Source organism: Erythrobacter sp. WG (assembly GCF_026586795.1).
Classification (GTDB): domain Bacteria; phylum Pseudomonadota; class Alphaproteobacteria; order Sphingomonadales; family Sphingomonadaceae; genus Erythrobacter.
Genome location: NZ_JAPFGY010000026.1, coordinates 1 through 48,998, shown reverse-complemented (window position 1 = coordinate 48,998; position 48,998 = coordinate 1). Strand labels below are relative to the sequence as shown.

The 48,998-nt window shown below is 69.0% G+C and carries 54 protein-coding genes and 1 pseudogene; 27 read left to right on the top strand and 28 right to left on the bottom strand.

What is annotated here, in order from left to right:
* A pseudogene (locus OPU67_RS12955) lies at positions 1 to 1,152 on the top strand (hypothetical protein); the annotation flags it as partial.
* Between the two features lie 3 nt (positions 1,153 to 1,155).
* Here the strand turns inward: OPU67_RS12955 and OPU67_RS12950 are convergent.
* Complete coding sequence (locus tag OPU67_RS12950; protein WP_267620243.1) at positions 1,156 to 2,355, bottom strand: NAD(P)/FAD-dependent oxidoreductase; 1,200 nt, start codon at positions 2,353 to 2,355, stop codon at positions 1,156 to 1,158.
* Between the two features lie 192 nt (positions 2,356 to 2,547).
* Between OPU67_RS12950 and OPU67_RS12945 the strand changes: the two genes are divergently transcribed.
* The 5 genes from OPU67_RS12945 to OPU67_RS12925 all read left to right on the top strand — a co-directional run bounded on the left by OPU67_RS12945 (position 2,548) and on the right by OPU67_RS12925 (position 6,313).
* Positions 2,548 to 2,754 (top strand): hypothetical protein, encoded by a 207-nt coding sequence (locus tag OPU67_RS12945; RefSeq protein WP_267620241.1) that lies wholly within the window; start codon positions 2,548 to 2,550, stop codon positions 2,752 to 2,754.
* A 1-nt stretch (position 2,755) separates the two neighbouring features.
* Entirely contained in the window at positions 2,756 to 3,079 is a 324-nt protein-coding gene (locus OPU67_RS12940) for an HPF/RaiA family ribosome-associated protein (protein ID WP_267620239.1), read from the top strand.
* 10 nt (positions 3,080 to 3,089) lie between these two features.
* Positions 3,090 to 3,497 carry a host attachment protein gene (locus tag OPU67_RS12935; protein ID WP_267620237.1) on the top strand — a complete coding sequence of 136 codons (408 nt, stop codon included), beginning with the start codon at positions 3,090 to 3,092 and terminating at the stop codon, positions 3,495 to 3,497.
* A 69-nt stretch (positions 3,498 to 3,566) separates the two neighbouring features.
* Positions 3,567 to 5,600, top strand: a complete 2,034-nt coding sequence (gene uvrC / locus OPU67_RS12930; RefSeq protein ID WP_267620236.1) for an excinuclease ABC subunit UvrC — start codon at positions 3,567 to 3,569, stop codon at positions 5,598 to 5,600.
* A 107-nt stretch (positions 5,601 to 5,707) separates the two neighbouring features.
* Positions 5,708 to 6,313, top strand: coding sequence for a beta/gamma crystallin-related protein (locus OPU67_RS12925; RefSeq protein WP_267620234.1), 606 nt, complete (start codon positions 5,708 to 5,710; stop codon positions 6,311 to 6,313).
* A gap of 63 nt (positions 6,314 to 6,376) precedes the next feature.
* On the opposite strand, the gene OPU67_RS12920 is transcribed toward OPU67_RS12925, so the two are convergent.
* The 3 genes from OPU67_RS12920 to OPU67_RS12910 form a co-directional block, all read right to left on the bottom strand.
* A complete protein-coding gene (locus tag OPU67_RS12920; protein ID WP_267620232.1) occupies positions 6,377 to 7,318 on the bottom strand; it encodes an OmpA family protein in 942 nt (313 codons plus the stop codon).
* 184 nt (positions 7,319 to 7,502) lie between these two features.
* Entirely contained in the window at positions 7,503 to 9,320 is a 1,818-nt protein-coding gene (locus tag OPU67_RS12915) for a DUF885 domain-containing protein (protein ID WP_267620230.1), read from the bottom strand.
* 105 nt (positions 9,321 to 9,425) lie between these two features.
* Entirely contained in the window at positions 9,426 to 10,922 is a 1,497-nt protein-coding gene (locus OPU67_RS12910) for a carotenoid oxygenase family protein (RefSeq protein ID WP_267620228.1), read from the bottom strand.
* Positions 10,923 to 11,050: 128 nt separating this feature from the next.
* Between OPU67_RS12910 and OPU67_RS12905 the strand changes: the two genes are divergently transcribed.
* Positions 11,051 to 11,866: a universal stress protein gene (locus OPU67_RS12905; RefSeq protein WP_267620225.1), complete on the top strand. Its 816-nt coding sequence runs from the start codon at positions 11,051 to 11,053 to the stop codon at positions 11,864 to 11,866.
* 81 nt (positions 11,867 to 11,947) lie between these two features.
* Here OPU67_RS12905 and OPU67_RS12900 read toward each other — a convergent pair whose 3' ends face one another.
* From OPU67_RS12900 to hisG, 8 genes are all read right to left on the bottom strand, one after another.
* Positions 11,948 to 12,871, bottom strand: a complete 924-nt coding sequence (locus OPU67_RS12900) for an acyl-CoA thioesterase (protein ID WP_267620223.1) — start codon at positions 12,869 to 12,871, stop codon at positions 11,948 to 11,950.
* Between the two features lie 22 nt (positions 12,872 to 12,893).
* Positions 12,894 to 13,772 carry a cupin-like domain-containing protein gene (locus OPU67_RS12895; RefSeq protein WP_267620221.1) on the bottom strand — a complete coding sequence of 293 codons (879 nt, stop codon included), beginning with the start codon at positions 13,770 to 13,772 and terminating at the stop codon, positions 12,894 to 12,896.
* The gene (locus tag OPU67_RS12890) at positions 13,769 to 14,911 is read right to left on the bottom strand and encodes a GNAT family N-acetyltransferase (RefSeq protein ID WP_267620220.1); all 1,143 of its coding nucleotides are present in this window, start codon (positions 14,909 to 14,911) and stop codon (positions 13,769 to 13,771) included. Before OPU67_RS12890 ends, OPU67_RS12895 begins: the two co-directional genes overlap by 4 nt.
* A gap of 180 nt (positions 14,912 to 15,091) precedes the next feature.
* A complete protein-coding gene (locus OPU67_RS12885) occupies positions 15,092 to 17,245 on the bottom strand; it encodes a sodium-translocating pyrophosphatase (RefSeq protein WP_267620219.1) in 2,154 nt (717 codons plus the stop codon).
* A gap of 193 nt (positions 17,246 to 17,438) precedes the next feature.
* Positions 17,439 to 18,296, bottom strand: a complete 858-nt coding sequence (gene thiL, locus OPU67_RS12880; RefSeq protein ID WP_267620218.1) for a thiamine-phosphate kinase — start codon at positions 18,294 to 18,296, stop codon at positions 17,439 to 17,441.
* A gap of 225 nt (positions 18,297 to 18,521) precedes the next feature.
* Entirely contained in the window at positions 18,522 to 18,986 is a 465-nt protein-coding gene (gene nusB / locus OPU67_RS12875; RefSeq protein ID WP_267620217.1) for a transcription antitermination factor NusB, read from the bottom strand.
* Positions 18,983 to 20,281: a histidinol dehydrogenase gene (hisD, locus tag OPU67_RS12870; protein ID WP_267620215.1), complete on the bottom strand. Its 1,299-nt coding sequence runs from the start codon at positions 20,279 to 20,281 to the stop codon at positions 18,983 to 18,985. Before hisD ends, nusB begins: the two co-directional genes overlap by 4 nt.
* Positions 20,278 to 20,961 (bottom strand): ATP phosphoribosyltransferase, encoded by a 684-nt coding sequence (hisG, locus tag OPU67_RS12865; protein ID WP_267620213.1) that lies wholly within the window; start codon positions 20,959 to 20,961, stop codon positions 20,278 to 20,280. Before hisG ends, hisD begins: the two co-directional genes overlap by 4 nt.
* A 45-nt stretch (positions 20,962 to 21,006) precedes the next feature.
* On the opposite strand from hisG, the gene OPU67_RS12860 reads away from it, so the two are divergent.
* On the top strand, positions 21,007 to 22,101 hold the full coding sequence (locus tag OPU67_RS12860; protein ID WP_267620210.1) for a DUF2332 domain-containing protein: 1,095 nt from the start codon (positions 21,007 to 21,009) through the stop codon (positions 22,099 to 22,101).
* Between the two features lie 15 nt (positions 22,102 to 22,116).
* On the opposite strand, the gene OPU67_RS12855 is transcribed toward OPU67_RS12860, so the two are convergent.
* From OPU67_RS12855 to OPU67_RS12840, 4 genes are read right to left on the bottom strand one after another with little or no spacing between them, the layout of a single operon-like run.
* The gene (locus tag OPU67_RS12855) at positions 22,117 to 23,010 is read right to left on the bottom strand and encodes an alpha/beta fold hydrolase (protein ID WP_267620208.1); all 894 of its coding nucleotides are present in this window, start codon (positions 23,008 to 23,010) and stop codon (positions 22,117 to 22,119) included.
* Positions 23,010 to 23,819: an SDR family NAD(P)-dependent oxidoreductase gene (locus OPU67_RS12850; RefSeq protein WP_267620206.1), complete on the bottom strand. Its 810-nt coding sequence runs from the start codon at positions 23,817 to 23,819 to the stop codon at positions 23,010 to 23,012. Before OPU67_RS12850 ends, OPU67_RS12855 begins: the two co-directional genes overlap by 1 nt.
* A gap of 50 nt (positions 23,820 to 23,869) precedes the next feature.
* The gene (locus OPU67_RS12845; RefSeq protein WP_267620203.1) at positions 23,870 to 24,322 is read right to left on the bottom strand and encodes an NUDIX hydrolase; all 453 of its coding nucleotides are present in this window, start codon (positions 24,320 to 24,322) and stop codon (positions 23,870 to 23,872) included.
* 2 nt (positions 24,323 to 24,324) lie between these two features.
* Positions 24,325 to 24,591, bottom strand: coding sequence for a BolA family protein (locus tag OPU67_RS12840; protein ID WP_267620201.1), 267 nt, complete (start codon positions 24,589 to 24,591; stop codon positions 24,325 to 24,327).
* A 78-nt stretch (positions 24,592 to 24,669) separates the two neighbouring features.
* Between OPU67_RS12840 and OPU67_RS12835 the strand changes: the two genes are divergently transcribed.
* Positions 24,670 to 25,266, top strand: coding sequence for a J domain-containing protein (locus OPU67_RS12835; protein ID WP_267620200.1), 597 nt, complete (start codon positions 24,670 to 24,672; stop codon positions 25,264 to 25,266).
* Here the strand turns inward: OPU67_RS12835 and OPU67_RS12830 are convergent.
* A complete protein-coding gene (locus tag OPU67_RS12830; protein ID WP_267620198.1) occupies positions 25,263 to 25,889 on the bottom strand; it encodes a glutathione S-transferase family protein in 627 nt (208 codons plus the stop codon). The two genes, OPU67_RS12835 and OPU67_RS12830, sit on opposite strands and share 4 nt — an antisense overlap.
* Positions 25,890 to 25,912: 23 nt before the next feature.
* A complete protein-coding gene (locus OPU67_RS12825; protein WP_267620196.1) occupies positions 25,913 to 26,752 on the bottom strand; it encodes an oxygenase MpaB family protein in 840 nt (279 codons plus the stop codon).
* Positions 26,753 to 26,871: 119 nt separating this feature from the next.
* Here OPU67_RS12825 and cobS point away from each other — a divergent pair, with 119 nt between their 5' ends.
* Positions 26,872 to 27,849 (top strand): cobaltochelatase subunit CobS, encoded by a 978-nt coding sequence (gene cobS / locus OPU67_RS12820; protein WP_267620194.1) that lies wholly within the window; start codon positions 26,872 to 26,874, stop codon positions 27,847 to 27,849.
* A 46-nt stretch (positions 27,850 to 27,895) separates the two neighbouring features.
* Positions 27,896 to 30,094, top strand: a complete 2,199-nt coding sequence (locus tag OPU67_RS12815) for a transglycosylase domain-containing protein (RefSeq protein WP_267620192.1) — start codon at positions 27,896 to 27,898, stop codon at positions 30,092 to 30,094.
* 127 nt (positions 30,095 to 30,221) lie between these two features.
* Here the strand turns inward: OPU67_RS12815 and OPU67_RS12810 are convergent, their stop codons facing one another.
* The 9 genes from OPU67_RS12810 to pyrE form a co-directional block, all read right to left on the bottom strand.
* Positions 30,222 to 30,617: a PaaI family thioesterase gene (locus OPU67_RS12810; protein ID WP_267620190.1), complete on the bottom strand. Its 396-nt coding sequence runs from the start codon at positions 30,615 to 30,617 to the stop codon at positions 30,222 to 30,224.
* On the bottom strand, positions 30,610 to 31,092 hold the full coding sequence (locus OPU67_RS12805) for a PaaI family thioesterase (RefSeq protein ID WP_267620188.1): 483 nt from the start codon (positions 31,090 to 31,092) through the stop codon (positions 30,610 to 30,612). Before OPU67_RS12805 ends, OPU67_RS12810 begins: the two co-directional genes overlap by 8 nt.
* Positions 31,093 to 31,268: 176 nt before the next feature.
* Positions 31,269 to 31,769, bottom strand: coding sequence for a Holliday junction resolvase RuvX (ruvX, locus tag OPU67_RS12800; protein ID WP_267620186.1), 501 nt, complete (start codon positions 31,767 to 31,769; stop codon positions 31,269 to 31,271).
* Complete coding sequence (locus OPU67_RS12795) at positions 31,751 to 32,902, bottom strand: DUF3089 domain-containing protein (protein WP_267620183.1); 1,152 nt, start codon at positions 32,900 to 32,902, stop codon at positions 31,751 to 31,753. Before OPU67_RS12795 ends, ruvX begins: the two co-directional genes overlap by 19 nt.
* Positions 32,903 to 32,917: 15 nt before the next feature.
* Positions 32,918 to 33,790, bottom strand: coding sequence for a signal peptidase I (gene lepB, locus OPU67_RS12790; protein WP_267620181.1), 873 nt, complete (start codon positions 33,788 to 33,790; stop codon positions 32,918 to 32,920).
* A 17-nt stretch (positions 33,791 to 33,807) separates the two neighbouring features.
* Positions 33,808 to 34,209, bottom strand: coding sequence for a holo-ACP synthase (gene acpS, locus OPU67_RS12785; protein WP_267620179.1), 402 nt, complete (start codon positions 34,207 to 34,209; stop codon positions 33,808 to 33,810).
* Positions 34,206 to 34,490 carry a pyridoxal phosphate biosynthetic protein gene (locus tag OPU67_RS12780; protein ID WP_267620177.1) on the bottom strand — a complete coding sequence of 95 codons (285 nt, stop codon included), beginning with the start codon at positions 34,488 to 34,490 and terminating at the stop codon, positions 34,206 to 34,208. The genes acpS and OPU67_RS12780 overlap by 4 nt, the downstream gene beginning before the upstream one ends.
* Positions 34,487 to 35,242, bottom strand: a complete 756-nt coding sequence (locus tag OPU67_RS12775) for a pyridoxine 5'-phosphate synthase (protein WP_267620175.1) — start codon at positions 35,240 to 35,242, stop codon at positions 34,487 to 34,489. The genes OPU67_RS12780 and OPU67_RS12775 overlap by 4 nt, the downstream gene beginning before the upstream one ends.
* Positions 35,239 to 35,820 carry an orotate phosphoribosyltransferase gene (gene pyrE / locus OPU67_RS12770; RefSeq protein ID WP_267620173.1) on the bottom strand — a complete coding sequence of 194 codons (582 nt, stop codon included), beginning with the start codon at positions 35,818 to 35,820 and terminating at the stop codon, positions 35,239 to 35,241. The genes OPU67_RS12775 and pyrE overlap by 4 nt, the downstream gene beginning before the upstream one ends.
* A 246-nt stretch (positions 35,821 to 36,066) precedes the next feature.
* Here pyrE and coxB point away from each other — a divergent pair, with 246 nt between their 5' ends.
* The 16 genes from coxB to OPU67_RS12690 all read left to right on the top strand — a co-directional run bounded on the left by coxB (position 36,067) and on the right by OPU67_RS12690 (position 47,957).
* A complete protein-coding gene (coxB, locus tag OPU67_RS12765) occupies positions 36,067 to 37,149 on the top strand; it encodes a cytochrome c oxidase subunit II (RefSeq protein WP_267620171.1) in 1,083 nt (360 codons plus the stop codon).
* A 38-nt stretch (positions 37,150 to 37,187) separates the two neighbouring features.
* The gene (gene ctaD, locus OPU67_RS12760) at positions 37,188 to 38,900 is read left to right on the top strand and encodes a cytochrome c oxidase subunit I (protein ID WP_267620169.1); all 1,713 of its coding nucleotides are present in this window, start codon (positions 37,188 to 37,190) and stop codon (positions 38,898 to 38,900) included.
* Positions 38,901 to 38,986: 86 nt separating this feature from the next.
* The gene (locus OPU67_RS12755; protein WP_267620167.1) at positions 38,987 to 39,913 is read left to right on the top strand and encodes a heme o synthase; all 927 of its coding nucleotides are present in this window, start codon (positions 38,987 to 38,989) and stop codon (positions 39,911 to 39,913) included.
* The gene (locus OPU67_RS12750; protein ID WP_267620165.1) at positions 39,910 to 40,041 is read left to right on the top strand and encodes a hypothetical protein; all 132 of its coding nucleotides are present in this window, start codon (positions 39,910 to 39,912) and stop codon (positions 40,039 to 40,041) included. The genes OPU67_RS12755 and OPU67_RS12750 overlap by 4 nt, the downstream gene beginning before the upstream one ends.
* Complete coding sequence (locus tag OPU67_RS12745; protein ID WP_267620163.1) at positions 40,041 to 40,640, top strand: cytochrome c oxidase assembly protein; 600 nt, start codon at positions 40,041 to 40,043, stop codon at positions 40,638 to 40,640. The genes OPU67_RS12750 and OPU67_RS12745 overlap by 1 nt, the downstream gene beginning before the upstream one ends.
* Positions 40,641 to 40,670: 30 nt before the next feature.
* Positions 40,671 to 41,543 (top strand): cytochrome c oxidase subunit 3, encoded by an 873-nt coding sequence (locus OPU67_RS12740; RefSeq protein ID WP_267620161.1) that lies wholly within the window; start codon positions 40,671 to 40,673, stop codon positions 41,541 to 41,543.
* Between the two features lie 71 nt (positions 41,544 to 41,614).
* Positions 41,615 to 41,917 carry a DUF983 domain-containing protein gene (locus OPU67_RS12735; RefSeq protein ID WP_267620159.1) on the top strand — a complete coding sequence of 101 codons (303 nt, stop codon included), beginning with the start codon at positions 41,615 to 41,617 and terminating at the stop codon, positions 41,915 to 41,917.
* Positions 41,914 to 42,531 carry an SURF1 family cytochrome oxidase biogenesis protein gene (locus tag OPU67_RS12730; protein WP_267620158.1) on the top strand — a complete coding sequence of 206 codons (618 nt, stop codon included), beginning with the start codon at positions 41,914 to 41,916 and terminating at the stop codon, positions 42,529 to 42,531. The genes OPU67_RS12735 and OPU67_RS12730 overlap by 4 nt, the downstream gene beginning before the upstream one ends.
* 11 nt (positions 42,532 to 42,542) lie before the next feature.
* Entirely contained in the window at positions 42,543 to 43,946 is a 1,404-nt protein-coding gene (gene thrC, locus OPU67_RS12725; RefSeq protein ID WP_267620156.1) for a threonine synthase, read from the top strand.
* Entirely contained in the window at positions 43,946 to 44,836 is an 891-nt protein-coding gene (locus tag OPU67_RS12720; RefSeq protein ID WP_267620154.1) for a class I SAM-dependent methyltransferase, read from the top strand. The genes thrC and OPU67_RS12720 overlap by 1 nt, the downstream gene beginning before the upstream one ends.
* A gap of 145 nt (positions 44,837 to 44,981) precedes the next feature.
* On the top strand, positions 44,982 to 45,368 hold the full coding sequence (locus OPU67_RS12715) for a dihydroneopterin aldolase (protein ID WP_267620152.1): 387 nt from the start codon (positions 44,982 to 44,984) through the stop codon (positions 45,366 to 45,368).
* A gap of 5 nt (positions 45,369 to 45,373) precedes the next feature.
* Positions 45,374 to 45,691: a Rossmann fold domain-containing protein gene (locus OPU67_RS12710; RefSeq protein WP_267620150.1), complete on the top strand. Its 318-nt coding sequence runs from the start codon at positions 45,374 to 45,376 to the stop codon at positions 45,689 to 45,691.
* The gene (gene moaA / locus OPU67_RS12705; protein WP_267620148.1) at positions 45,684 to 46,748 is read left to right on the top strand and encodes a GTP 3',8-cyclase MoaA; all 1,065 of its coding nucleotides are present in this window, start codon (positions 45,684 to 45,686) and stop codon (positions 46,746 to 46,748) included. The genes OPU67_RS12710 and moaA overlap by 8 nt, the downstream gene beginning before the upstream one ends.
* Before the next feature lie 5 nt (positions 46,749 to 46,753).
* The gene (locus tag OPU67_RS12700; protein WP_267620146.1) at positions 46,754 to 46,993 is read left to right on the top strand and encodes a MoaD/ThiS family protein; all 240 of its coding nucleotides are present in this window, start codon (positions 46,754 to 46,756) and stop codon (positions 46,991 to 46,993) included.
* A gap of 4 nt (positions 46,994 to 46,997) precedes the next feature.
* Positions 46,998 to 47,450, top strand: coding sequence for a molybdenum cofactor biosynthesis protein MoaE (locus OPU67_RS12695; RefSeq protein ID WP_267620144.1), 453 nt, complete (start codon positions 46,998 to 47,000; stop codon positions 47,448 to 47,450).
* Between the two features lie 66 nt (positions 47,451 to 47,516).
* Positions 47,517 to 47,957: a hypothetical protein gene (locus tag OPU67_RS12690; protein WP_267620142.1), complete on the top strand. Its 441-nt coding sequence runs from the start codon at positions 47,517 to 47,519 to the stop codon at positions 47,955 to 47,957.
* A gap of 192 nt (positions 47,958 to 48,149) precedes the next feature.
* Here OPU67_RS12690 and OPU67_RS12685 read toward each other — a convergent pair whose 3' ends face one another.
* Positions 48,150 to 48,839 (bottom strand): Crp/Fnr family transcriptional regulator, encoded by a 690-nt coding sequence (locus OPU67_RS12685; RefSeq protein WP_267620140.1) that lies wholly within the window; start codon positions 48,837 to 48,839, stop codon positions 48,150 to 48,152.
* Positions 48,840 to 48,998 lie beyond the last annotated feature (159 nt).

Sequence of the window (48,998 nt, the reverse complement as noted above, 5' to 3'; positions counted from 1 at the left end):
GCGGGCGGCTTCGCGCCGAGCCCGATGCAGCGCGAGCAGTTCATGGCCTTCCGCACGCGCCTGTGCGCCGAGGACGGGCTCGCCTTCGTCGGGAAGCTTGCCGCCGCGATCGACAGCGGCGCGGACATCTCGGCCGACTATCCGGGCGTCGACGCCAAGGCGCTCGCGCCGATGCTCGCGCGGTTCCGGGGAGCGGACGGCAAGATCGATCCGGCGCGGCTCGAACAGTTCCGCAGCCGCATCTGCGCGATGGACCCGGCGGCGATGGGCGCTGGCGGTCCGCCGCGCATGATGATGCAGGGCGGACCCGGCGCGCCGGGCGCCCCCGGCGGCGGTATGCCCCCGGGCTTTGCCGCCTTCCGCGAACGGGCCTGCGGGCCGGACGGCGTGGCCGCGATGACCGCGCTGATCGGCAAGATCGAGCGCGGCGAGGATGTCTCGGCCGAGCTGCCCGGCGTCGATCCGGCCTTCATCAAGATGGCGCTCGACCGTTCGCGCGATGCCAGCGGCAAGATCCCGCCCGAGGCGATTGCCCGCTTCCAGCAGCAGTTCTGCGCGATGGCCCCGCAGGCTCCCGCAGCCGGCGCGCCGGGCGGACCAGGCGGTGCGGGCGGTGCGCGCGGTGGTGCACCGGGCGGCGGGCCGGGCTTCAACCCGCTCGCCATGCGGCCGCAGGGCTGGCGCTATTTCGTGAACCTCACGCACACGCTGGAGCTCGCCAACGAGATCCTGATCGCCCCCGGCCTCCAGCCGCTCGACCAGCTTGACGGCCAGGCGACCGGCGCCTTCGGCCTGCCGCGCAATTCCAGCCGCCTCGAGGCCGGTGTGTTCGGCAAGGGCGTCGGCTTGCGCGTGTCGGGCATCTACACCGGCAGCACCCGGCTCGACGGTTCGGGCCTGCCGGGCAGCACCGATATCTTTTTCGACGACATCGTCACCTTCAACCTGCGCGTCTTCGCCAACATGGCGGAGCTCACGGGCAAGAACGAGGGCGTGTGGAAGGACCTGCGCGTCAGCCTGATCGCCGACAACCTGTTCGACGCCCAGCGCCGCGTGCGGGATTCGAGCGGGGCGACACCGATCAACTACCAGCCCTTCGTGATCGACCCGCTCGGCCTCTACCTCGGGATCGACATCCGCAAGCTGTTCTGAGGATCAGGGCCGGGCGAGCGCCTCTGCCAGCGCTTCGGCGCAGGCGTGGCCGCTCGCCCAGGCCCACTGGAAGTTGTAGCCGCCGAGCCAGCCGGTAACGTCGACCGCCTCGCCGATCGCATAGAGGCCGGGAGCCTTCGTGGCCGCCATCGTCCGGCTGGAGAGTTCGGCGGTGGCGATGCCGCCTGCGGTGACTTCGGCCTTGGCATAGCCTTCCGTGCCATTCGGGGCGAAGCGCCAGTCGGCGAGCTTGGCCTGCGCGGCGCGCAGGTCCTTGTCGCCGAGGTTGCCGAGTTCGCGGTCCAGTGCCAGCCGGTCCGCCAGCGCATCGGCGAGGCGGCCCGGCAGGCGTTCTCTCAGGAGTGTGCGAAGATGCGCGCGGGGGCGGTCGCGCTTGGCTTCGACCAGCCAGTCGCTCGAAGCATGGGGCAGGAAAGTGATCCCCACCGGCTCGCCATGCCGCCAGTAGGACGACACCTGGAGGATCGCCGGGCCAGACAGCCCCTTGTGGGTGAACAATGCCGCTTCGGCGAATTCCGTCTTGCCGGCCCGAGCGCGCACCGGCGCGGCAACGCCTGACAGCTCGCGGAACAGCGCATCCTCGCCGCCGAGCGTCAGCGGGACGAGCGCGGGGCGGGGCTCGACCACCTTGAGGCCGAACTGACGGGCGAGCCGGTAGGCAAAATCGCTCGCCCCCATCTTGGGGATCGAAGGGCCGCCGGTCGCGATCACCAGCGCGGGCGCGTGCCACGTGCGGCCATCGGCGGCGGTGACGGTGAAGGTGCCATCCTCGCCGCGCGCGACATCGACCACATCGACCCCGCAGGTCAGCGTCACCCGGTCCGCCGGACACTCGTCGAGCAGCATCGCGACGATCTGCTTGGCCGAACCGTCGCAGAACAGCTGTCCCAGCGTCTTCTCGTGCCAGGCGATCCCGTGCTTCTCGACCAGCGCGAGGAAATCGGCAGGCGTGTAGCGGGCTAACGCGCTCTTGGCGAAATGCGGGTTGGCCGAAAGGTAGTTGGCCGGCCCCGCACCGAGATTGGTGAAGTTGCAGCGCCCCCCGCCCGAAATCAGGATCTTCTTCCCCGGCGCTTCGGCTCGCTCCAGCAAAGCGACGCTGCGGCCCCGCTGCCCGGCCTGTCCGGCGCAGTAGAGCCCGGCCGCGCCTGCGCCGAGGATGATGACGTCATAGTTGATCACCGCTGCGGCGATAGGGCGAAACCGTGGCCGATGCCAAGGCTCCCCGCGCAGCCGGTGCGGCCTGTCCCGCGCAGGACGTCGGGCTGTCGTGTCTGGGCTGTGCAGGAGGAACGGGGCTTGGTCGTCATCTGTTGAAGCTGCATGGGGCCGCGTGAGGCGGCCTGATGAACATACGACGGAAAGGCTGTCCAAGTGACTGACAGAACGCAGAAAGACATCGCGGAGAAGGCCATGAAGCTGAAGGCCGACGGCGCGGCGGCGCCGGATTACCTCGAACATCAGGAAGACACCGCCGGCGACGGCCCGATCGCCGAGCGCAACCGCGAGGAGCCGGTGATGGGCGCCCTCGATGCCGAAGGCCAGCGCCCGGTCCTCGAACGCAGCCGAAAGGTGCGCTGACATGGAGATCCGCTTCAATTCCGACAACGCCATCGAAGGCTCCGCCGACATGGCACAGGCGGTCGAGGAGCGCCTGACGGAGCGGCTCGAAACCCGCTTCGGATCGCGCCTGACGACCATCGAGGTCCACGTCCGCGATGTCGATGGCGACAGCAACCGCGCCGACGGTGTCGAGGCCCGGCTCGAGGCCCGGCCGCGCGATGGCCAGCCGATTTTCGTCGCCGAACGGGCCGAAAAGCCGCTCGAGGCGGTCAACGCCGCGCTCGGCACGCTCGTCACCCGTCTCGACACGGTGTTCGGCAAAGCCGACCGCCACCGCAAGTAGGAGCACCCCCATGCAGATACCCGACGGGGCCCACGTGGCCGTGATCGACGGCGAGCGCTTCCTGTGGCTGCGCAATAGTGGCGATGCGGTGCATCCCAACCTCGAGAACTTCGGCGCGCCGGACCTCGATCCGACCAACCGGAGTTCGGGCAAGATGCGCCACTCGATCACCACCAACCAGCACACCGGCAACGATCTCGATGAGGCGGCGCACGTGGCGGCGGCGGCGGACTGGATGAACCACCAGGCCAAGACCAATGCTATCGAGCATTTGATCGTGGTCGCCGACAAGCGCTCGCTCGGCGAACTTCGGCGGCACTATCATATCGAGCTGGAGAAGCGGCTGGTCGGCGAGATCGGCAAGGCGGTCACCAACCAGCCGATCGACGAGATCGCGCAGACCATCGCCGCAGCCTGACCGCACAGGGCTGCGCAAGGATGCAGGGGGCGATTGCCAATCGCCCCTTGCAGTCCCTATCTGGCCCGCATGGCCCGAACCCCTGCCGGCACCCCCCACGACCCCCGCGGTGCGGAACGCTTCAACGAGGAGCGGGCCGCCAGGACGGTGGCCAGCGCCCAGCCCGATCTCGAAGGCGGGGTAAAGGCGATTCGCGATACGGTGCGGGTCCTGAAGCCGGTGCCCGGCGTCTACCGGATGGTCGATGCGCGCGGCGAGGTGCTATATGTCGGCAAGGCGCGCAGCCTCAAGGCGCGGGTGGCTAACTACACCCAGATCGCCCAACTCTCCGGGCGGCTCCAGCGGATGGTCAGCCAGACGCGCAGCATGGAGATCGTCGTCACCCGGTCGGAGGCCGAGGCGTTGCTGCTCGAAGCGCAGCTCATCAAGCGTTTCCGCCCGCCGTTCAACGTGCTGCTGCGCGACGACAAGAGCTTCCCCTTCATCCTGTTGCGCGCCGATCATGCCTTCCCGCGTATCCAGAAGCACCGCGGCGCGCGGCGGGCGAAGGGGAACTACTACGGGCCCTTCGCGAGCGCGGGGAGCGTCAACACAACGCTGAATGCCCTGCAGAAGCTGTTCCTGCTGCGAAGTTGCACCGACAGCTTCTTCAACAACCGCGACCGGCCGTGCCTGCTGTATCAGATCAAGCGCTGTTCAGGCCCCTGCGTGGGACGGATCAGCGCGCCCGACTACGACGTGCTGGTGCGCCAGGCGAAGGACTTCCTCGCGGGGAAGAGCTCGGCTGTGCAGGCCGATCTCGAGCGGCAGATGGCCGAGGCCGCGGCGAACCTAGACTTCGAGACCGCGGCGATGCTGCGCGACCGGCTGCGCGCGGCGACCTTCATCCAGGGGAGCCAGGCGATCAACGCCGCGGGGCTCGGCGATGCCGACGTCTTTGCGCTTGCCGCCAAGAGCGGGCAGATGACGGTGCAGGCCTTCTTCATCCGCGGCGGGCAGAACTGGGGCCACCGCGCCTTCTTCCCGCGCCACACGGCGGAGGTCGACGAGGCGCAGGTGCTCGCCGATGTCATGCTGCAATTCTACGAGGAGGTGCCGCCGCCGCCGACGATCCTCGTCGATCGGGAGGTGCCTGAGCGCGAGTTGATCGAGGCGGCGCTGTGCGAGCTTGCGGGGCGGAAGGTCGGCATCTCGGTTCCCGAGCGCGGCGATCGGCGCAAGCTCATGCAGCAGGCGCAGCGCAATGCCGTCGAGGCGCTCGAGCGGCGGCTGGCGGAGAGCGGGACCAAGGCCAAGCTCAACCGCGAGCTCGCCGAGTTCCTCGAACTGGACAGCCCCCCGCAGCGGATCGAGGTCTACGACAACAGCCACATCCAGGGCACCAAGGCGGTCGGCGCGATGGTGGTGGCGGGGCCGGAGGGTTTCGAGAAGTCGCAATACCGCAAGTTCAACATCCGCGAGGCGCAATCGAACGACGATTTCGCGATGATGCGCGAGGTGATGGCGCGGCGGTTCCGGGCGTGGCGTGAAGAGGAAGAAGAAGGGCCCACCCCCAGCCCCTCCCGCAAGCGGGAGGGGAGCGAGACTTGGCGAGCCGAAGGCGAGCCTAGTCCCAGCGGGGTGGGCAAGGGGGGCCATGAGACCCTTCTTCCCGACCTCATGCTGATCGACGGGGGCAAGGGGCAGCTCTCCAGCGTGATGCGCGTGCTGGAGGAGATCGGTCTTGCCGACGAGATCGCGGTTGTCGGCATCGCCAAGGGACCGGGGCACGGGCGCGAGGGGCGCGAGGTGTTCCACTTTCCGGACGGGCGCGAGAAGATGCTGCCGGCGGGCTCGCCGCTGCTGTTCCACTTGCAGAACCTGCGCGACGAGGTGCACCGCTTCGTCATCGGCGCGCACCGGGCGAAGCGCTCCAAGGCGATCACCGCCTCGCCGCTCGACGAGATCCCCGGCATCGGCCCGGCAAGGAAGCGCGCGCTGTTGCTGCACTTCGGCACCGCCAGCAAGGTGCGCGCCGCCGCGCTCGAGGACCTGCAACGCGCCCCCGGCGTCAGCGCAACGGTCGCGCGCAAGATCTACGACTTCTACCACGCGGGCGGCTGACCGGCGCTGGTCCCCCTTTCGCTTGCAGCATTTTTTCTTGTCGCTCCCCGCAGCTTGTCCCATCCTGCCGATGGAACACAGCACACTTTTCGGGGGGAGACGGATTTATGACCTTGCAACGCTACGCGCTTGTCGCCGGGGGGCTGCTGGCCGCCGCCGGCGTGACGGTGGCGGCCGCTCAGGACGATCGGATGCTGCGGCCGCCCGCCCAAGCCGAGGCTATCATCTACCGTGACGCCAACTACAAGGGTCCGGCGGTCAACATCAGCCGCGCGGAGCCGGACCTCGGCCTTGCCTGGCGGGTCAACGCGATCCGCGTCAACAGCGGCGAGTGGCAGCTGTGCGAGCGGCGCAATTATGGCGGCAATTGCCGGACCATCTCGCGCGATACACCGATCCTCGGGCTGCGCGGCATCGAGGTGCAGTCGATGCGGCCGATGGGCTGGGGCGGTAGCGGCGGCGGGCGGCCGGGCGAACCGGGCCGCAACCCGAGCCTGCGCGGCATGGCGGCCGAGTTCTATCCCGCACCGGCGATGAACGGCTACCGCGTCGAGGCGTGCGAGACCGGCAGCGCCACTGCCTTCTGCGCGCGCCGCAGCGCCGAGCAGTTCTGCTCCAGCATGGGATGGCGCACGGCGGCGCGGCAAGCGATCGAGACGGTGCGCGGGCGGGCCTATCTCGCCGACGTGCTGTGCAGCAACACCGGAACCTGACGCCCGCGCACGAAAAACGGGGCGGGCCTTTGGGCCCGCCCCGCATCACGCTTTGCCCGAAGCTTACTGGCGGGCGACCTGCTGCCGGTCGTCCAGGGCCTTGCTCACCAGCACGTTGACAGACACGCGGCGGTTCTGCGCTCGGCCCTGCGGCGTGGAATTGTCGGCCGCCGGATCGGCGGTCGCCATGCCGGTCGGCGTCAGCATCCGGTAGGGCTTCCACTTGCACACCTGCTGGAGGTGATTGACCACCGCCGCGGCGCGCTTTTCCGACAGGGCCTGGTTGAACTCCTGCGATCCGGTGATGTCGGCATAGCCGAGCACCAGCAGCAGCGAGTTCTCGCTCTGCTCGGCCTGCGCGGCGGCATTGCACAGCTCCGCCTTGTAGGCCGGGGTGAGCGTGGCCTTGCCGGTTTGGAAGTAGACGTTCGAGGTGGACACCAGGTTGTACTTGTCGATGTCGCCGAGCCGCCCGCGCAGCGCCTCGGTCGCGGCAGCGTTCTGGCGGATGGCCTCACCCTGTTCGCCGAACTGCTGCTGCGTGCCGCCGCGGATCATGGCCGCGATCTGCCGGTCGTCGCTGGTGAAGCGGACCTCGCTGGCGACGAGACCCTCGCCGTATTGTGACGTCTTGACGATCACCGGCAGGCCGTTGACGAGCGCGCTCTGGTCGAGCGTCTTGTTGCCGATCCCGAGGAAGCCGCCACGGGTGCGGATCTCCGTTTCGGGGTGCAGCGTCACGATGGTGTTGCTGCCGTCTTCGGCAGTGATCTGAACCCGCCCGCCTTTGCGCGCGGTGATCATGCCGGTGACCTTCGGCCCGTCCTGCAGTTCGGCAAGCGGGGGAAGTTGGCCATAGACGGTGGTCAGCACCTCGCCCTGGTCGCCGGTGGCGGCAGGGTCAGTAGCGGTGCTCGACTGGGCCGAAAGGCCGCTGGCGCCGGCGGCCGCGAGAGCAGCGGCGAATGCGATATTGCGGCTGTAGGGGAAAGTGGTCTGTTTCACTGTTCATGCTCCTGCGCTGCGGTCCGCGATCCCTTGAGCGGCCCGAAATGGGTCTGCGCAAGGCGTGCGTGTTGATAGCCACCTTTCTGCCAGATGAACAAGATGCTCCTGATGGCCCAGCGAGCGGGCCATCGGGGCAGTTCTTGCGGCGGGCTGTTGTGCGCGGAGGGGCCGGGTGGGGGGCTTAGCCAGCCGCCTGCGCGGCGATCCAGCGGTCGATCTTGGCCTCGAGCACCGTCAGCGGCAGGGCGCCGGTGTTCAGCACCTGCTCGTGAAAGGCCTTGATGTCGAACCGCGCCCCCAGCTTGTCGGCGGCGCGCTTCCTCAGCTCCTGGATCTTGAGCGCGCCGATCTTGTAGGCGAGTGCCTGACCCGGGATGGCGATGTAGCGGTCGACTTCGGCGACGACCTCGGTGCGGGTCATCCCCGAGTTCTGCATCATGAAGTCGATCGCCTGGTCGCGGGTCCAGCCCTTGGCGTGGATCCCGGTGTCGACCACCAGCCGCATCGCGCGTAGCTGCTCGTCCTGAAGCGTCCCGTAGCGGTTCCAGGGGTTCTTGAAGAAGCCCATCTCCTTGCCCAGGGTTTCGGCATAAAGCGCCCAGCCTTCCGCGAAGGCAGTGGTCCCGCCGAAGCGCATCAAGGCCGGCAGCGCCTCGTTCTCCTGCGCGAGGCTGATCTGGAAGTGGTGCCCCGGCGCGCCTTCGTGAAGGTAGAGCGTGACGTTGCCCGGCGTCAGGCGGCTCGGCAGGTCGTAGGCGTTGAAGTAGAACACGCCCGGCCGCTTCCCGTCGGGCGAACCCGACTGGTAGGACCCGCCCGCCTCGAACTTCTCGGTCGAGGGATCGTAGGGCCGGATTTCGAGCGGAGATTTGGGCACCAGCGAGAACAGCGCGCCGATCCTGGCATCGACTTCACGGCCGATGCGGTAGTAGTCCTGCGTCAGCGCCTCGCGGCTCTTGGGCTGGAACCTTGGATCGGTGCGCACATAATCGAAGAACTGGGCCTGTGTGCCCTTGAACTTCACTTCCTTTTGCAGCGCCTCGAGCTCGGACTTGATCCGGGCGACTTCGGACAGGCCGAGCTGGTGGATGGTCTCGGCATCGAGCGGCAGCGTCGTCGATTCCTCGATGGCGCGGGCGTAGAGCTTGTCGCCGCCCTTCATCTGCGAAAGACCGATGCTCTCGCGCGCGGCGGGTAGATATTCGTCGCGCAGGAAATCGCGCAAGCGGGTGTTGGCGGCGTAGATCGCCCTCGTCTTCGCCTCGTAGGCCGCGGTGAGACGCGCCTTGTCCGCGGCGGAGAAGCTGTCCGGGAACATGGTGGTCGGACCCATGTACTGCGATTGCGCGATCGGCTGGGCGAGCTGCGTGTCGAGCTGCGAGACCATGATCTCGGTCGTCAGCCTCGTCTCGAGCACGCCGCTCTTCATTCCTTCGCGGAATCTGGCGATCGCCCGGTCGACGAAGGCGATGTAATCGTCGTGCCGGGTGAGGTTATCCTCATAGTTCTGTAGCGTCTTGAACGGCGCCACTCCGGTGCCGCTGGCGAAGGTCGGGTAGTAGGTGTGCAGCCCGAAGAAGTGATTGAGCGGACGCACCTCGGTGAGCGCGCGCATTGCGTCGCTGTAGCCTTTGAGGTTGGTCTCCTGCGTGTACTTGAAGACGTCGTAGGCGAGCTGATCGGTCGCGTTGAGCTTGCTGCGGTCGATCTGCGCCAAGAGGGCGAGGTTCAGCTTGATGTCGGTGCGGCCGGCGAGAAAGGCCGAATCCGTCAGCTGGTCGCCAAGGCGGCCTGCATTGCTGTCATCGCCCCGGAACAGCCGACTCAGGGGATTGAGCGCGAGCTCGCGCGCGTCGGCATCGTCGAACAGGGCGAAGAGCTTGTCGTGCTCGGACTGGGCCGCGGCGGCAGCGGCGGGGGCAGGTGCGCTCTGCGCGAAGCCGGGCTGGGCGGTGAGGAGCAGCGCCGTCGAGGCGGCGAGAGCAAGGCGCAAGGTCATTGAGGAAAGTCCCGTCGATATGTGCAGTCGCGGTCGGTTAGGCCCGGGCGCGCGCGCGCACAACCCGAGGCGCGACGAGGGGCGAAGAGGTCTCGACCGGTGTCGTCAGGACGCGGCGAAGCGCCCTGCGTGAAACGCCGCGTCGGCGCGCAGCTGGTCGTGCTCGACCCACACCGAATGGGTGCCCGAACAGATCTTGTGCGGCAGGGCCAGCCGGCAGATCGGACCCTTGGCGATGTCCGCAGCGTCGAGGATCGCGCACTCGGAGGTGCCGGCGTTCTCGTCGATCAGGAAGGTGACGAGGTAGCCATCATCCTCGTTGGTCGCCCCCTTCCGGGGGATCATCGGGCTCTCGCTCGCATAGACCCCCTCGGGGAGGCGATAGACCTGCTCCTCGCCCGTCCCGGTGTCGTGGCGCACGTAGCCGTTGAACAGGAACCAGCCGGGCCGCGAGGTGGTCGACCAGACGTAGCGGCTCTGACGCATGGCGAAGCGCGGGTTGATCATCCCGAATTCGACGATCCGCTCCGACAATCGCTCCTCGCGCGTTTCGCCCGTCTTGAGGTTGAAGCGCCAGCGGTGAAGGCGGCTCTGGAACGAGTGCTCGTCGACATAGGCCATCATGTGGCTGTATTTGCCCATTTCCTCGAGCGGATCGGGCATGGGCTTGGTCTGGTGATAGCCCTCGAGGATCACCTCGTCACCCTCCTCCCAGGCGTTGGTCCAGTGGAGCACATAGGTGGGGGAGGCCTCGAACCAGCGGATGTCTTGCGGCTGGCCGCGGCGCGGGATCAGGCCGAAGCGGGTGGGCACGCCCGGATGGAGCCGCGCCGCGTGGATGTTCCGCCCGAGCAGCTCCTCGTCCCAGTAGAGCGGCATATCGTTGAGGATCGACCAATTGGGTGTGATCGCCATGTCGTGCGGCAGGCGCGGGCCGGGCAGCGGCACGGGGACATAATGCTCAAGCCGCCCGTCACGGCCCACGACGCCGTAGTGCATGAAAGGCGCGTGCTTCGAATAGTTGAAGAACATTAGCTCGCCCGTCCCCTCGTCGACCTTGGGGTGGGCCGAGATCCCGTCCAGGGGAACCCACGGCGCCTTGCCGAGGCTCGCCAGCGTCACCGGATCGAGCATCCACGCCTCGCCGCACTGGTAAAGGGTCGCATAGGCAATGCCGGCGTGAACGATGATGTCGGTCGAGCCCGTGTCCTTCAGCCCCCCATGCGCGCCGAAGCCGGGTCGCACGCTCGTTCCCCAAGGGTCCATCAACCCGCCCCACAGGCTGCGGCCCGCGATCTGCTCCGCCTCGAAGCAATGCGTCCGCACGAAGCGGTTGCGGTAGCTCGCCTTCCCGCCCGAGATGTTGACCTGGTGGATCATCGCGTCGCCATCGAAGGGGTGATGGCGCCCGAGCGGCTGGTGGACCTGGTTCTCGGTGTTGCGCAGGTAGATGCCGTCGATGTCAGGGGGGATCGCGCCCTCGATCACCGGCAGTTCGGCAACGTCCACCTCCTCGTGCAGCGGTGTCCACGGCCCCGACAGATAGGGGTGGTTGGACGGCTCCAGCGATGTCCTGACCGGCGGGTGGCGCGTGATCTGCATGGGCTCTCTCCCTCGCGCCGAAGGATGCGCCACGGGGGCGGGGCTGGCAAGAGGGGCGATTTTGATCGCGATCAAGGCTGCCGGGGCATTTTCGACCGATTCTCGTCTCCATCATTGGGAGACAGGCCATGAAATCGATTCTGCTGCACATCGACCACGATCCGGCGATGGCCGCGCGCCTGCAGGTCGCGCTCGACATCGCGCGGGCCACCAACGGCCACATCACCTGCCTTGAGGCGATCAGCTACGAGGTCTTCACGCCGGGCGATGTCTATGGCTCGGCGATGGCCGCCGCGATCCCGGTGATCAAGGAAAACGCCGAACGCCTGCGTGCCGAGGTCGAGGCCGATCTCGCCAACGAGGGCGTGCCGTGGGACTGGCGCTTCACCTACGGGATCGCCGCCGAACGGCTGCTCGACGCGACCCCGCTTGCGGATGTGGTGATCCTCGGATCCGCCGAACCCGGCACCACCGGGCGCGGCCCGTCCTCGCTGGTCGGCGATGTGGTTCTGAAGGCGCGCGCTCCGGTGCTGGTGGTGCCGCAGGACTCGCGCGGCTTCGATGTCGGCGCGCCGATGCTGGTCGCCTGGAACGGCTCGCCGGAAAGCGCCCATGCCCTGCGCGCGGCGCTGCCGCTGCTTGCCTGTTCGTGCCAGGTGACGCTCGCGAGCGTGACCGACTCCGATCCGGGCGAGGATCTCGCGCTGCCCTCCACCGAAGGCGCGCGCTATCTCAGCCGCCACGGGATCGCGTGCGAGATGGTCGAGCTGCCGGATGGGCAGGCCTCGGTCGCCGACACGCTGTTCGCCGCCGCGCGGGCGCGCGACTGCGCGGTGGTGGTGATGGGCGCCTATGGCCGCCCGCGGCTTGCCGAGATGCTGCTGGGCGGCGTCACCCGCCAGATGCTGAGCGAGCCGCCGATGCCCGTGCTACTGGCGCATTGATCTTGGGCAGACCCCATGCCCTCGTCATTGCGAGGAGCCGGAGGCGACGCGGCCTTCGGGTCGCAATGACGAACAGTAAGCCTATCCCGTCACCCGCTTGCGCATCATGCCTTCCTGCGCGACGCTCGCCACCAGTTCGCCGCGCTGCGTGAAGATCCGCCCGCGGTTGAAGCCGCGCCCGCCACCGCTCCACGGGGCGTCGGTGGCGTAGAGCAACCATTCGTCCGCCCGCGCGTCGCGGTGGAACCAGATCGCATGATCGAGGCTCGCCCCAACCAGTTCGTTGCGCATCCATGAAAGGCCATGGGGCAGGGCGCTGGTGCCGAGCAGGGTGTAGTCGGAAGCAAAGGTGATGATCGCTCGGTGCAGTTCGGGCGTGTCGGCCTCGCCCGTGATCGGCGCATTGACCCGGAACCAGGTGTGGGCGCGCGGCGCGCGCGGTTCGCGGCTCATCCAGTGGAGCGCGTCGCAGGTGCGCATCTCGATCGGGCGCGGGCGCAGCATCATGCGGCGCTGCTGCTCGCTGAGGCGATCGCCCCACTGTTCGGCGATTGCGCGGCGCTGGTCCATGTCGGCGCGCAGCGCGTCGGGCGCGGGAACGTCCGGCATGGCGGCGTCGATATGCTCCAGCCCCTCTTCGGGTTGCTGGAAGCTGGCGGTGAGGTTGAGGATCGGGACCGCGATCCCCTCCTCGTTCTCCTGCGCCGCCACGACGCGGCGGTTGGCGAAGCTCCTCCCGTCGAAATCGCGCTCGATCCGGTACTGGATCGGCGCGCCCTCGCGCCCGCCGCGCAGGAAATAGGCGTGGAGCGAATGCGCCCGCTTGCCGTCGGTGACGCTCGCCTGCGCCGCCTGCAAGGCCTGAGCGAGCACCTGCCCGCCGAACACCCGCCCGATCCCGTCGTCCTGCGGGGGGCCGGCGTAGATATCGGCGGCGCGCTTCTCGACCGTCAGGAGCCGGACGAGGCCGGCGACCAGTTCTGCATTGGTGGGTGTCTCGCTCATGGCACGCGGCCATGCTTGCGGTTTACGCGCCCGTCAATCCGAGTTTGCGCAGGGCGCGGAAGGCATAGGCCTTGGTGTAGTTCTGGTGCGGGAAGCGACCGGGCGCCGCGGGCGCGAAGCCGCGCGCGCGCAGGATCGCATTGAAGATCCGCGCGTCGCTCTCCCGGTAAGACCATTCCGAGCGCCAGGTTATCGACAGCGACACCGAAGGCGCGGGGCCGTTCTTGACGAAATGCGGGGCCATGACGGGCACGAACAGCGCCTCGCCGGGTGCGAGCGGGAATTCGGTGCCGTGGGCGAGGAAGCTTTCCTTCCACTTGAGCTCGCGCGGGCCGCCGGAATGGTAGGTCTCGTGCGCCTCGTCCGGCACGAAGCGGGTGTCGCCCGCCGGGAACTGGGTCATCGCCTTGGTGCCGCGGATCTGGAGCAGGATGTTGTGCTCGGGATCGAAGTGATAGGGCGTGACCGAGCCGGGCGAGGATACGAAAATGAACCCCTGCGGGGTCAGCATCGCGCCGGTCGCCGCTTCGATTTCGGGGCGGATTTCCTCGAGCAGGCCCATCAGGAGGTCGCGATATTCGGGCACCTGTTCGATGTTCTTGAGCACCGCCCAGCTTTCCGCCTCGGCGACCTTGCGGATCGTCTCGGCGATGGTGAGGCCGTTCGAGCCCGGCTTGCCGTCGACCCCGATCGGCAGGTCGCCCCGGTTGTATTCCACCGAGGCGATCGGCAGCCGCTCGGCGAGCTGCGCCAGAGCCTCGATCTCGAGCAGCGGATGGGCGGTGAGGCCGTGCTTCAGGATGTGCGGCTGCTCCGGGTAGTGCGCGGCGAAGGTGCTGCGCGCGGCGGTATCGAAGACCGGCGCGGCGAGCGCGTCGGTGAAGCGGGCGGGGGCGTTCATGCGGTCCTCCTCGGTCGTGTCTCGTAGGCCTCGAGCAGGCGGAAGGCGGCGCGGCGCAGCGGGCCGCCGATTGCGATGTTGCGGCTCACCATGCGGCGGCCACCTTTCCACAGGCGCTCGATCATCGGGTGGCCCTCGGCGGCGCAGCTGTCGGCCCAGGCGATGCCGGGTCGCTCCAGCAGGGCGAGGTTTTCCAGCTGCAGAAGCACGCCGGGCGAAAAGCGCGCGAGGCGTTCGTCGAAGGCGGTCTTGAAGCTGAAGGCGCCCGGCGGGGCGATGAAGTTGACGAGCATCGCGACGGCCCGCCCGTCGAGCCGCAAGGCGAGCCGCTCGAGCCGCCCGGCCGACGCCGCGCCTGCCAGCGTCTCCTCGAACAGCGCGCGCGTGTCGGGCGCCGACGCGAGTGCCGAGCCCGCAGCGCCCTTCCATCCGGCGGCTTCCAAGGACAGGAACTCGGCGGTCCATCCCGCCAGTCCTTCCCCGCCGCCGAGCCGCTCGAAGGTCAGCGTGCCTTCTTCGGCAAGGCGGTTGTGCTGGCGGCGCAGCTCCTTGCGTTTCTTGGCGCTCATGGCTGCTGCAAGGTAATCCGCAGCGCTCATGTCGCCCGACAGGAGCGCGCGGGTTTCCTCGCCGGTGACATAGGTTGCCCGGCGCCCGCTGGCGAGGACGCGTTCCAGTGCGGCGTGCGCAGGCCCCTCGGCGGGGAGCAGCGGGAAGTGCGCGAAAAGGCTGCCCCGGGCGTGCCGACCGAAGTGGGCGATCAGCGCCTCCCAGAAGGCGTCCTCATGGCCCGCCGCGATCAGCGGCACGCCGGCAAAGGCATTAGGGTGCAGCCAGCCGCGCACATGGGGCACGCGGTGCCCGTAATAGGACCGGCTCGCCAGCAGCGGGACGAGCCCGGCAAGCTGCTCGCCCCGGAACCACGCCGCCACGCGCACCGTGCCCGCCGCATCGAACTGCCGCAGCGAGGGGAGGAGGAACCACGGCTCGAAGAAGGGATTGGGCTCTACGGCGCGAAGGGCGAGGCGTTCCCAGGCGGCGCGGAAGGCGGGCTCGGCCACCTCGGCATGGGTCAGCAGACGCAGTTCGCCCGGCGGCTCGGCGGCCGGAGCGAAGCTTTGCGCGGACTGCATCTCCATCGCCGTTAACCCTGCGTGGCCGCGTCGCTACGGGCCTTCTCGGGGCGTGATGCCACAGGGCGATTAAGAAAGCCTCAGCGCCTGGGGGACCTGTCCAAGGCAGGGACACGCGCCGTGGTTAAGATGAACCCCGCCGGGATCGCGCCCGGCGGGGTGGAGGATGTCACCGGCTTGCGCGGATCAGGCCGCGCCGTGGGCCAGCGCCGCGAGCAGCAGCAGGGCGACGATGTTGGTGATCTTGATCATCGGGTTCACGGCAGGCCCGGCGGTGTCCTTGTAGGGATCGCCGACCGTGTCGCCCGTCACCGCCGCCTTGTGGGCTTCGGAGCCCTTGCCGCCGTGGTGGCCGTCCTCGATGTACTTCTTGGCGTTGTCCCACGCGCCCCCGCCGGCAGTCATCGACAGCGCGACGAACAGCCCGCCCACGATCACGCCGAGCAGCAGTGCGCCGAGCGCCGCGAAGCCGTTTTCCTGCCCGGCGATCGCGGTGATGACGAAGTACACCACCACGGGCGCGAGCACCGGCAGCAGCGAGGGGATGATCATCTCCTTGATCGCCGCCTTGGTGACGAGGTCGACGGTGCGGGCATAGTCGGGCTTGGAGGTGCCCGCCATGATCCCCGGATTGTCGCGGAACTGGTTGCGCACGTCGAGCACCACGTCGCCCGCCGCCCGGCCCACCGCGGTCATGCCCATCGCCCCGAACAGGTAGGGGAGCAATGCGCCCAGCAGCAGGCCGACGATCACGAAGGGATTCTCGAGGCTGAAGTCCACCAGCAGGTTCGGGAAGAAGGCCCTGAGGTCGGTCGTGTAGGCGGCGAACAGCACCAGCGCGCCGAGGCCCGCCGAACCGATCGCATAGCCCTTGGTCACGGCCTTGGTGGTGTTGCCGACCGCATCGAGCAGATCGGTCTTCTCGCGCACGGAATCGTCGAGCCCCGCCATCTCGGCGATCCCGCCGGCGTTGTCGGTGACCGGGCCATAGGCGTCGAGCGCCACGACCATGCCGGCCAGCGCCAGCATCGCGGTCGCGGCATAGGCGATGCCGATGAGGCCGCCCAATCCGTAGGCGATGATGATCCCGGCAACGATCACCAGCGTCGGCAGCGCGGTCGATTCAAGGCTGATCGCGAGCCCTTGGATCACGTTGGTGCCGTGGCCGGTCTCCGACGCCTTGGCGATCGAGCGCACCGGGCGGTACTTGGTGCCGGTGTAGTATTCGGTGATCCAGATGATGAGCCCGGTGATAGCAAGGCCCAACAGGGCGCACCAGAACAGGTCCATGCCGGTGTAGCCCATCGGCGCCACCGCCTCGCCTGTCGCCGGGTCGATCGGATCGAGCGGGCCCGCCGGCTCCGCGCCGAGCACGGTCCTCATGTCGCCGAGCGCGAACTGCATCACCGCATAGATCGCCGGGATCGAGGTGACGGCGGTGACGATGAAACCCTTGTACATCGCCCCCATCACGTTGCTCCCCCCGCCGAGGCGCACGAAGTATGTGCCGAGGATCGAGGTGACGATGCACACGCCGCCGATCAGCAGCGGCAGGGCCATCATCGGCAGCAGCTGGTCGCCAAGCCCCTGGAAAAGCAGCGCGGTCAGCACCATCGTGGCGCCGACGGTGACCACGTAGGTCTCGAACAGGTCGGCGGCCATGCCGGCGCAGTCGCCTACATTGTCGCCCACGTTGTCGGCGATCACCGCCGGGTTCCTCGGATCGTCCTCGGGGATCCCCGCCTCGACCTTGCCTACGAGGTCCGCGCCGACGTCGGCCGCCTTGGTGAAGATCCCGCCGCCCAGCCGCGCGAAGATCGAGATCAGCGAGGCGCCGAAGGCGAGGCCGACGAGGCCGTCGATCACGGTGCGGCTCGAGGGGGTGAGGCCCATCGGCCCGACCATGACGGAGAAGAACACCGCGATGGCGAGCAGCGCGAGGCCCGCCACCAGCATCCCCGTGATCGCGCCCGCGCGGAAGGCGAGGGTGAGGCCTGCCTGAAGGCCTTTCGAAGCCGCCTCGGCGGTGCGCACATTGGCGCGCACCGAGATGTTCATCCCGATGAAGCCCGCGACCCCCGACAGCACCGCCCCGGTGACGAAGCCGATCGCGGCGGTGGTCCCGAGCGCCACGGCGACGATCGCGGCGACGACGACGCCGACGATCGCGATGGTGGTGTACTGGCGATTGAGGTAGGCCTGCGCGCCCTCCTGGATCGCCGCGGCGATTTCCTGCATCCGCGCATTGCCGGCGCTGGCGCCGAGGACCTGCGAGCTGGTGACGATGCCATAGGCAATGGCAAGCACCCCCAGCCCAATCGAAATGAGCAATAGATTCATGGGCAATCCCCTCCCGTCCCTGTGTCGCAGCCGTCTGTGCGGCTTGCGCAGCGCCGCCTTGTGATCCCTCGGGCGCGGGGGGCAGTCTAGGGGCTCGCGGGGGGCTGGCAAGCCCGCCCGAGGGGCGCGTCCACCTTTTGCGACGAAATCGGCCGGAAGCGAGCGGGGGGCGGCGATCGGGGCGGAGGGCGGTTCAGCCGTGGCGGTAGCCGAGCCCGGCGGGTTCGGCGAAGGCCTTGCCGTCGAGCAGCAGCGGGGCGGCGGCCCGCGCGGTGACGGTGCCGATGCGGTGCGCGGGGACGGGCAAACGGGCCTCGGGCGGCGCGGTGAAGAGCAGCTCGTAATCGTCGCCCCAGCGGATGCATTCCTCGGCGCGGGCCCGGTCGGCCACGGGAATGTCTCGCAAATCCAGCGCGATAGTGACCCCGCTCGCCTCGGCCATGCGGAAGGCGTCGAGCAGCAGTCCGTCCGAGACGTCCATCATTGCGCTCGCCAGCGGGGCGAGGGCGCGGCCCTCGGCGAGGCGGGGGACGGGGCGGTCGAAGGCGGCGCGGTGTTCGCGATCGCCCTCGAAGCCGAGCATTGCCCGGCCGACCGGGCCGGTCAGCCACACCCCGTCGCCGGCCCGCGCGCCGCTGCGCGAGGGCACGGGAGCGTGGGTCGCCCGCCCGATGGCCGTCAGGCCGAGGGCCCGCTCTCCTGTCCCCTTCACCGTGTCCCCGCCGAGCAGCGGCACGCCAAGCGTTTCAAGTGCCTCACCCAACCCCTTGAGAAACCGCGCATCGTCGCGGCCCAGCATATGCCCGAGCAGCACGCCCACCGGCTCGGCCCCCTTGGCGGCGAGATCGGAAAGATTGGTGGCGACCAGCTTCCATGCCACATCGGCCATGTCGGCGTCCGCGCGGAAGTGGGTACCCTCGGCCAACATGTCATGCGTGACGAGTAGGGTTTCTCCGCCCACCGGCAGCACCGCGCAATCGTCCAACAACCCGCGCGCGGCGGGATGAAGGGGGAGGGCCCTCAGGGCGGCGATGAAGTCGGGCTCGTTCATTGGGGCTGCCCATACCCGTTCCGGGCGGGCCTGTCGAAGCTGGCGATGTTTCACGTGAAACACCGCCGCGACGCCGGGCTGGAGAGGGTCTGGAGGCGGCCTGGAGGGGGTCTGGCCGGGGTCTGGGCGGGGGCGAGAGCGGGTCGAGCGGGGGCCGGGCCGGGCCTGGCCATCGGGCTGCGGAAAAGCTGGACCCCGGCCTGTGCGGGGATCACACTGTCGGCCTCAGCGCGCCGTCTTCGCCACGGCGTCGAGGATGCCGTTGACGAACTTCGCCTGCCCGTCGTCGAAGAATGCCTTGGCGACCTCGACATATTCGTTGATCGCCACCGCCGCCGGCACGTCGGCCCGCGCCAAGAGCTCGTAGGTCCCGGCGCGCAGGATCTGCAGCATCGTCTTGTCGAGCCGCGCGAGGCTCCAGCCGCTCGCCAGCTTGCTCGCGACAGCCGCGTCGATCTCGTCGCGCCGCGCGTCCACGCCGCGCACGACGTCGTCGAAGAACGGCACCTCCGCGTCGGCATATTCCGCCTCGTCGAAGTCCTCGTCGTCGATGGTGCGGCCGAGGCGGTGCTGGTGGAACTCGTCGAGCAGCCGCGCGAGGGCGGTGCCCTCCATCTGCTGCTGATAGAGCGCCTGGACGGCGGCGAGACGCGCGGCCGAGCGGGCCTGCGAGCGGGCGGTTTGGTTCATTGGATCCTCAGTTCCACGGACCTGGCGTGGGCGGGCAGTCCCTCGGCATGGGCGAGGGTCGCGGCGGCGGGGCCGACGCTGGCGAAGGAGGCGGCGTCGAGGCCGAGGAAGCTGGTGCGCTTCATGAAGTCGAGCACCGAAAGCCCGCTGGCAAAGCGCGCGCGCCGGCCCGTCGGCAGCACGTGGTTGGGCCCCGCGACATAGTCGCCGACCGCCTCGGGGGTCATGCGGCCGAGGAAGATGCTCCCGGCATGGCGGATCGCGCGCAGGTAGGGCTCGGGATCGTCGACCGCGATCTCGACGTGCTCGGCGGCGAGGCGATTGGCGAGCGCCGGGGCCTCGGCGAGAAGGTCGTCCACCACGATCATCACCCCGTGCGCGTCCCAGCTCGCCCGCGCCGTCTTCGCGGTCGCCAGCTGGGTGATCTGCAAGTCGATGCAGTCCTCGACCTGGCGGGCGAAGGCCTCGTCGTCGGTGATGAGGATCGATTGCGAGGTGGGATCGTGCTCCGCCTGGGAGAGGAGGTCGGCGGCGATCCAGTCGGGATCGTTCTTCCCGTCGGCAATGACGAGGATTTCCGAAGGGCCCGCGACCATGTCGATCCCGACCACGCCGTAGAGCTGGCGCTTGGCCTCGGCGACCCAGGCGTTGCCCGGGCCGGTGATGACATCGACGGGGCGGATGCGTTCGGTCCCGTAGGCGAGCGCGCCGACCGCCTGCGCCCCGCCGACGCGCCAGATCTCGTCCACCCCGGCGATGTGCGCGGCGGCGAGCACCAGCGGGTTGGCGGTGCCCTTGGGCGTGGGGGTGACGACCACCAGCCGCTCGACGCCGGCGACGCGCGCGGGGATCGCGTTCATCAGCAGCGAGGACGGATAGGCCGCGCGGCCGCCCGGCACGTAGAGCCCGGCGGCATCGACCGCGCGCCAGATCGCGCCGAGCCTGACGCCCGCCGCGTCCACATAGTCGCGGTCCTGCGGCAGCTGCGCCTCGTGATAGGCCCGGATGCGCGCAGCGGCGAGCTCGAGCGCGTCGCGCAGGGCCGGGTCGAGATCGCGGTAGGCCTGCTCGCAGCGTTCGCGCGAAATCGTCCAGTCGGCCTCATCGACCAGCGCATAGCCGTCGAAGCGCTGGGTGTATTCCACCAGCGCCGCATCGCCGCGGCCCTTGACCGCCTGGAGGATGCCGGCGACCTGGCCCGCGACGTCGCTGTCGGCCTCGCGGCGCGCGTCCACGATGCGGGCGAAGCGCGCCGCGAAATCGGGCGCATCGGCGTGGAGGAGGGACACGGTCATGCGGCGGCGCTCCTGTCCTCGACATCGCGGCGGAAGGCGTCGACCAGCGCGGCCACCCGGCGGTCGGTTTTCAGCGCGGTGCGGTTGACGATCAGACGGGCGGAGATCTCGAGGATCGTCGCGGTCTCGACCAGCCCGTTCTCGCGCAGCGTCGTGCCGGTCGAGACGAGGTCGACGATCTGCCGCGCGAGGCCGAGCGAGGGGGCAAGCTCCATCGCGCCGTTCAGTTTGACGCACTCGGCCTGCACCCCGGCGGCCTCGAAATGGCGGCGGGTGAGGCTCGGATATTTGGTCGCCACACGCAGGTGGCTGACGCTGGCGGCCTCGTCCGTGTCCGAGGCGAGGCGGGCGACCGAGAGGCGGCACAGCCCGATCCCGAGGTCCACCGGCGCATAGAGATCGGCGTAGTCGAATTCCTCGATCACGTCCGAGCCGACGATCCCGACCTGCGCCGCACCGTGGGCGACGAAGGTCGCGACGTCGAAGGCGCGCACGCGGATGATGCGCATATCGGGGCGGGTGGTGCCGAAGGCGAGGGCGCGGCTCTTGGGATCGTGGAAGTCGGCAGCAGGCTCCACCCCGGCGCGCGCCATCACCGGGAGCGCCTCGTCGAGGATGCGCCCCTTGGGGACAGCGAAGGTCAGCTGTCCGAGGTTGTCGGGAAGGCCGATGCGGGTCATGATCGGGCGCGCACTTAGGGGTCGGAGGGGAAAAGGGCAATGGTGATGGGTGATCGCAAGGAGCGGCCCGCCTACGAATTCGTGGACATGAACACGCGTGGGGAAGGGGCGGTGGCGACCGCCTTTGCCAACCAGGTCGCCTATTGCGAGGCGGGCGGGGCGCCGATCACCGCGCGGGTGGTGGGCGGCATCGCGCAGGTGGTGGCGAGCGGCGGGGGCGGCGAGGTCGCGCGGCGCGTGCGCGCGTGGGAGGGCGCTCCGCTGGCCGATGCGCTGCCGCTGCGGGTGGCGGGGGGCCTGCACGCGCTGCACCTCGCCGGCACCGCGCCGGAGCTCGCCCCGATCTATGCCGGCGAGGCGGCGGACGATGCGGGCGTCATCGGCGGCGTCATGACGTCGCACGCGGCGGCGTTGCTTCCTTGGCTCGACGGCCCGCCGCAGACCAACGAGGCGGGGCGCTCGGCCAACTTCATCGCCGCGCTGCTGTGGCTCGCCGAGCGCGGCTTGCCGGCGCGGTTCCAGTGCCTCGAGATCGGCTCGAGCGCCGGGATCAACCTGATGCTGGACCGCTACCGCTACGACCTCGGCGGGGTGGTGGTAGGGCCCGAGGCGCCGGTGATGGAGTTCCGCCCCGCATGGCACGGCGCGCCGCCGCCTGCGCAGGCCATCGAGATCGTGAGCACCAGGGGCTGCGACGTCGCGCCAGTGGACCTCACCGACCCGGCCCAGGCGCTGCGCCTCAAGGCCTATATCTGGCCCGAGCATCGGGTCCGCTTCGCGCGCATGGACGCCGCGATCCGCACGGCGGGCGAACGCGCGCCCGATCTGGTGCGGATGAACGCCGCCGACTTCGTCGAGACCGAACTCGCGAAGCCGCAGGCGAGCGCCACCACCCGCGTGCTGATGCACTCGATCGTCTGGCAATATGTGCCGCAAGACCAGCAGGCCCGCGTCACCGCGGCGATGGAAGCGGCGGGCGCAAAGGCGTCAGCGACAAGCCCGCTCGCCTGGGTCCGGGTCGAGGCTGACCGCACCGTCCACCGCCACGCGCTCACGGTCCGCTACTGGCCCGGCGGCGCGGAAGAGGTGCAGCTCGCCTGGTCGCACCCGCACGGCGCGGATGTGGAGTGGGTGGCCTAGCCAACGGGGATCAAGTCAGGAGGCCATAAATTCCTCCATTGCCGAATTAACCGCCTCCGGCGCCTCCCAGGGCACGAAGTGGCCGCAATCCGGCACCTTCACGAGGGTCAGCGGGTCGATGATCTCGTCCAGCCCTTCGAGGTTCTCCGGGGGCAGGGCGAGGTCGTCCAATGCCCAGATCACCAGTGTGGGGATCGTCAGCTTCGGCAGCGCGGGCGGGGTATAGCCTGCCGGCACCGCAAAAGGCGCATCCATCGGCGGCACGTCGATGGGGCTCGCGCGGTAGTAGTTGAGCATCCCGAAGGCCGCGTCGCGGTTCTGCCAGTCGCGCAGCAACTGGTCGCGCTCCTCGGGCTCCATCGCGTTCGGGCGGTCCCACTTCACCTCCTGAAGGAGCAGGCCGGTCAGCCCGTGTTCCTTGACGAGCGCGTCGTTGGCGGGATCGCGAAAACCCCGGATGTACTGGCTCGCCTCGCGCTGGACGCGATTGGTGTAGAGCAGCTTCTGGAAGATCGCCGGGTGTGGTGCGTTGGCGATCACCGCCCGGCTCACCCGCGTGTGCTGCCCGGCAAGCGCCACGCCCCAGGCGAGCGCGCCGCCCCAGTCGTGGCCGACGATGGTGAAGTTGGCGATCCCCAGCGTGTCGGCGAGCAGGAACACGTCGCCAATCAGCTTGTCCGGCGTGTAGGCGGCGACCTCCTGCGGCTTCGAGGAGCCGCGATAGCCGCGCTGGTCGGGGGCGATGCAGCGGAACCGGCCTGCGAAATGCCGGATCTGGTGGCGCCATGTCCGGTGGCTCTCGGGAAAGCCGTGGAGGAAGATCAGGGCGGGGGCTTGCGTAGGCCCCTCGTCGACGATGTCGAGGTGGATGCCGCCCGGGAGCGCCACGCGCTTGAGGTCAAAGCTCATCACTGCTGCTCCAGCTTGTCCATGTAGCCCTTGGCGACCATGCCGGCGATCTGATCGAACAGCGTGTCGGGCGTGCGGCGCGCCTCGCCCATTGCAAGCTCCACACCCTCGGCGACGATGATCTCGCGCTCGCCCCGGGCGATACCGTCGAGCATCGCGCGCGCCGCCGTGTCGGCGGGGATGCCGTTGTCGATCGCCGCATCCGACTTGCCGCGAGGCGAGCCCTCGGCGGTGAGCGCGTTCTTGGAGACGTTGGTCTGGACCGATCCGGGGTAGATCGTGTGGACGCTCACCCCGTTGACGGTGAGCTCCGCGCGCAGCGCGTCGGCATAGCCGGCGAGACCGAACTTGGCGGCGGAATAGGCGGTGCGCATCGGCACCCCGACCTTGCCCGCGACCGAGGAGATGAAGGCGAGCGCACCCGATCCGCGCTCCGCCATGTGGCCGATCAGTCCTTGCGTGAAAGCGATTTGCGCTACGAGGTCCACCTCGATGATGTCGCGGTAGACCTGCATCGCGGTCTTCAAGGCACGGCTGCGCTGCGAAATGCCGGCATTGGCGATGGCGAGGTCGACGCCGCCCTTCCAGACGATGGCCTTGGCGGTGGCCTCTGCGAGCGCCGCCTCGTCACGCACGTCGAAGGCGAGGATCAGCGTCTCGCCGCAGTCCTCTGCCACTTCCGCCAGCCGCGCCTCGTCGCGGCCCGAGAGCACGAGGTGGCTCCCGCGCGCCGCCAGTTCCCGCGCGAGCGCCGCGCCGATCCCCGAGGATGCGCCGGTGATCCACGCGACCTTGCCAGAATAGTCCATGTCTCTCTCCCGTTTCGCCGAGGGTTAGCGAGACGGGCGGGGACGCGCAATCAGGTTGCGATATGGGACCGGATCATCGCGGCGAGCGCCTCGGGGAACACCGCCTCGGGCCAGCTCTCCAGCTCGTCCAGCGTGAACCAGCGGTGCTGCGTCATCACCCTTTGTTCGAGTTCTGTGTGCCCCGCGGTGTCGACCCGCGCCTCGGCGACGCGCACGAGGAAGAAGCGCTCGTCGGCCTGCACCGGCTCGCCTTCGACCGTGACGAACTCCGGGGTCATCCGCGCGATCTGCGGCCCCGGAGCGGCGGCGATGCCGGTCTCCTCGAACAGCTCGCGCCGCGCCGCATCCTCGAAGCTCTCGCCGGGATCGCACTCGCCGCCGGCCGTCACCCAGAAGGGCGGGCGGTCCGGCACGTCGAAGCGGAACATCAGCGCGCGGGTCTCGGCGTCGAGCACGATGATCCGCGCCGCGCGGCGCAGACGCAGGGCGGGGTTGAGCGCCACGTTCAGGCCCCCGGCACGCTCGCCTTGATCGCCACCGCGTGGACGCGCTGGCCGACGATGTCGCCCAGCGCCGCGATCACCGCACGCTGGCGGGCGAGGCGGTTCATGGGAGCGAAGGCCGCCGCCTCGATCTCGACGGTGAAGTGCGATTCGCCCGATCCGTCGTCGCCCATGTGGCCCGCGTGCTTCGCGCTGTCGTTGACGATCGCGAGGCGGGTGGGGGCAAAGGCCTCGGTCAAGAGGGCGTGCATTTCCTCGGCGACACTCATCACGGCTTTCCTTCTTTGCAAGGCATTCCGGCGGATCGGGCTTGGAACTGGCCCGCCCAATCGCCATTCTGACGGCTTATGCCTTCACCACGATTCCACGGCCGCGTCGAGAGCCCCGGGCGCCAATGCGAAGCCCCCGGCTGCCGCGAGGCGGGCGAATTCCGCGCGCCCGGCCGCCGCCCGCACGGCTTCGACGGGCCGGGCGAGTGGCGCTGGTTCTGTCTCCAGCACGTGCGCGAGTTCAACGCCGGCTACGACTGGTTCGAGGGCATGAGCGCCGAGGAGATCCTGCGCGCGCAGTCGCCGATTGCCGGGTGGCAGACCGAAAGCCGGGTGTTCCGCCCCACGGCGGGGATCGCCGATGGCCCGCGCTGGGCTGACTACGCCGATCCCTTGGACGCGATCAGCGCCCGCGCGCGGGGCATCCGGGCGAAGGCGGAAGGCCGCGCGCACACGATGCGCATGGACGCGCGCTTCTCGCCCGACGAGGCGCGCGCGCTCGAGGTGATGGGGCTGGGCTCCGACACCGACCGCACCCGGCTGCGGCGCCGCTATTCGGAACTGGTGCGCCGCTACCACCCCGACCGCAACGGCGGCGACCGCGCCCACGAGGCGCAGCTCACCGCCGTGGTCGATGCCTACCAGCTGCTGAAGAAGAGCGCGGCGCTGGCCTAGCCCTGCGCCGCCGCGATGATTGCATCGTCGATGCCCTTTGCCTCCGCATAGGCCGGGCGCTGGGTGACGCGCGTCGCATAGGCGCGGAAAGCCGGACGTTCTCGGACAGTGCCGAATTGCAGGCCCCAGACGATCTGGCTGCCGAGATAGGTGTCCGCCATGGTGAAGCGCGCGCCCGCGGCGAAATCGTTGGCCGACAGCCACGCGTCGAGCGCATCGAGAGTGAGCTCGAAGCTGCCGAACCCCGCCATCGCGCTGCGCCCTTCGGGAACCTGCCAGCCCATCGCCTGCGCGACCACCGCCTGTTCCAGCGGCCCGGCGGCGAAGAACAGCCAGCGGAAATAGGCGGCGCGCTCCTGGCTGTCGGGCAGCAGGCCCCGGTCCGGGTGCGTCTCGGCGAGGTAGTGGTTGATCGCGGCGCATTCGGTGACGACGTGATCGTGGCCGCCGTGATGATGGACGAGGGCGGGAACCTTGTTCATCGGATTGATCTGCCGGAAGCTTTCCGGCCGGCTCGCCCAGTCCATGACGACCTGATCGTAATCCGCGCCCGCCTCGTGCAGCGCCCATCGCGATATCTGCCCGCGGCTCATGGCGACGGTGTAGAAGGTGAATTCGGCCATCGCTCCCTCTCCCTTTGTGCCCTTCAACCCTGCCGGAACGCCCAGCGCAAGGTGCGGCCCATGCCCCAGGTGGCAGCGCGTGCCGGAAGCGCGGTGAGCACCGGGCGCTGGAGGTTCAGCATCGCCGCCGCCCAGTTCGGCAGCATCGCGACGGCATCGGCGGTGATCATCGTCTGCACCGCGAGCGGGGTCCCCTTGGGCCGCTGCGAGAGCACCAGCTGCGCGACCTCCCGCGCCTCGCGCGAGGTGGCAAGATCGTGCCGCAACTCGCGGAAAATCCTGTCCGCCTCGGCGCGGGTCTCGGGCACCGGATCGGCGCCGAGCATCCGCGCTACACCTGCGAACTGGCGGTAGTATTCGTCCTGCTCGGCAATGGGCATGGAGGGCCGCACGTGGCGCAGGTAGCCGGCGAGGAAGCTCTGCGCCTCGGTGACATGGACCCAGGCGAGCGTGCGCGGATCGGTCGCGGAATAGGGCGTGCCGTCGGGCAGCGTCCCGCCGACCCTGGCGTGGATGCGGTTGACGCGGTCGATTGCCTTCAGCGCCTCGTCGCGGTGGCCGTAGGTCGTCACCGCGATGAACCGCGCGGTGCGTTGCAGGCGCCCGTGCATATCGGCGCGGAAATTGGAATGGTCGAGCACCCCCTGCAAGGCGTGGGGGTGGAGCATCTGGAGCAGCAGCGCGCGCACCCCGCCGGTCATCATCCCGACGATGTCCGCGTGGACCATCCGGATCGGCGTGTCGCGCACGAACAGCGCCTCGTCCGACGGGGGCGTGGGGGTGTGGCCCTTGCTCGCATCGTGGAACACGCCGCGCACCTGGGCGACCAGCCTGAGGCGCAGCGATTCGACGGGATCGGCCATGACAGCCGATATAGGGACGATGCCGCGGCCCCGCCATCCGGCACTCGCGCAAACGGCGGCGCGTCCCGTCAAACCACCGCTTGCAGGCGCGGCCCATGCCGTTTAACCGTCCGCCCGCAATGACCACGATCCCCTCCGGCGCCAGCGCCATGCCCACCCAGCCCGACACCACGATCGACGTCCGCGAGACCTTCGGCATCGATGTCGACTGGCAGGTTCCCGCCTTCTCGCAGCGCGACGAGCACGTGCCCGAGACGGACGGCGCCTATGTCTTCGATCCGGACACGACGCTGGCGATCCTTGCGGGCTTCGCGCACAACCGCCGGGTGATGGTGCAGGGCTATCACGGCACCGGCAAGTCGACCCACATCGAACAGGTGGCCGCGCGCCTCAACTGGCCCTCGATCCGCGTGAACTTGGACGCGCATATCAGCCGCATCGACCTCGTCGGGCGCGACGCGATCGTGCTGAAGGACGGGCTTCAGGTCACCGAGTTCAAGGAAGGCATCCTGCCCTGGGCGCTCCAGCACCCGGTGGCGTTGACCTTCGACGAATATGACGCCGGCCGCCCCGACGTGATGTTCGTGATCCAGCGCGTGCTCGAATTCGACGGCCGCCTCACGCTGCTCGATCAGAACCGCGTCATCACCCCCAACCCGTTCTTCCGCCTGTTCGCCACCACCAACACCGTGGGCCTCGGCGATACCAGCGGGCTCTATCACGGCACGCAGGCGATCAACCAGGCGCAGATGGACCGCTGGAACATCGTCGTGGCGCTCAACTACCTCAAGCCCGACGTCGAACAGCAGATCGTCAAGTCCAAGACCCCGCAATCGGACGACAAGCTGATCGCCGACATGGTCAAGGTCGCCGAGCTGACCCGGCAGGGCTTCATGAACGGCGACATCTCGACCGTGATGAGCCCGCGCACGGTCATCACTTGGGCGCAGAACGCAGGCATCTTCGGTTCGACCGGCTTCGCCTTCCGCCTCTCCTTCCTCAACAAGTGCGACGAGGCCGAGCGGGTGCTGGTCGCCGAATACTACCAGCGGGTGTTCGGCGAGGACCTGCCCGAGGGCGCCGCGAAGAAGCGTTAAGCACGCTTGCTCCCGAGTGTCATAGGCTGATAATACAGCGGCCGCCATGGCGCTGTTCGACCGATTCTGGAGAGGCTCGCGGGCCCGCGCCGAGGAGCCTTCCAGCGCGCCCGGCTTCTACGCGCTCTACGAAAGCCAGCGCCCGCTCGAGGACGAGGACGACGATCTCCCGCCGCGCCCGCGCGCATCGGGCAAGCCGGACTTCGATCACTGGGACGCAAAGCTCGGCCTTGTGGACGAGGCGCTCGCCGTCGAGCAGCGCAGGCGCCTCCGTTGGTGGCAGCGCGACTACTGGCGGGGCCGCTCCAGGCTGTGGTGGACGGGGCGCGGTGTCCTCGGATTTTTCGCGGCGCTCGCGCTGATCGTCGGCTGGCTGGCGGTCACCGCGCCGCTTTCGAAAAGCCTCGAGCCGGTCGCCCCGCCGCAGGTGACGCTGCTCGCCAGCGACGGCACGCCGATCGCGCGGCAGGGGGCGGTGGTCGAGGCGCCGGTCAGGGTGAAGGACCTGCCGCCGCACGTTGTGCAGGCCTTCATCGCGATCGAGGACCGGCGCTTCTACAGCCACTGGGGCATCGACCCGCGCGGCATCGCCCGCGCGGCATGGACCGGCTATGGCGGCGGCTCGACGATCACCCAGCAACTCGCCAAGTTCACCTTCCTCACGCCCGAGCAATCGCTCACCCGCAAGGCGCGCGAGGCGCTGATCGCGCTGTGGCTGGAAAGCTGGCTGACCAAGGACGAGATCCTCGAGCGCTATCTCTCCAACGCCTATTTCGGCGACAACCAGTATGGCCTGCGCGCCGCGAGCCTGCACTATTTCTACCGCCAGCCGGAAAAGCTCAGGCCCGAACAGGCGGCGATGCTCGCGGGGCTCTTGCAGGCGCCCTCGCGCTATGCGCCGACCAAGCACTACGACAAGGCGCAGCGGCGCATGGAGCTCGTCATCCAGTCGATGGTCGATGTCGGCTACCTGACGCCGGCCGAGGCCGCGCGCCTGCCCGATCCGCGCATCGACGTGCGCACGCGGGACGACAACCTGCCGACCGGCACCTACTTCGCCGACTGGGCGCTGCCGCTGGCGCGCGAGGGGATGGAGGCGGGCTATGCGCGCACGGTGCTGACGACGACGCTGGACTCGCGGCTCCAGGCGCTCGCCAGCCGCGTGGTCGCGCGCGCGCCGCTGGGGCGCGCGCAGGTCGCGCTCGTCGCGATGCGCAGGAACGGCGAGGTGGTGGCGATGGTCGGCGGGCGCGACTACGCCAAGTCGCCCTTCAACCGCGCCACGCAGGCGCGCCGCCAGCCGGGATCGACCTTCAAGACCTTCGTCTATCTGACAGCGCTGGAAGAAGGCTGGGAGCCTGACGATACCATCCCCAACACCCCGATCACCCAAGGCAGCTACCGCCCCAAGAACGCCCGCGAGGCCTATTCGGACCAGATCACCCTCAAGGATGCCTTCGCCTCGTCAAGCAATGTCGCGGCGGTGCGGCTGTTCCAGGCGGTGGGGAGCGAGAAGGTGATCCGCACCGCCCGGCGCCTCGGCATCACCGCGCCGATGACGGAAGGCGACCCGAGCCTCGCGCTCGGCACCTCGGCGATGACGCTGATGGAGCTGACGGCGGCCTATGCCGGGATCGCGGCGAACGAATACCCTGTGGAGCCGCACCCCATCGCGCGGGGCGAGCCGGGGTGGTGGGAGTGGCTGACCGGCGGCAGGAAGTCGATGTCGCGCGGGGTCCATTCCGATCTCGAGGAACTGCTTCGCGGTGCGATCAACCGCGGCACCGGGCGCAACGCGGTGCTGCCGGTGGCGAACTTCGGCAAGACCGGAACGACCCAGGATTACCGCGACGCGCTGTTCGTGGGCTATGCTGGCGATCTCGTGGTCGGGGTGTGGATCGGCAATGACGACAATTCGCCCCTGAACGGCGTCACCGGCGGGAGCCTGCCGGCGCGGATCTGGCGCGATTTCATGCGCGGCGCGCTCGGCATCGAAGCCGCGCCCGCGCCGCGCGCCACCGAGACGCCCGATCCCGAAGGCCCGGTGCAGCCGCTCGACGTGCTCGAGGGCGAGGAGATCCCGGTCGGCACGGACGGCGCGAGTCTGCGGATCGAGAACGGCGGGGTGACGATCAGCGGCCCCGGCGTGCCGGTCGAGGTGCGCGTCGGCGAGGGCGGGGTGGTGGTCCAGCCGACCGGCGCGCCCGCGCCCGCGCCCGCCTCGAGCCCTGCACCGCCGCCCTGATCGCCCCCCATCCGTTCGCCTCGAGCGAAGTCGAGAGGCCGGTCGCAGGTGTCTCGACTGACGACGAAGTCGGCAGTTCATCCTGAGCCTGCCGAAGGGCTCGAGGCGAACGGGTCTGGTTCACCCCTCACACCATCAGGATGTTCATCACCGCCGCCGCGATCGGTCGGTCGCGGTCCTCCTGCCAGGCCTCGACCGCGATATTGGCGTTGCGCCGCCCCAGCCGGGTGATCCGCCCCACCGCGAAGCTCGGGCGGGACTTGCCGGCGGCGAGGTATTGCACGGTGATGTTGATCGGCTTCAACTGCGGGTCGCGACCGGCCGCGATCAGCGCGGTCCTGAGCGCCGCATAGCCCGCGTTCTCGAGCAGCCCCGCCGTTGCCCCGCCGTGGAAGTGCTGCGGGCGGCCCTCGACATTGGCGCCGAAATCGACCGTCAGCACCGGCATCCCGTGCTCCGCCTCGCCGGTCACCGCGATGCCGAGCGAGCGGGCATAGGCGGGCAGCTCGAGCGGCTCACTCATGTGCGGCAGCTCCCCTCAGGGCAGGGTTGGCCTCGCGCGGATCGGTGCCGATGGTCATGAAGCACCCGGCGACGTGCGCCACCGGATCATCGAGGGTATCGTCATAGGCGATGCCGCGCACGAAGGCGGCCGAGCGCGTGATGCGGTAGCATTCGACCCGCCCGCGCACGCTCGCCCGCTCGCGCGCGGGGCGCTGGTAGTCGACGCGCAGATCGAGCGTCGCGACCGGCTGGAAGCTGCCGCGGGTCTGCCAGATCGCCATGCCGCTCGCCATGTCCATCAGGCTGATGATCGGGCCCGAGGCGAGCACCGGGCGGCTGCGGTCTCCCAGCAGATCCTCGCGCCACGGCAGTTCGAGCTCGACCCAGTTGTCGCCCTGATCGGCGAAGCGCAGGCCGAGCCAGCCGGTGTGGCCGTGGCGGAAGAACCACTTCGAGGCCTCGCGCGCGTCGAACCGGGGGGTGGGGGTGTTCATGGGCGGACGTCTAAGGCGAGGGGAGGGCGGCGCGCAATGGCGGATTTGCGGCGCCCCTCCACAAGATCCGTTCGCCTCGAGCGAAGTCGAGAGGCCGGTCGCAGGTGTCTCGACTTACGACGAAGTCGGCAGTTCATCCTGAGCCTGCCGAAGGGCTCGACACGAACGGGAGTTAGTCAGAGCACGCCGCCGGCCAGCCGGTCGATCGCGCCTTGCAGGATCACCGCGGCGGCGTGGCTGTCGATGGCGGCGGCGCGCCTGGCGCGGCTCATGTCCTGCCCGATCATTGCGGCCTCGGCGGCCTGGGTCGACCAGCGCTCGTCCCACAGCAGGAGGGGGAGGGCGAAGGCCTCGGCGCAGTTCCTCGCATAGGCGCGGCTGGCTTGCGCGCGGGGGCCTTCCGAGCCGTCCATGTTGCGGGGAAGACCGAGGACGATCCCGCGCACGCTGCGCTGCCGGATCAACGCGGCCAGCGTCTCCCGGTCGCGGCCCCACTTGCCGCGCTGGATGGTCGTCCCGTTGGTCGCGAAGCGCCAGCCTGCATCGCAGGTCGCGGTGCCGATGGTCTTCGTGCCGAGATCGAGGCCGAGCAGCACGCCGCCCCCATCGAAGGAATTGGCCCCGACCGCCTCGGCAAAGCCGCGCGCGTCCTCGAAGATCAGCGGGCCGGCGTCCATGCATCCACCCGGCGGATCACGTCGGCCCGGGTGTTCGCCCAGAACAGGGGCACGTCGTAGACATGGTAGTTGTTCCCGGGCAGCACGTAGGAGCCCATCTCCGGCGGGGGGCCGATCAGCAGCAGCCCGCGCTCGTCGCAGCGCGCCGGCACGAGATCGGGGACAAGCTCGCCCTTCGCCATGCTGTCGTCGGGCACCAGCGTGCCGAGATTGGCGCTCGCCGGGGCGGAGCCGCCGATCCGGCCGGTCAGCGGGTTGGTGCACAGCATCGGATCATTGCCCGGCGCCTTCCCGTCGAGCGCAGGGGTGCTGCCATAGGCACCCAGCACCAGCGACGGATCGGCCGGCTCGGCAAAGCTCGACCAGCTGATGAGGCAGCCCGCCTGGTCGGGCGCGTCGCAGGCGGGGAAGCCGATCACGGGCAGGTCGTGAAGGGTCGAGAGCGGCCAGCCGATCACGTAGGCGGCGACCAGCCGGGGGGCGAGCGGCGTGCCCTTGACCTCCTCGGCGAGCAGGCGCTTCAGGTGCAGCGCGCCCTGCGAATGGCCGGCGAGCACGATCGGGGTGCCGGGCGCGACGCTCGAGACGAAGTAGCGGAACGCCTCGCGCACGTCGGCATAGGCGGCATCGATCGCCTGGCGGCCCTCGGGCGCCGAGGTGAGGAAGGCGCCCATCGTCGCCTGCCGGTAGCGCGGCGCCCAGATTTCGGTCGCCGGGTTGAAGGCGCTCGCCATGCCGCGCAGGTAGATGCGGGCGACGCGCTCCGCCTCCGGGTCGCCGCCGTTTGCGAGCGGGGCGTTCCAGGCCGAGCGGCTGAGATAGCTGGTGGGGTGGACGAAGAACACCGCGAAGCGCTTGCCCGCCTGCGCGGGCGAGCCGGGGACGGCGGTGCCGCCAGTGCCGGCATAACTCGGCTGCCAGCGCGACGGGTCGGAGGTGCCGATCCCGGGGCGCGAATACCACAGCGCGCTGTCCTCGTAGGCATTGGCCTCGAGCGGCTTGACCGGCGCGAATTCGGCCGAGGGCACGAGGGCGATTTCGGCGAACTGCTTGCCGAACAGCTCGAAGGCGATCCGCCCGCCGATCACCAGCACGATCAGCACGGCGATCACATAGAGGAATTTCCTGGCCATGATCCGCTCGCCGCCCTACCGGGCCGCCGCGCCTTCCGCGAGCGGCGGGCGCAGCGTTGTCCAGGCCCGGTCGCCGCGCATCGAGGTGAACCACGAGGCCGGGTTCCAGGTCGTCGAGCCGTCGAGGCTGAAGGTGATGAACTCCGCGCGGCCCCCGATATTGGCGAGCGGCACCGCGCCGCCGAGGCCGTTCTCGATCGCCGGCGCGCGGCTGTCGGCGCTCTGGTCGCGGTTGTCGCCCATCACAAAGACGGCGTCCGCGGGCACCTTGTAGGGGCCGAAATCGTCCAATGGCTGGTCCATGTAGTCGATGGTGAGATAGGTCGCGCCATTGGGCAGGGTCTCGCGCCAGGTCGGCGGATCGTAGTAGTCGCGCCCGTCCGGGCCGGTGCGGCGAAATTGCTCGAAGGCGGACAGGCACGGCGCGCCCTTGCACAGGAGCTCGGGCTCGAAGGGCAGGCGCACCGGGGGCACGACCTCGCGGCGGATGGGGGTGCCGTTGAGGATGATCTGCCCGCGCCGCACCTCGATGGTGTCGCCCGGCAGGGCGACGACGCGCTTGATGTAGTCCTCGTCGCGGGTGGGGTGGACGGGGATCACGATGTCGCCGTATTCCGGGGTGTTCGCCAGCACGCGCCAGCTGCTGCGCGGCAGCAGGTGGAAGCTCGCCGAGGCCCAGGACCAGCCATAGGGATACTTGCTCACCACCAGCCGGTCGCCCACCCACAGGGTCGGCATCATCGAGGTCGAGGGGATGTAGAAGGGCTTGGCAACGAGGCTGTGGAAGGCCAGCACCGCCAGCAGCATCAGCGCAAGGCCCCTGATCTCGGCGAGCCAGTTGACCTTCTCGGAAGGCTGGGCGGCGGGCTTGGTGTCGGTGGTTGCCATGGGGAGGATCGGCCGCCTTACAGAGGGATGGCTTCGATGATCACGAAGGCCTGCGCCCAGGGGTGATCGTCGGTGAGGGTCAGGTGGATGCGCGCCTCATGGCCTTTCGGCGTCATTTCTTCAAGCCGCAAAGCCGCCCCGCCGGTGAGCATCAGGGTCGGCGCGCCCGAGGGGGCGTTGACGACGCCGATGTCCTTCATGAAGACGCCGCGCCGAAAGCCCGTGCCGACCGCCTTGGAGAACGCCTCCTTGGCGGCGAAGCGCTTGGCGTAGGTGCCGGCTATGGTGAAGGGGCGGCGGCGGGCCTTGGCGATCTCGACCTCGGTGAAAACGCGGTTCTCGAAGCGCTCGCCGTAGCGCGCGAGCGAGTTCGCGATCCGCTCGATGTTGCAGAGGTCGGAGCCCATGCCGATGATCATTTGAACGCCCTGATGATGACCGCCACCAGCAGCCCCAGCGCCATGACGTGGAGCATCACCTGGCTCTTGAACAGCGGGTGCGCGAAGTCGCCCTTGGCGACGCGGCCCGCGCCGACGAAGCCGAAGATCATCAGCGCCACCCAGCCGACCGCGAAGACCTGCATCACCCCGTTGCTGAGCGAAAAGCCGAGAAAGCCGACCCCCAGCAGGAACAGCGCGGCGGCGCCGAAGGCCCAGCGTTTCTGTTCGCCGGTGAGGGCGGGGAGCTGCGGCTCGTTCACCGCGCGTCGTCCATGAGTTCGCGCATCCGGCGGATCGCGGTCTCGAGGCCGACGAACACCGCCTCGCCTATCAGGTAATGGCCGATATTGAGCTCCGCGATTTGCGGGATGGCGGCAATCGGCTGGACGTTGTCGAAGGTGAGGCCATGGCCGGCGTGCGGCTCGATCCCGTTCTTCGCTGCCAGCGCCGCCATATCGGCGATGCGCTTCAATTCGCGCGCCACCTTCTCGCTGTCGCCGTCGAGGAAGGCGTGGGCATATTCGCCGGTGTGAAATTCCACCACCGGCGCGCCGAGCCGCAGGGCGGCGTCCAGTTGGCGCTCATCGGCCTCGATGAACAGCGACACGCGGATCCCTGCGGCGCGCAGTTCATCGACGATCGGCACCAGCGTGTTGTGCAGCCCTGCGGCATCCAGCCCGCCCTCGGTGGTGCGCTCCTCGCGCTTTTCGGGGACGATGCAGGCGGCGTGGGGCCTGTGGCGCAAGGCGATGGCGAGCATTTCGGGGGTCGCCGCCATTTCGAGATTCAGGGGCAAGTCGGTCGCCGCCTGAATGCGCGCCAAGTCCTCGTCGCGGATATGGCGGCGGTCTTCGCGCAGGTGCGCGGTAATGCCGTCGCCGCCGACCGCCGCGACAATCTCCGCCGCGCGCACCGGATCGGGATGGTCGCCGCCGCGCGCGTTGCGGATGGTGGCGACATGGTCGATGTTGACGCCGAGACGCAGATGGGAGGGATTGTGGGTCAGAGTCATTCCTTCCGGCTGCCGGGTTTCGTCACCTCTACGGCCGCCAGCTCTGCCGGGATGTCGCTTTCGTCGTAAGTCGGGAAATCGATGGCGAGCAGCGGGTAGAACGGCACGCCCAGATCGACCGACCCGCAGGAGCGGTCGATGATCGCGCATTCGGCGATCACCTCGCCGCCCTCCCGTGCCACGGCGGCGATCGCTTCGCGGCTGGAGAGGCCGGTTGTGACAACATCTTCCACCATCAGCACCTTCGCGCCCTTCGCGAGTGCGAAGCCGCGGCGCAGGTGGAAGGTGCCCTCGGGCCGCTCGAGGAACAGCGCGTCCTTGCCCAGCGCCCGGCCGACCTCGTACCCGATGATGATCCCGCCCATCGCCGGAGAGACCACCACGTCGACGCCCGCGCGCACCTCGGCCGGGATGCCGGCCGCCACCGCCTCGGCGATCCGGGCGGCTCTGGCGGGGTTCATCAGCACCCGCGCGCATTGCAGGTAGTGCCCGCTATGGCGCCCCGAGGAGAGCTTGAAGTGCCCTTCGAGTAGGGCGCCCGAGGCCCGGAATTCGGCCAGAACGGCCTCCTGATTCATGGAGCAACTCCTTAACAGGGATAGGGAAAGGCGCGCGCTTGCGCGGCAGGCATGGGCCGGTGCATAATTTTCTCCCTAGAAGCGCTTGAGGCCCCCGGCAAGCGCGGCTAAGGGCAAGGAAGACGCTGGCCCCCGGGGCCGGCCAGTTGCTGTCTGTAGCGGGTCTCGAGGGGGCTTGCCGCCGGGCGGTATGGGACCAGATTCGAACCACTTGGACACATTCTCATGGGTCAAAGGCACACCCGTATGAAAAAGGCTATCCTGGCAGCCGTCGCTGCCGGGCTCGCGGCGTTCGCGCCGCTGAGCGTCGTCGCGCAGGACGCGGCTCCCGTGGCTGCTCCGGCCACCACCGCTGCCGAAGCCGGCCGGGTTGAAGGCGCGCAGACCGCTCCCGGTCCCGAGGCGCTGCCCGGCAACCTGACCCCGGCCGAGGCGTCCGCCGCGCCGGCGGGCGAGGGGCTCTACAGCCCGATGGCCCCGACCAAGGGCAAGGGGATGCCGACGGCCTACGAGGACGACGCGATCAAGAGCCTGACCTTCCAGGACCAGTATTCGGCCAATGGCGAATATGCGCTGTGGATGCACGATGCGATCCTGCTGCCGGTGATCACCATCATCAGCCTGCTGGTGCTCGGCCTGCTGCTCTATGTCGCGGTGCGCTTCAACCGCCGGGCCAATCCGGTCGCCTCGCGCACCACGCACAACACGCTGATCGAGGTGGTCTGGACGATCGTTCCGGTGATCATCCTCGTCATCATCGCCGTGCCCTCGATCACGCTGCTCGCCCGCCAGTACGAGCCCGCGCCGGCCGATGCCGTGACGATCAAGGCGACCGGCTACCAGTGGTACTGGGGCTATTCCTATCCCGACCACGGCGATTTCGAGGTCGTCTCGAACATGCTCGACGAGGCCGAGGCGCTGAAGCGCGGCGAGCCGCACCAGCTGGCGGTGGATAACCGCATGGTCGTGCCCGCCGGCGTGCCGCTGCGCATCCAGACCACCGCCTCCGACGTGATCCACGCCTTCGCGGTGCCCTCGCTGTGGTTCAAGATGGACGCGGTTCCGGGCCGTCTCAACGAGCGGATGCTGACCATTAAGGAGCCGGGCGTGTACTACGGCCAGTGTTCCGAGCTGTGCGGCGCGCGTCACGCCTATATGCCGATCGTCGTCGAGGCCCTGCCGCCGGCGCAGTTCGCCGCCTGGGTGCGTGCGCAGGGCGGCGAGATGCCGGGTGCTGGCGATGCCCCGGCCGCGCCGACCGCGGCGCCTGTCGAGGCCGGTCCGTCGACCGGCGCGGCGGCCGCGCCCGAAACGCAGCCCGCCACCTGATCCGAACGACCAAGATTTACGCAGAAGAGTAGCTGACCATGGCAACCACCGCTGAAGGCTTCGACATCCATCATGGCGACGGGCATCACGCCCACGACCATGCCGACCACAAGCCGGGCTTCTTCGCCCGCTGGTTCATGTCGACCAACCACAAGGACATCGGCACGATGTACCTGATCTTCGCGATCATCGCGGGGATCGTGGGCGGTGCGATTTCGGGCATCATGCGCGTCGAGCTGGCAGAGCCGGGCATCCAGTACCTGCAGTGGTGGGCCCAGTTCATGGGCGGCGGCAATGATCTGAACACCGCTCTCCACATGTGGAACGTGTTCATCACCGCGCACGGTTTGATCATGGTGTTCTTCATGGTCATGCCGGCGATGATCGGCGGCTTTGGCAACTGGTTCGTGCCGCTGATGATCGGGGCGCCGGACATGGCCTTCCCGCGCATGAACAACGTCAGCTTCTGGCTGACCGTCGCGGGCTTCTTCAGCCTCCTGTTCTCGCTGTTCGTCCCCGGCGGCACCGGGCCCGGCGCGGGCACCGGCTGGACGGTTTATGCCCCGCTTTCGACCAAGGGTTCGGTCGGCCCGGCGGTCGACTTCGCGATCTTCTCGCTGCACCTTGCGGGCGCGGGCTCGATCCTGGGCGCGACCAACTTCATCACCACCATCTTCAACATGCGCGCGCCGGGCATGACCCTGCACAAGATGCCGCTGTTCGTGTGGTCGGTGCTGGTCACAGCCTTCCTGCTGCTGCTCGCGCTCCCCGTGCTCGCGGCGGCGATCACCATGCTGCTGACCGACCGCAACTTCGGCACGACCTTCTTCGACCCGGCGGGCGGCGGCGACCCGGTGCTCTACCAGCACCTGTTCTGGTTCTTCGGCCACCCGGAAGTCTACATCATGATCCTGCCGGGCTTCGGCATGATCTCGCAGATCGTGGCGACCTTCAGCCGCAAGCCGGTGTTCGGCTACCTCGGCATGGCCTACGCCATGGTGCTGATCGGCGTGGTCGGCTTCATCGTGTGGGCGCACCACATGTACACCGTGGGCCTCGACGTGAACACGAAGATGTACTTCACCGCCGCGACCATGGTGATCGCGGTGCCGACCGGCGTGAAGATCTTCAGCTGGATCGCGACGATGTGGGGCGGCAGCCTCAGCTTCAAGTCGCCGATGGTCTGGTCGCTGGGCTTCATCTTCCTGTTCACCGTGGGCGGCGTCACCGGCGTGGTGCTCGCCAATGGCGGGATCGACGACAACCTGCACGACACCTACTACGTCGTCGCGCATTTCCACTACGTGCTGTCGATGGGCGCGGTGTTCTCGATGTTCGCCGGCTTCTACTACTGGTTCCCGAAGATGAGCGGGCGGATGCATTCCGAGCTGCTCAGCCACATCCACTTCTGGACCTTCTTCGTCGGCGTGAACGTGATCTTCTTCCCGCAGCACTTCCTGGGGATGCAGGGGATGCCGCGCCGCTATCCGGACTATGCGGAGGCCTATCACTTCTGGCACCAGATCAGCACCTACGGCTACTACATCATGGCCGGTTCGATGATCTTCTTCTTCGTCAACATCCTCTATTCGCTGCTGGCGGGCAAGAAGGCCGAGGCGAACCCCTGGGGCGAAGGCGCGACCACGCTCGAGTGGACCCTGCCGAGCCCGCCGCCCTACCACCAGTTCGAAACGCTGCCGGTCATCACCGACGCGAACGACTATCACGATCACCGTCCGGCGACGGCCTGATCGGCTCCCGCGAGGGGGCATGACAAACACGCAGGGAGCGCGGCTGATCGCAGGTCGCGCTCCTTCGCAATGGACCTGAGCTGACGATGGCAAGCACCGCACCCCAGATCGCCGCGCAGATGCCGACGGAATGGCGCGATTTCTTCGCGCTTACCAAGCCGCGGGTCATGACGCTGGTGATCTTCACCGCGATCTGCGGCGTGCTCGCGGCGCCGGGCACCATTCATCCGATCATCGGCTTCACCGCGATTCTCGCCATCGCGATGGGCGCAGGCGGTTCCGCGGTGCTCAACATGTGGTGGGAAGCCGACATCGACGCCGGCATGAAGCGCACCCGGAGCCGGCCGCTCCCCGGCGGGCGGATGCGCCGCGAGGACGCGCGCGACTTCGGGATCTTCCTGTCGGGCGTGTCCGTGGTGCTGATGGGCCTTGCGGTGGGCTGGCTCGCCGCTGCGCTGCTCTTGGGCGCGATCATCTACTACGCCGTCATCTACACCATGTGGCTGAAGCCGCGCACCCCGCAGAACATCGTGATCGGCGGCGGCGCGGGCGCCTTCCCGCCGCTGATCGGCTGGGTCGCAGTGACGGGCGAAATCACCGCGATGCCGATCCTGCTGTTCGCGATCATCTTCTTCTGGACACCGCCGCACTTCTGGGCGCTCGCGCTGTTCGTGCAGAGCGATTACGCGAAGGTCGGCATCCCGATGCTGCCGGTGGTGGCGGGCGAGAAGGCCACCCGCCGCCAGATCATGGCCTACACCGTGCTGCTCGCCCCCATCGCCATCGCGCCGTGGTGGATCGGCGGGACGGGCTGGATCTACGGCTCGTGCGCCGTGGTGCTCTCCGCGCTGTTCCTGATCCTTGCGGTTCCGGTGTTCACCCGGATGCGCGAGGAGACCGACACGATGCAGCCCGAAAAGGCGCTGTTCAAGTTCTCGATCGTCTATCTCTTCGTGCTCTTCGCCGCGCTCGTCGCCGACCGCGTGGCGGCCTATCAGGGATGGCCTGCATGACGCCCGAGGAGGAGCGCGAATTCATCCGCCGCCGCAAGGCGCGCAACTGGGTGGTGGCAGGCACGCTCGTGTTCTTCGTCGTGCTGTTCTACGCGATCACCATCGTGCGCATCGGGGCGCAGCACTGATGGCGACGATGCCGCCCGTGACCCGTGACGATGCCCGCCGCAACCTGCGCGTCGGGCTGATGGCGCTGGCGGGCGCGGCGGCGATGCTGGGGCTGGGCTATGCCTCGGTGCCGCTTTACCGCCTGTTCTGCCAGGTCACCGGCTTCGGCGGGACGACCATGATTGCGTCCGAAAGCAAAGCGGCCGAGGCCGCCGCTGCGGCGACGGGGCAGACAATCTCGATCCGCTTCGACGCTTCGACCGAGGCTGGGATGCCGTGGAGCTTCCGCCCCTCACAGGCCACCGACACCGTGACCATCGGCGAGCGCGATATCGCGACCTTCGTCGCGCGCAACGATTCCGACCGGCCGATCGCCGGCACCGCCACCTTCAACGTCGTGCCCGAACAGGCCGGCAAGTATTTCAACAAGATCCAGTGCTTCTGCTTTACCGAGCAGACGCTCGCACCGGGGCAGGAAGTGACCATGCCGGTGCTCTACTTCGTCGATCCGGCGATGCTGCGCGATCCCAACATGAAGGGTGTCGAACAGATCACGCTGAGCTACACTTTCCACCGCACGGAAGCCCCGCTCGCAGCGGCGGCAACCGGCACGAACTGATCCGCTAAACCCAGGGACGGGAACGACCACATGGCTGGCAAGGTAAACCACGACTATCACATCCTCGAACCCGATATCTGGCCGCTCGTCGGCTCGTTCTCGGCGCTGACCTTCACGTCCGGCCTCGTGATGTACATGCACCCGGATTTCTTCGGCAATGCGGCCGGGTTCGTGATGTATGCCGGCCTCGCCGGGCTGATCGCGACCTTCTTCATGTGGTTCAAGAACATCGTGATCGAAGCCCAGCGCGGCGATCACACGCCGGTGGTGCAGCTGCACATGCGCTACGGCATGATCCTGTTCATCGCCTCCGAAGTCATGTTCTTCGTTGGCTGGTTCTGGAGCTTCTTCGACTTCGCGCTGTTCCCGGCGCCGCTCACCTATGACGAGGCGACGGGGCTGACGACCAGCCTGTTCGGCCAGGAAAGCGTCGCTGCGGTGACCTTCGTGCCCGAAGGGATGCAGGTGCTCGATCCGTTCTCGCTGCCGCTGCTCAACACGCTGATCCTGCTGTGCTCGGGCACCACCGTCACTTGGGCGCACCACGCGCTCATCCATGGCGACCGCGAGGGGCTGAAGCAGGGCCTGTGGGCGACGATTGCGCTCGGCGTGCTGTTCAGCGCGATCCAGGCCTACGAATATGCCGGCGCGCCCTTCGGCTTCGGCGGCAACACCTATTCGAGCGCCTTCTACATGGCGACCGGCTTCCACGGCTTCCACGTGATCGTCGGCACGATCTTCCTCGCCGTGTGCCTCTACCGCGCCTATCTCGGCCACTTCACCCCGCGCCAGCACTTCGGCTTCGAAGCGGCCGCGTGGTACTGGCACTTCGTCGACGTGGTGTGGCTGTTCCTGTTCGTCGCCGTCTACGTCTGGGGCGGCTGGGGCGCCGAACTCCACTGATGCGCTCAGGGCCGTCCGGTCCAAGCGAACAGAAAGGGCAGCCGGGAGTAGTCTCGGCTGCCCTTTCCGGTTTGTGCCCCCGTTGCGGTGCGAAGACCCTGTTCGCCGCCCCGGCCGGGCTGGCGGACGAATGCCGCGCCTGCGGGCTCGATTTCCTCAGCCTGGAGCGCGGCGGGCGCTTCGTGGGGATTCTGACGATGCTGCTGGCGCTGGTGCTGATCCTTGCCGCGCTCGGGATCGACGAGTGGCTGCGCCCACCGCTGTGGCTGATCTTCGCCCTGTTCGCGCCGCTGACCGTGGGGAGCGTGCTCGTCGCCCTCAGGCTCTACAAGACGATGTGGGTCTACCACCAATACGAGGAACGCCAGCCGTGAAGCGCCCGGTGCCCGTCTTCGCCACGATCATCGTCCTCGCCGCCGTTCTTACCATGATCGGCCTCGGCGTGTGGCAGGTCGGCAGGGCGCAGGAGAAGGACCGCCGCAACGCCGCCCTCGTCAGCCGCACCGCGCTTCCCCCGGTCGCCTATCCGCAGACCGGCTTCGGCGAGGCATACCACTACCGCACGCTCGAGGCCGATTGCACGCAGGTCCTTGGCTGGGAGGATGCAGGCGGCAAGGATACGAGGGGCCGCACCGGCTGGAGCAAGATCGCGACCTGCCTCGACGCGCGCACCGGCAACCGCTTCAAGGTCGATGTCGGCGTGGGCCTCGGCCCCGATGCGCGGCCCGAATGGAGCGGCGGCAAGGTTTCGGGACGCGGCATCTTCGAGCCCGAAGATCGCAGCCTCTACGAGCTGGTCATGCGGATCGAGCAGCCGCGGCGCCTGATGATCGTCTCGGAAACCGCCGCCTCGGGCCTCACGCCGTCCCAGCAGCCCGATCCTTCGGGCGAGAAGAACTCCTCCTGGGCCTATGCCGTACAGTGGTTCCTGTTCGCCGCGAGCGCGCTTGTCATATACGTGCTGGCCTTGCGCCGCCGCCGGGAGTAGGCGGCACCCTCATGCGATACGTGTCGACCAGGGGGGGCGCACCGGCGCTCGATTTCGAGGGGGTGACGCTGGCGGGCCTCGCCAGCGACGGGGGGCTCTACGTGCCTGCCGAATGGCCCCGCTTCAGCGAGGCCGAGATCCGCGCGATGCGCGGCCTTGCCTATCCCGATCTCGCCGCCCGGGTGATGGCGCCCTTCGTCGCCGGCAGCCTCACCGACGACGAGCTCCTGGCGATCTGCCACACGGTCTATGGCGATTTCGGTCACGCCGCCGTTACCCCGCTGGTGCAGGTCGACGCGCGGCACTGGCTGCTCGAGCTGTTCCACGGGCCGACGCTCGCCTTCAAGGACATCGCGCTGCAACTGCTCGGCCGGCTGTTCGAGACCTTCCTCGCCCGCCGCGACCAGCGCCTCACCATCGTCGGCGCGACCAGCGGGGACACGGGGTCCGCCGCGATCCATGCGGTAGCCGGGCTCGACCGGGTCGAGATCTTCATGCTCCACCCCGAAGGGCGGGTCAGCGAGGTGCAGCGCCGCCAGATGACCACGGTGCTTAGCCCCAACGTCCACAACCTCGCCATCGACGGCAGTTTCGACGACGCGCAGGCGCACGTGAAGCGTATGTTCACCGACGCCGACGTGACGGGCGTCCTCAACCTCGGCGCGGTCAACTCGATCAACTGGGCGCGGCTGATGGCGCAGGTGGTCTATTACTTCGCCAGCGCGTTGCAACTCGGCGCGCCGGAGCGGGCGGTCGCCTATGCGGTGCCGACCGGCAATTTCGGCGATGTCTTTGCGGGCTATGTCGCGGCGAAGATGGGCCTCAACATCGAGCGGCTGATCGTCGCCACCAACGTCAACGACATCCTCCACCGCGCGCTCGGCTCGGGTGACTATTCGGCGAGCGGCGTCACCCCGACGATCACCCCGTCGATGGATATCCAGGTCTCGTCCAATTTCGAGCGCCTGCTGTTCGATGCGGGCGGGCGCGACGGTGCGGCGATGGCCGAGCAGATGCGCGCCTTCGAAACCTCCAAGGCGATGCAACTCACCAACGCGCAAGCCCAAGGCGCGAGCGCGCTCTTCGCCAGCGCGCGCGCCGAGCAGGTCGAGACTGCACGGGCGATGCAATGGGCCTACCGCGCCGCGGGGCAGGTGATCGATCCGCACACCGGCGTCGGGCTCCATGCCGCGAAGGCGCTCGCGGAAGCGCTCCCCGAGGGGCTTCCGCTCGTCACCCTCGCAACCGCACATCCGGCCAAGTTCCCCGACGCCGTCGAGCGCGCCACGGGCCTGCGCCCCGCGCTCCCCGCGCGGGTCGGCGACCTGTTCGGGCGCGCGGAGAGCCTTGTCGCCATCCCCGGCGATTACGCCGCGAGCCGCGACTACGTGCTCGGTCACGCCGGCCGGACCTGATGGCACGCCTCGTCCAGCAGCCGCTGGTGATGGAATGCGCCGGGTGGGATTCCTACCGCCTCCTCGACAGCGGGGCGGGGCGCAAGTGGGAGGCCTTCGGCCCTTACAGGTTCATTCGCCCTGAGCCCCAGGCCCTGTGGCAGCCGCGCATCGCCGACTGGTCGGCGGACGGCGAGTTCATCCCGGGCTCCGACGAGGACGGCGGCGGTCGCTGGCAGTTCGGCGGGCGCCGCCTGCCCGATGCCGGTTGGGAGCTCGCCTGGAACGAGGTGCGCTTCACCGCCCGGCCGACGCCCTTTCGCCACCTCCAGTTCTTCCCCGACATGGCACCGGTGTGGGACTGGATGCGTGATCGGCTCGGGACAATGGACTCGGCCGAAACCCTCAACCTGTTCGGCTACACCGGCCTCGGCACGCTTGCGCTTTCAGGACACGGGCGGGTGACGCACGTGGACGCCTCCAAGAAGTCGGTTGCCCAGGCGCGAGAGAACGCCGCCCTGTCCGGCATGGAGGGTCGCCCGGTCCGCTGGCTCACCGACGATGCCGCCAAGTTCGCCGCGCGCGAGGTGCGCCGCGGGCGGCGCTATGACGGGATCATCCTCGATCCCCCCAAGTTCGGCCGCGGGCCCGAGGGCGAGGTGTGGCGGCTGGAGGAGCACCTGCCCGGCCTCATCGCCGATTGCGCCAGGCTGTTGGACAGCGAGAGCCGCTTCCTGTTTCTCACCGTCTACGCCGTGCGGATGAGCAGCCTTGCGATTGCGGGCCTGCTGGAAGAGGCGCTCTCGCATCTGCCGGGGGTGATCGAGCACGGCGACCTTGCGTTGCGCGAGGAAGGGGAGGGGGGCAGGCTGCTGCCGACGGCGATTTTTGCGCGGTGGAGCAACGCCTGACCTGCCCACCCCCAACCCCTCCCGCAAGCGGGAGGGGAGCGAGACTTGGCAGCTTGCTGCCTAGTCGCAGCAGGGTGGGCCTCGGACGGCGGCGGCGGATTGCGCCTCTGGACTTCACCGCCCCATCCTGCCAACGGGCGCGGCAATGGCCGATACCCTCACCCTCGAAGTCAACGATCTCGTCGTCGACGTGCTCACCGGCATCTATTCCGAGGAGACCGGCAAGCCCCAGCCGCTGCGCATCTCGGTCGCGGCGCGCTACGCGGTGGCCGACCGTTACGAGCCCGACACGCCGCTCGATGCATCGAAGAATTACATGGACCTCAAGTTCGCCGCCTCCGAGGGCCTGCCGGCGGGCGTCCACTTCAAGCTGATCGAGGCGGTCGCGGACCACATCTGCGAGACGCTGTTCGTGCAGGACGCCAAGGTCGAGGCGGTGACGGTCAAGATCGTCAAGCTTGCGATCGCCGAGGCGGGGGAGCAGATCGGCATCACCCTCCACCGCCAGCGCCGCCCCGAACACGGGGGCTGACGGGCGTGCAACGCGAACTCGCGGTCGATTGGCTGCCCGAAAGCGCGCTCGACGCGGCAGGGGCCTTCATGGCCTTCCGCCTCGCAGCGGCACGGGCGATGCTCGCAGACGCCGAGACCACGGCGCTCGCCATAGTTCTGCCGCCGGCGGGGCACGATCACCGCGACTGGCGCCTCGCGCTCGCCCGCGATCTCGCGCGCGAGGCGGCGCCCCGGCGCGTCAATGTCGTCGCGGGGCCTGATGGCGAGCGCCGCGCGGCGACCTTGCGCTATCTGGCCGATGCGCCCGGGGTGACAGGGCAGTATCTTGTGTGCGATGAATGACCGCGTGCCCGCGCCCCGCCTTCGCCAGCCCGATCGCCTCCTTCTGAAAGCCGAGGCCGAGCCGCGCCCGCTGATCGACGCCTTCCAGCGCCGGATCACCTACCTGCGCCTGTCGGTGACCGATCGCTGCGATCTGCGGTGCACCTATTGCATGCCCGAACGCATGACCTTCCTTCCCAAGAAGGAGGTGCTGAGCCTCGAGGAGCTTCACGATCTCGCCGCCGGGTTCATCGCGCGCGGCGTGACCAAGATCCGCATCACCGGGGGCGAGCCGCTGGTGCGGCGCGATATCGTCGATCTGTTCGCGGCGCTCGGCCGCAGGCTGGGCGAGGGGCTCGAGGAACTGACCCTCACCACCAACGCGACGCAGCTTGCCGCCCATGCCGAGGCGCTGGCGCGGGCGGGGGTGCGGCGCGTCAACGTCTCGCTCGACACCCTCGACCGCGCGCGGTTCGCCGCGCTGACCCGGCGCGACCTGCTGCCGCAGGTGATGGAGGGGATCGCAGCGGCCGCGGCGGCCGGGCTGAAGGTGAAATTGAACGCGGTGGCGCTGAAGGGCCTCAACGAGGACGAGTTGCCCGATCTCATCGCCTGGGGACACGCGCGAGGGCACGACGTGACCCTGATCGAAGTCATGCCGCTGGGCGATGTGGAGGCGGAGCGGCTCGATCAGTATCTTCCCCTCGATACCGTCCGCGCGCGGCTGGCGGCGCGCTGGACGCTTGCGGACCTGCCCGACACCACCGGCGGGCCGGCGCGCTACGTGCGCGTCGCCGAGACCGGCGGCAGGCTCGGCTTCATCACGCCCCACACCGGCAATTTCTGCGACGGCTGCAACCGCCTGCGGGTGACCGCCACGGGCCAGCTCTACCCCTGCCTCGGCGGCGGCGAGCGGGTCGACCTGCGCGCGGCGCTGCGCTCGGCCGATCCGGACACGGCGCTCGCCGCCGCGCTCGACGAGGCGCTGCGCATCAAGCCCGAGAAGCACACGTTCCGCATGGACGCCCGCGGCGCCGCCCCGGCGCTGGCGCGGCATATGTCGATGACGGGGGGGTGAGGCCGGTGGTCACCGTCGTCTTCCTCGGCAAGCTCGCCGACCTTGCGGGCGCGCCTTCACTGTCGCTCGGTGCGCCGCTCGACTGGGCGGGACTCAGGGCCGCGTTGCCCAAGGCGCTGGCCGAGGTTCTCGACGATCCGCGCAACCGGGTGGCGGTGAACGGCGTGCTCGTCGCCGACAAGGCGGGCTTGCGGGCCGGGGCGGGCGACGAGATCGCGCTGCTGCCGCCCGTGTCGGGGGGTTGATGGGTTGCGCGACATCCGCCTTCTCGATCGCCTTTTCATCCCCGGCGCGCTGATCGGGCCCTTCACCAACGCCAATCCCGGCCTCGGGGGCGTGTGCACCTTCGTCGGCGAGGTGCGCTCCGACAACGGGGTCGAGGCGCTGGAACTCACTCATTACGAGCCGCTTACCTTGCCGGGGATGCACGAGCTGGCCGACAGTGCCTTCGCCCGTTTCGATCTCATGGGCCTCCTCATGGTCCACCGCGTCGGCGTGATGCACCCCGGCGAGCCGATCGTCTGCGTCTCGGCCGCCGCGCGCCATCGCCGCGACGCGATCGGCGCGGTGGACTTCTGCATGGACCACCTCAAGAGCGCCGCATGGTTCTGGAAGCGCGAGAAGCGCAGCGGGCAATGGCACTGGATCGAGCCGCGCGAACAGGACCGCGCGGACCTCGCGCGCTGGCACGAGCCGATTTGATTCGCGTCAAAGCCGGGTTGATAGGCGCCGGGTAATCCTTCCCCGACATCACGGAAGGACCACCCCATGAGCCACATCGCCCACGACCTCATCGCCCGCGGCGCGGCGCGCGTCGTCGACCACCCCGAAGCCGAAGCCCCGGTCCGCCACCAGGTCGAGGCCGACCGCAATTTCGGCCTGCCCAAGGCGCTCTACGGCGCGACGGTTGGCTGCTATCTCGCCTTCCTCGCGATCGTCGGCAGCGCCTTTGCCAATCCCGAGCTTGCGATCCCGATGGCGATCTTCGTGGTCTTCATCCTCGCCGGCTTCGGCGTACCGGCGATCTGGACCCGGCTGCGGGACAATGCCAGCGAGCCCGCCACGCTCGGCGAGTTCGAGGCCCGTGGCATCATGACCAACACCGGCCGCCTGACGGCGCGCGATGCGACGATCCAGATGATGGTCCTGCCGCTGCTGCTGGTGAGCTGGGGCGTTGCCGTCGCGGTGATCGCCGCCGTGGTGCGCTGAGCCAAGCCTTCCCCTCGGGGCGGCGGCCCCACTCCCCTGCTGCCGCCCCGCCACTTTCCGGTCCTGCCGGCCTCCCGCTCCGTCTCTCCACCCGACGCGCCAAGTGTACCATCAGGGTATGGCGATCGGGTGGGGAGTTGGCGCGGAAGTTCTTTTTGGCTTGGTCAGCGCGACGATTGTCCGCCCGGCGCCTTACCGCCCCGAAATCTCGTGCAGCAACTCCGGGCTGCGCACCGCGATGCCGCGTTTGCCCTCGCGCCGGATCGCGCCCATGTCCTCGAGTTCGCCCAGCTTGCGGCTGACCGTCTCGATGGTGAGGCCGAGCATGTTGGCGATCTCCCCGCGGGTCAGCGGCAGTTCGAAATGGCGGGCGAGGTGGCACGAGCTTTCGCTCGCGGCCGCCGCGAAATCGTGGAGCAGCGCGGCGAGGCGCGCTTCGGCGCTGGCATGGCCGGTCAGCTCCAGAAGATTGCGCGTCGCCAAGAGGTCCGCCTGGCTGCGGCGCAGCAGCGCGCGGGCGAGGGCGGGGTAGTCCTCGATCGCCCGCTCGATATCGGCGCGCGCGAAGGTGCAGAGCCGCGAATCCGTCAGCGCCACCACGTCGTGATGCGCGAAGGGCGCGAAGAGCTCGCCGATGAAACCCGCCGGGTGGACCAGCGCGAGGATCTGCTCGTTACCCTCGACGTCGACCGCCGAGACCTTGAGCGCGCCGGTCAGCAGCGTGGCGCAGGCTGCCTCCTCGTCGCCGGCGGCGAACAGCATCTCGCCGCGCTTCAGTGTGCGGGTGCGGCCCGCGGCGGCCATCGCGTCGCGTTCCTCCGGGGTGAGCACCGCGCAGGCGGCGGTCTCGCGCACGGGGCAGGTGGTGCAAGCAAGGTTCATGATCCCATCACCTCCCAGAGCCGTGCGATCGCCGCGTCCTGGCGGGCGAGCTGCGCGGCGACATCGCCCTGTGCCGCGACCACGCCCGGATCGGGGCTCAGCGCCATGGCAGCCTCGGCGGCGAGGCTGTCGAGCGCGGCGAGCGCGCTCGCCGTGGCG

Bases quoted from the DNA above. Each gene is read 5' to 3' on its own strand.
- hisG (WP_267620213.1), bottom strand. From the start codon at position 20,961: ATGACCCGCATCGGCCTTCCCGACAACCTCGGACAGCTGACCTTCGCT.
- OPU67_RS12755 (WP_267620167.1), top strand. From the start codon at position 38,987: ATGGCAAGCACCGCACCCCAGATCGCCGCGCAGATGCCGACGGAATGG.
- thrC (WP_267620156.1), top strand. From the start codon at position 42,543: ATGCGATACGTGTCGACCAGGGGGGGCGCACCGGCGCTCGATTTCGAG.
- acpS (WP_267620179.1), bottom strand. From the start codon at position 34,209: ATGATCATCGGCATGGGCTCCGACCTCTGCAACATCGAGCGGATCGCG.
- OPU67_RS12715 (WP_267620152.1), top strand. From the start codon at position 44,982: ATGGCCGATACCCTCACCCTCGAAGTCAACGATCTCGTCGTCGACGTG.
- OPU67_RS12810 (WP_267620190.1), bottom strand. From the start codon at position 30,617: ATGAGTGAGCCGCTCGAGCTGCCCGCCTATGCCCGCTCGCTCGGCATC.
- OPU67_RS12720 (WP_267620154.1), top strand. From the start codon at position 43,946: ATGGCACGCCTCGTCCAGCAGCCGCTGGTGATGGAATGCGCCGGGTGG.
- thiL (WP_267620218.1), bottom strand. From the start codon at position 18,296: ATGAACGAGCCCGACTTCATCGCCGCCCTGAGGGCCCTCCCCCTTCAT.
- moaA (WP_267620148.1), top strand. From the start codon at position 45,684: ATGAATGACCGCGTGCCCGCGCCCCGCCTTCGCCAGCCCGATCGCCTC.
- pyrE (WP_267620173.1), bottom strand. From the start codon at position 35,820: ATGAATCAGGAGGCCGTTCTGGCCGAATTCCGGGCCTCGGGCGCCCTA.
- OPU67_RS12940 (WP_267620239.1), top strand. From the start codon at position 2,756: ATGGAGATCCGCTTCAATTCCGACAACGCCATCGAAGGCTCCGCCGAC.
- ctaD (WP_267620169.1), top strand. From the start codon at position 37,188: ATGGCAACCACCGCTGAAGGCTTCGACATCCATCATGGCGACGGGCAT.
- OPU67_RS12835 (WP_267620200.1), top strand. From the start codon at position 24,670: ATGCCTTCACCACGATTCCACGGCCGCGTCGAGAGCCCCGGGCGCCAA.
- OPU67_RS12935 (WP_267620237.1), top strand. From the start codon at position 3,090: ATGCAGATACCCGACGGGGCCCACGTGGCCGTGATCGACGGCGAGCGC.
- uvrC (WP_267620236.1), top strand. From the start codon at position 3,567: ATGGCCCGAACCCCTGCCGGCACCCCCCACGACCCCCGCGGTGCGGAA.
- OPU67_RS12775 (WP_267620175.1), bottom strand. From the start codon at position 35,242: ATGACTCTGACCCACAATCCCTCCCATCTGCGTCTCGGCGTCAACATC.
- OPU67_RS12830 (WP_267620198.1), bottom strand. From the start codon at position 25,889: ATGGCCGAATTCACCTTCTACACCGTCGCCATGAGCCGCGGGCAGATA.
- OPU67_RS12825 (WP_267620196.1), bottom strand. From the start codon at position 26,752: ATGGCCGATCCCGTCGAATCGCTGCGCCTCAGGCTGGTCGCCCAGGTG.
- OPU67_RS12895 (WP_267620221.1), bottom strand. From the start codon at position 13,772: ATGAACGCCCCCGCCCGCTTCACCGACGCGCTCGCCGCGCCGGTCTTC.
- OPU67_RS12850 (WP_267620206.1), bottom strand. From the start codon at position 23,819: ATGGACTATTCTGGCAAGGTCGCGTGGATCACCGGCGCATCCTCGGGG.
- OPU67_RS12745 (WP_267620163.1), top strand. From the start codon at position 40,041: ATGGCGACGATGCCGCCCGTGACCCGTGACGATGCCCGCCGCAACCTG.
- ruvX (WP_267620186.1), bottom strand. From the start codon at position 31,769: ATGGACGCCGGCCCGCTGATCTTCGAGGACGCGCGCGGCTTTGCCGAG.
- cobS (WP_267620194.1), top strand. From the start codon at position 26,872: ATGACCACGATCCCCTCCGGCGCCAGCGCCATGCCCACCCAGCCCGAC.
- OPU67_RS12750 (WP_267620165.1), top strand. From the start codon at position 39,910: ATGACGCCCGAGGAGGAGCGCGAATTCATCCGCCGCCGCAAGGCGCGC.
- OPU67_RS12910 (WP_267620228.1), bottom strand. From the start codon at position 10,922: ATGCAGATCACGCGCCACCCGCCGGTCAGGACATCGCTGGAGCCGTCC.
- lepB (WP_267620181.1), bottom strand. From the start codon at position 33,790: ATGGCAACCACCGACACCAAGCCCGCCGCCCAGCCTTCCGAGAAGGTC.
- OPU67_RS12890 (WP_267620220.1), bottom strand. From the start codon at position 14,911: ATGGAGATGCAGTCCGCGCAAAGCTTCGCTCCGGCCGCCGAGCCGCCG.
- OPU67_RS12855 (WP_267620208.1), bottom strand. From the start codon at position 23,010: ATGAGCTTTGACCTCAAGCGCGTGGCGCTCCCGGGCGGCATCCACCTC.
- OPU67_RS12860 (WP_267620210.1), top strand. From the start codon at position 21,007: ATGGGTGATCGCAAGGAGCGGCCCGCCTACGAATTCGTGGACATGAAC.
- OPU67_RS12840 (WP_267620201.1), bottom strand. From the start codon at position 24,591: ATGAGTGTCGCCGAGGAAATGCACGCCCTCTTGACCGAGGCCTTTGCC.
- OPU67_RS12805 (WP_267620188.1), bottom strand. From the start codon at position 31,092: ATGAACACCCCCACCCCCCGGTTCGACGCGCGCGAGGCCTCGAAGTGG.
- OPU67_RS12815 (WP_267620192.1), top strand. From the start codon at position 27,896: ATGGCGCTGTTCGACCGATTCTGGAGAGGCTCGCGGGCCCGCGCCGAG.
- OPU67_RS12685 (WP_267620140.1), bottom strand. From the start codon at position 48,839: ATGAACCTTGCTTGCACCACCTGCCCCGTGCGCGAGACCGCCGCCTGC.
- OPU67_RS12690 (WP_267620142.1), top strand. From the start codon at position 47,517: ATGAGCCACATCGCCCACGACCTCATCGCCCGCGGCGCGGCGCGCGTC.
- OPU67_RS12915 (WP_267620230.1), bottom strand. From the start codon at position 9,320: ATGACCTTGCGCCTTGCTCTCGCCGCCTCGACGGCGCTGCTCCTCACC.
- OPU67_RS12885 (WP_267620219.1), bottom strand. From the start codon at position 17,245: ATGAATCTATTGCTCATTTCGATTGGGCTGGGGGTGCTTGCCATTGCC.
- nusB (WP_267620217.1), bottom strand. From the start codon at position 18,986: ATGAACCAAACCGCCCGCTCGCAGGCCCGCTCGGCCGCGCGTCTCGCC.
- OPU67_RS12740 (WP_267620161.1), top strand. From the start codon at position 40,671: ATGGCTGGCAAGGTAAACCACGACTATCACATCCTCGAACCCGATATC.
- OPU67_RS12900 (WP_267620223.1), bottom strand. From the start codon at position 12,871: ATGAGCGAGACACCCACCAATGCAGAACTGGTCGCCGGCCTCGTCCGG.
- coxB (WP_267620171.1), top strand. From the start codon at position 36,067: ATGAAAAAGGCTATCCTGGCAGCCGTCGCTGCCGGGCTCGCGGCGTTC.
- hisD (WP_267620215.1), bottom strand. From the start codon at position 20,281: ATGACCGTGTCCCTCCTCCACGCCGATGCGCCCGATTTCGCGGCGCGC.
- OPU67_RS12925 (WP_267620234.1), top strand. From the start codon at position 5,708: ATGACCTTGCAACGCTACGCGCTTGTCGCCGGGGGGCTGCTGGCCGCC.
- OPU67_RS12795 (WP_267620183.1), bottom strand. From the start codon at position 32,902: ATGGCCAGGAAATTCCTCTATGTGATCGCCGTGCTGATCGTGCTGGTG.
- OPU67_RS12905 (WP_267620225.1), top strand. From the start codon at position 11,051: ATGAAATCGATTCTGCTGCACATCGACCACGATCCGGCGATGGCCGCG.